Raw genomic sequence first — 56,743 nt, forward strand, 5'->3', positions numbered from 1 at the left:
GCGGCGGGCGTGGCCGGCCGCGTTCGGGTCGTGGTGGAGCTGGAGAGTGTGGTTCAGCGCCATGAGCAGCCCCATCAGCTCGAACACGAGCTGGCCGGGATCCGTGCCCGCAGGCAGGTCACCGGCCTCCACGGCGCGCCGCGTCTCCTTGAGCAGCCGCCCGCGCCAGGCGTCGAAGCGGCCCTCGACCGCATCCCGCACCGGCCCCGGCCGGCCGTCGAACTCGTGCGCCGCGGCCACGAAGAAGCACCCTCCGGGGAAGACCGCACGTTCCAGGTAGGAGATCCACGTCTCGCACACCGCCCGCAGCCTGGCCAGACCGGGCGTGACGGAGACGACGGGCGTCCACACCTCGGCGCGGAAGATCTCGCCCGCGCGGTCCAGCACGGCGAGTTGCAGCGCCTCCTTCGAGCCGAAGTGGCCGAGCACGCCCGACTTGCTCATGCCCAGCTCGGTGGCCAGGCGGCCGATGGTCAGCCCTTCGAGGCCCTCGGTGGAGGCGATGGCGACAGAGCGGTCGAGAATCGCCGAACGGGTGTCGCGCGCCTCGGCGGCAGATCTGCGCGGGCTCATCCGGCCATCCCGACGCCCCGGCGGTCTCCGGCCGCGCCAGGGGATCCGCTGAGACGGTGTGAGGTCGTGGGGACGGGCATGAGGTCACATTAGCGTCCGAACGTTCGGTTGCTATAGTGCGTCGCCATGAACGGATCACGGCTTGTCGCCACGGGCCACTATCAACCCGCGAAAATCCTGACGAACGATGATCTAGAGCAAATGGTGGACACCAGCGACGAGTGGATCACCAGGCGGGTCGGGATCCGTACCAGGCATGTGGCCGAGCCCGACGAGAGCGTCGCCGACCTGGCCGGGGCAGCGGCCGCCAAGGCGCTGGCCAACAGCGGCCTGCGGCCGTCCGACATCGACCTCGTGCTGATCGCCACCTGCACGCAGACCGAGCGCGCCCCCAACGTCGCCTCCCGGGTCGCGGCCCGGCTCGGCGTGCCGAGCGCCGCGCTGACGGACGTCGGTGTCTCGTGCTCCGGCTTCACCCACGCCCTCGCCCTGGCCGACCACGCGATCCGGGCCGATGCGGCCACGAACGCGCTGGTCGTGGGCGCGGACAAGATGACGGCGGTCACCGACTGGACCGACCGGACCACGTGCGTGCTGACCGGCGACGGCGCCGGGGCGGCCGTGATCAGCGCGGCACCCGAGGCGGAGATCGGTCCTGTGGTGTGGGGTTCGGCACCGGAGCTGGGCTCGGCCGTACGCATCGAGGGCACCCCGACCCTCTTCTCCCAGGACGGGCAGACCGTCTACCGCTGGGCCACCACCCAGCTCCCGCAGATCGCCCGCCAGGCGTGCGAGCGCGGCGGCGTCACCCCCGAGGAGCTGGCCGCGGTGGTGCTGCACCAGGCGAACCTGCGCATCATCGAGCCCGTCACCGCCAGGCTGGGGGCGGTCAACGCGATCATCGCGCGTGACGTCGAGGAGTCGGGGAACACCTCGGCCGCGAGCGTGCCGCTGGCCCTGTCGAAGCTGCTGGAGCAGGGCAAGGTGCCGTCCGGGGCGCCGATGCTGCTCTTCGGCTTCGGCGGCAACCTGTCCTACGCCGGGATGGTCGTACGCTGCCCCTGACCGTGCTCGGCCAGCACGGCCCGCATGTCGGCGACGGCCCGCAACGTACCGCGTACCGTGCCCGTGACCTTGGACCGCCCGGCCCGCGGGAGATAGCGGACGTCGACCTCGGTGACGCGCCATCCCGCGGCGGCGGCCCGCAGCACCATCTCCAGCGGATAGCCGAACCGCCGGTCCGCCAGCTCCAGGCCGACCAGCGCGGTACGGCGGCAGGCCCGCATCGGCCCCAGATCCCGCACCGCGACCCCGGCGCCGCGCCGCAACCTCCGGGCCAGTACGGCGTTCCCCAGCCGCGCGTGCAGCGGCCAGGCCCCGCGCTCCGCGGCCACCCGCCGCCCCAGCACCAGATCCGACTCCCCCGCCACCACGGGCTCGGCGACGAGCGGGAGCTGACGTGGGTCGAGGGAGGCGTCGGCGTCCATGAAACAGATGACCTCCGCGGCGCCGTCCACGGGCTCCGCCGACCGGCCGGCGGCCAGGAGCCCGGCGTGGCAGGCGGCGCCGAAGCCGCGCCGGGGCTCCCGCACGACGAGCGCCCCGTGAGCGGCGGCCACCCGATCGGAGCCGTCGGTGGAGCCGTTGTCGACCACGATGGGGCGGTAACCGTCCGGCATCCGCTCCAGCACCCAGGGCAGCGCCTCAGCCTCGTTCAGGCAGGGCAACACGACATCGATCACCCGTCAGACGCTAGGGCCGGCCGGCCCGCGCAATCCTTACGGACCCGTGACAGCGCTCCCGGCTTCGGCTCGGTGCACCACCCACCAGCTCACCCGGCCACGATCTCCTTGATGCCGTCCTCGAAGCGGATCCGCGCCGTGAAGCCCAGCTCCCTGGCCGCCCTGGCCGGGGAGGCGACGATGTGGCGGACGTCTCCCAGCCGGTAGTCGCCCGTCGTCACCGGCCGCGGTCCGCCGGTCCACGTCGCCAGGGCCGCCGCCAGGTCCCCGACCGTACGCGGGGTGCCGCTGGCGATGTTGTACGCCACCAGAGCCCCCGCCGTCCCCGCCCCGAGCGCGAGGAGGTTGGCCCTGGCCACGTCCCGTACGTGAACGAAGTCCCGCCGCTGGGCACCGTCCTCGAACACCCGCGGCGCCCGGCCCGCCAGCAGGGAGGACAGGAAGATGGAGGCCACCCCGGCGTAGGGCGTGTCCCGTGGCATCCCGGGGCCGTAGACGTTGTGGTAGCGCAGGGCCACGGCGGTGCCGGAGGTTTCCCTGGCCCAGTTCGCCGCCAGGTGTTCCTGGGCCAGCTTGGTGGTGGCATAGGCGTTGCGGGGGTCGAGCGGGGCGTCCTCGTCGATGACCGCGGGGGCGAGGACGTCGTCGCAGCGCGGGCATCGCGGGTCGAACACCCCCTTCGCCAGGTCGTCGGCCCGCCTCGGACCCGGGCGTACGCGGCCGTGGCGCGGGCAGTCGTAGGCGCCCTCGCCGTAGACGACCATGGAGGAGGCCAGCACCAGGCGGCCGACGCCGTGCCGGGCCATGGCGGCCAGCAGGGTCGCGGTGCCGTACACGTTGACCGAGGCGTAGGCGGGCAGGTCGGCCACGTTCACGCCGAGGCCGACCTTGGCGGCCTGGTGCACGACGGCGTCGACGCCCGGCAGGAGGCGGTCCAGGGTCGCGGGGTCGCGAACGTCCACGCCCGTCCGCAGGTCGGCGGTGACCACGTCGTGGTCGAGCGCCTCCATGACGTGACTGCCGATGAAGCCTGCCGATCCGGTGAGGAGAACGCGCATGCCCCGATCCAACACCGGCCCATGCCGTACCGATCTTACGAAGCGGGAACGTCCCGCCCGACCCGCGGTGCGAGTGTTGCGCGCGGGGACCGGGGCGCAGAGTCTGGAGGCATGCCTGGTGTCGAGACCATGGACGAGCTGTCACGGGCCGTCGGCGAGTTCAGAACGGATGGATACGTGCTGCCCGTGGAGGCGACGGCCCTCGACAGGGCCCGGCGGTCGCTTGAGAAGGCCGGGCTGTTGCTGCTCGGCGAGATACGCGGGGTCAGGGAGAATCCGCTCGTCATCCAGTGGCTCATGCGCGAGCTCGGGCTGACCAACCTGGCCCTGGAGTGGCCGCACGACCTGCGACCGCACCTCGACCGCTACCTCGCCGACGGGTCCGGGCTCGATCATCCCTTGTGGTGGCTGGGCGACGGGCGGGTCACAGCGGGGCACCTGGCGGTGCTCAGGGCGTTCACCGGGGTGTCGGTCACGTTGTTCGACGGGTGGACGTTCACCGCGGACTGGTCGGAGCGGGACGCCGCGATGGCGCGGCGGGTGCTGGCGGCGGGTGCCGAGCCCGCGCTGGTCGTGGCCGGGAACGCCCACACGCCTACCGTGCCGACCGACCTGGGGGTGCCGATGGGGGCGTGGCTGGCCAGGGCGCGACCGGCGCTGGAGAGCATCCGCATCGACTACGGCTCCGGCGGGTTCTACAACATCGAGCCGCGTCGCTTCGCGGGCCACTCGGCGGCGGCGGGGCTGCGGGAGGGCGAGGAGGACGGGCTGCTGGTCGTGGGGCTGCCGGAGTGCGGCGAGGCCACGGTGCCACACCTGCCGCCGGACCGGCTCAGGGAGCACCCCGACTGGTGAACCCCTTAGAGCCTGCTCGGGGACGCCCCAGCCGGTGAACCGCTGAGGGGCTGCTCGGGAACGCTCCGGCTGGTGAACCCTGAGCAGGTCCGTGGCTCGCGACGGTCGCTTGGTGCGTACTGTGGAGGCGGCTGTCGGGAGGACGGATGCGGGTCGGGATTCTGGGGCCGTTGCGGGTGGCGGGGGGCGAGATCGGCGGTGCCCGGGTGCGGGTGCTGCTGGTGCGGCTGGCGCTCGATCCCGGGCGCGTGGTCACCGCCGACCGGCTCATTGACGATCTCTGGCCGGATCAGCCGCCCGCCCATCCACTCGCGGCGTTGCAGTCGCTGGTGTCCCGGGCGCGCAGGGAGGCGCCCGGCATGATCTCCTCGCATCCCGCCGGATACTCGCTCGACGTGCCGCCCGGCGAGGTGGACGCGTGGGCGTTCGAGCGGCTCGTGCAGGCCGGTGACGTGCACAGGGCGCTGGCGCTGTGGCGGGGCGCGGCGCTGGCGGACGCGGCCGATCTGCCCTTCGCCACCGCTCCGGCCGCCCGCCTGGAGGAGCTGCGCCTCACGGCCCTGGCCACCAGGATCTCCCTCGACCTGGCCACCCACACCACCCCCAGCCCGGCCACCAGGGCCGCCCCCGACCTGGCCACCCACACCACCCCCGGCCCGGCACGTGCCATCGCCGACGGGCCGGACCCGACGGAGCCGGCGGCCGGGGTGGCGGAGTTGGCGGCCGAGCTGGCGGAGTTGGTCGCCGAGCACCGGTTGCGGGAGCCGTTCCACGCACTGCTCATGCGGGCCCTGCTGGCCTGCGGGCGGCGCGGGGAGGCGCTGCGGGTCTTCGAGCGGATCAGGGCCGACCTGGCGGCGGAGCTGGGCGTCGATCCGGGCCCCGAGCTGCGGGAGGCGCACCTGGCGGCGCTGCGGGACCCGGAGCCGCGGAGCAACCTGCCCGCCCGGCTCACGAGCTTCGTGGGCCGGGCGGCGGACCTCTCCAGGATCGGAGAGCTGCTCACCGGCGACGCCCGCCTGGTCACGCTCGTCGGCCCGGGCGGGGCCGGGAAGACCCGGCTGGCGGTGGAGGCGGCGGCGGCGCTCGACGTGCCGGACGGGGTGTGGCTGGTCGAGCTGGCCGACGCCGCGGGCGTCAGGGCGGCGGTGGAGAGCGTGCTCAAGACGACCGACCCGGTGACCGCGCTCAGCGGCACCTCCCCTCTCATCGTGCTGGACAACTGCGAGCACGTGATCGAGGAGGCCGCCGGGGTGGCACGGTGGCTGCTGTCGGAGGTGGCGGGGTTACGTGTCCTGGCCACCAGCAGGGAGCCGCTCGACATCCCGGGCGAGACCCTGCACCAGGTGCTCCCGCTGCCCGGGGAGAGCGCGGTCGAGCTGTTCGGGCACCGGGCCGCCGCCGCGCGGCCGGACCTGGTGGTGAGCCCGGCGGAGGCCACGCGGATCTGCCTCGAGCTCGAAGGCATCCCGCTGGCCATCGAGCTCGCGGCCGCCCGGCTGCGTACGATGCCGGTGAACGTGCTGATCGAGCAGCTCGGCGACCGGCTGACCCTGCGCGGCGGCCGTACGTCGGAGCCGCGTCACCGCACGTTGCGCGCCGTCATCGACTGGAGCTGGAACCTGCTGTCCGAGCCCGAGCGCGCGCTGCTCCGCGGCCTGACGGTGTTCGCGGGCGGCGCCACCTATGACGCGATCGCCCGCGTCTGCGGCGGCGACCCCGACCTGCTCTCCTCGCTCGTGGACAAGTCGCTCATCGCGATCTCCGGCGACCGCTACACGATGCTGGAGACCATCAGGCAGTACGCCGCCGCCGACCTCCCCGAGCTGCGCCAGGCCCATGCCCGCTACTACACGGAGCTGGCCGAGACGGCGGAGCCGTACCTGCGGACGGGCGAGCAGCTCGCGTGGCTGGCGATGCTCGACGCCGAGCAGGGGAACCTGGACGCGGCGCTGCGGCACTCCGACGACCCGCTGCGGCTCGTCCTGCCCAGGTTCTGGCCCTGGATCATGCGTGCCCGGCTGCGTGAGATGAGCGAGCAGGCCGCGGCGGTGCTGCGCAGGGTCGGCGACGTGCCGCCCGCGGGGCGGGAGCTGGCGCACGGCCTGTGCCGGATGCTGGGCGGCGAGGGGCCGACCGAGGTGGTCCTCGGGTCCGATCACCCCGCCGCGCTCAACTGCTGGGCCATGGGCGCCGTGCTCGGCCCGCCCGCCGACGTGGTGAGCGTGACCGAGCGGGGCATGGCGCGGCTGCGGGCCCACCCCGACCTCTGGACCAGGTCGGCGGCGTTGCTGGTCGGAGGCATCGTACGGTTCGAGTACGGCGCGGTGACCGGGGCCGAGGACCTGCTGGAGGCGGCGATGGCCGGGTTCCGGGCCACCGGTGACCGGTGGGGGCAGTGGGCCGGTTACTACTGGCTGTCACTGGCCGCGGAGAACCGCGGGGACTTCGGCGCGGCGGTGACGCTGGGCGAGCAGCCCGAACGGCTCGCCGCCGAGCTGGCGGGGCTGGACGCGCCGCTCGGGCCCATGACGTTCCTGCTGCGGGTCGGGCAGCTCAAGGCCCGGGCCGGCGATCACCAGGGGGCCGCGGAGGCGCTGGAACGGGCCTGGGAGGCGGCGCAGCGCTCCGAGGACCGGCTGATGCTCGCCCGCGTCATGCACGCCAGGGCCGAGCTGGCCAGGCGGACCGGCGACCCGGGGACCGCCGCCCGGCTGCTGGAGGCCGCCCTGGCGCTCGAAACCGGCGCTCCACCCCAGTTCAGGGCGTTCATGAGGGTGGAGCTGGCCCGGGTCGGCCCTGACCCGGTCAAGCCGCTGCGCGAGGCCCTGGAGCTGATGGTGGACTGCTCCGACCGGACGGCGCGGGCGACCGTGCTCGAAGGCGTGGCCGAGCACCTCGCGCCGCCGGTCGCGGCGGAGCTGCTCGGCGCGGCGCGGGAGCTGCGCGGGATCGACGAGTCCGCCGATCCCTTCGTCAACGACCTGGCGGGGCGGTGCCTGGCCGCCCTGGGCGCGGACGACTACCGGGCGGCCCTGGCGAGGGGCGCCTCGATGCCGAACCCCGAGAGGTACGCGCTGAGGCCGCTCTCCTCCCCGTGATACCCGATGTAGCCGTCGGGGCGTACCAGAATGACGCCCCGCTGGCCGTCGAGAGGCGGCAGCACCCTGGCCGGGTGGTCCCCGGCCGGCTCGCCCAGCAGCAGGAGACCGGTGCCGCGCTGCTCGGCGAACAGCGTCCCGAGCCGCTCGCCGCCGCGCTCCCCCACCGACAGCGGGCTGCCGAGGTAGGCCAGGTCGAGCTGGTTGGTGTCGTCGCCGCGCCGGACGTCGCCCGTCCTGAGCAGGCGGGTGCTGAGGCCGAGCACGTGCTCCGCCACCGCCATCCGCTCGTCCTCGTACGTCGCCAGCAGCGCCTCCGACCCGACCGCCAGCTTCCACCCCAGGTTGTAGGCGTCCTGCACGCCGGTGTTGAGCCCCTGACCGCCCGCGGGCGAGTGCACGTGGGCCGCGTCGCCGGCCAGGAACACCCGCCCGACGCGGAATCGTTCGGCCATCCGGATGTTGACGCGGTAGTCCGAGCGCCAGACGATCTCGTCGATGCGCACGTGCGGCGCGTGCTCGGCGACCAGCGCCGCGATGTCGCCCTCGCCCGGGGCCACCAGCTGGAAGAGGTCGGTGTCCGGCAGCGGGCAGATCGTGAAGTGCACGGCCCTCGTCTCCAGGGACCCCCAGGCGTGCCAGTGGTCGTGGTCCAGGTCCCGGGTCCTGATGTCGGCGAGCATCATGCGCTCGCTCTCGAACGTCTCGCCCGCGAAGCCGACGCCGAGTCGCTTGCGTACGGTGCTGCGGCCGCCGTCCGCCCCGACCAGGTAGGCGCAGCGTACGCGCTCGCCGCCGGTCAGCGTGGCGGTCACACCGTCGCCGTCCTGCTCGAACCCGGTCAGCTCGGCCCCGAACTCGACCCGGTGCCCCAGCGCGGCCAGCCGGTCGCGCAGGATCCGCTCGGTCCGCCACTGCGGCTGCATGATCAGGTTCGGGTACGGCACGGAGGCGGACGGCTCGCGAAGCTCGTCCATGCGCCCTTCCCAGACCACCCGATCCCCCTGATAGCCGCGCAGGCTCGGGTATTCGCGCCCGGTGGCGAGGATCTCGTCGATCACTCCGAGGTCGTCGAAGACCTCCAGCGTGCGTGGCTGCAGGCCCTTGCCGCGCACCCCAGCGGGTGGTTCGGTAGACTTTTCCACGATACGAAATTCGATGCCCCGACGAGCCAGCTCGATGGCCAGCGTTAATCCTGTCGGTCCCGAGCCGACGATTAGCACGTGTGTCATGGTGGCAACGATGCCTGGGACCGCTGCCAGATCGCTGTCAGCCGCTTCCGAAGCCGAAACCTTCCGGTTTGGCCGCCGATGCGCCAAGGTAAGGGCAACCTTCATCGCGAACTGAGGAGACCTGTGGTCAGTCCTGGCACCCTAGACACTCGGGGTAGTGATTTCGCACGACTATCTCGCCAAATCACGGACGCCGGTCTACTGGACCGGCGTCACTTTTATTATGCGGTACGTCTCAGCGTCATCGGCGCCTTCTACCTCGGCGGCTGGGCTCTGTTCGTCTGGCTGGGTGACTCCTGGTTGCAACTGCTCGTCGCGGTCGCGTTGGCCGTGGTCTTCGCGCAGTTCGGTTTCGTCGCCCACGACCTCGGCCACCGGCAGGTCTTCAGCAGCCGCCGGCCGAGCGACCTCGCGGGCCGGCTGATCGGCAATCTCGGCGTCGGCCTCGGCTGGGGCTGGTGGACCAGCAAGCACAATCGTCACCACGCCAACCCGAACCACGAGGACCATGATCCAGACGTCTCACCGGCCGTGATCGTCTGGTCCACGGAGCAGGTCGCGAGAAGCCGAGGAATCCCGCGATTTTTCGCGAAATACCAGGCTTTCTGGTTCTTTCCGCTCCTCACGCTGGAGGCGTGGCACCTGCACGTGGCCAGCGTCAAGGCCCTGCTCAAGCCGTCGGTCAAACGTCGCGGCCTGGAGCTGACGCTGCTGGCGACCCACTTCGTGGTCTACTTCGGCGTGGTCTTCGCCGTGCTGCCGTTCGGCAAGGCGCTGCTCTTCCTGATCGTGCACCAGGGGCTGTTCGGGGTCTATCTCGGGTCCACGTTCGCGCCCAACCACAAGGGCATGCCCATCCTCACCAAGGACGACGAGCTGGACTTCCTGCGCAAGCAGGTGCTGACCTCGCGTAACGTCAGGGGTGGCTGGTTCACCGACGTGGCGCTCGGCCAGCTCAACTACCAGATCGAGCACCACCTGTTCCCCAGCATGCCGGCCCCCAACCTGCGTAAGGCACAGCCGATCGTCGAGCGCTACTGCGCCGAGCTCGGCGTCAGCTACCTGCAGACGGGGTTCGTCGAGTCGCATGCGCAGGCGCTCCGCCACCTGCACGAGGTCGGCGCAGATCTGCGCTGAGCCGCTCTCATCCCTCTTCCTCGAGTCGCCGCCGCAACATGTCGCGGCGGCGCTCGAGCTCGGAGATCAGCTCGACCTGCTCGTCGGCCTGGCTGATGATGGCCGAGATCTCCACCTGGTCGGTCACGCCCATGTCGCGCATCTGGTCGCGCATTTCCCGGTTCTCCCGCCGCAGCCGGTCGAGGTCCTCTTCGACCTGCCGGAGCTCGTCCTTTGTGCTCATTCACCCGCCCTACCCAGCACGGCCGGGGGCTTATCTCGCGAAGCCCCGTCCAGTGGGGCGGGCCGCCGATCGCCCGGCGGCCCGCACCCGATCAGAACAGGGGTACGCCGTCGCGGGTCAGCTTCCAGTTGGACGCGGCGAAGTCCGCCGGGTCGATGGTGCCCTTGGCGGTGGCGTACTCGATCAGCGCCTGGCGGATCTCCACCTGCGCGTTGTAGACCACCTCGGCCCCGGTGACGTGCGGGAACCCGCCGCCGCCCGACTGGCGATAGTTGTTGATCGCGACCACGAACTGCTTGTCCGCCGGGACCGGCGCGCCGTCGTAGGTCAGGTTGGCGATCCGCTGCCCGGCCGGCTTGGCCACGTCGATGTCGTACGAGACGCCGGAGAGCTGGTCGTAGTTGTAGTCGGGGGTGTTGCCGGCGTTCGTCAGCCTGGAGACGTCCACCGGGTCGCCCGGGTTGAGCTGGTTGAAGTACCTGGCGGAGTATTCCAGGTAGTCCTTGATCTGCGCGCCCGTCAGCTTGATCGCCAGCAGCGTGTTGTCGTACACGTAGAGCCCGGCCACGTCCCGGACCTTGATGTCACCGGCGGGGAAGACGGCCGAGCGGCTGAACGGCGCCGCGATCGACAGCACCGGCAGCGTGTTGTCCGGCAGGGCCTGCTTGACCGTGTCCACCTGCACCTGCTGGATGTAGTCCAGGATGGGCGTGTCCTTGTACGGCGACTCGGCCGCCCGCAGCTCCTGCGCCGACTTGGCCACGACCTTGTTGACGTAGCTCACGGTGGCGTCGTGCTGCGGCTTGAGCAGCCGGACGATGTTCGGGTCCTCCTGGACGGTGTTCGTGTTGAGGGTGGTGGCCGACTTGCCGGTCACGACCCACGTGCCGCGCTGCTTGGTGAGCTGGAAGTCCAGCTTCGACAGGCGGTTGCCCCACCGGCCCGGCTCGGTGAGCAGCACCTGCTTCCCGGTGGCCTTGTTGGTGACGAACCGCTGCGGCACGTCGTTGTGCGCGTGCCCGAACAGCACCGCGTCGATGCCCGGCACCTGCTCGGCGACCATCGCCGAGGCGTTCTCGACCGGCAGCTCGGTGCCGTAGGAGGACATGCCGTTGTCGCCCGCGTGCGCGGTCACCACGACCACGTCCGCGCCCTGCGCGCGGATGACCGGCACCCACTTCCGCGCCGACTCCACCAGGTCGGTGAAGCGCAGCCGGCCCTCGACGTTCGCCTTGTCCCAGATGGCCGTACCGGGGTTGGTCAGCCCGAGCACGCCCACCTTGATCGGCTTCTCGCCCTTGACCTTCATGGTCTTGATCACGTACGGCTCGTACGCCGGCCGCCCGGACTTCTCGTAGACCGCGTTCGCGCCCAGCACCGGGGCCTTCATCTGCTTGATCCAGGTGGCCAGCAGCGGCAGACCGTAGTTGAACTCGTGGTTGCCCAGCGTCACGGCGTCGTAGCCGATGGCGTTCATGGCCTTGGCCATCGGGTGGACCGGGCCGCCGGGCTCGGTGATCGGCTCCACCTTGGCGTAGTAGTACCCCAGCGGCGTGCCCTGGATGGTGTCACCCGAGTCGAACAGCAGCGTGTGATCTCTCCCGCGCTCCGCCCTGACCTGGTTGACCAGCGACGAGACCTTGGCCAGGCCGATGCTGTTGCCGGCGCTGTCGGAGTAGGCGGCGTCCTTGAAGTAGTCCCAGTTGAGGGCGTTGCTGTGAATGTCCGAGGTGCCCATCACGGTGATGGTGACCGAGTCGGGCCTGGACGCGGCCTGGGCGTGAGGTGACACCAGGGCCATTAAGCACAGGGCGGTGGCCCCGGTGACAGTGAGCTTCTTGGTCTGCATGAGCCGGAGAGTAACCTGGACACGTTAATCGCCGGTAACCGCCCAGCGGCCGATGAGCCGGCAGATTCACTATTGGGCCTTGATGGAGGCGTCCTGCGGGGAGATCTCGGGGGGAGCGGCGCGTAGCCAGCGGCAGTCGTGCGGGCCCAGCGGGACCAGGGCCGTCCCCTCCGCCGAGACCTCCAGCTGCCCGTCCACCAGCAGGTCCGTGAGCCGATAGTGCTCCAGCCCGGAGAGTGTCAGGCGCACGTCGGTGGCCGTGTCGCACAGGTTGTGCACGACCACCACCGAGGCCCCCTCGGCGTCGCAGCGGTGCGCGAAGACGGCGGGGTGGCCGCTCTCCAGCACCGTGCAGTCGCCCCAGGCCAGCTCCGGGCACTCCCGGTAGCGCTCGATCAGCAGCTGGAACCAGCGCAGCAGCGAGTCGGCGTCGCGTTTCTGCTCCTCCACGTTCACCCGGTCAGGGGCGAACGAGCCGCCGGGGGTCCGGCGCACCGGCCGCGCCTGGGAGAAGCCGCCGTCGCGGGACCACTGCATCGGCACGCGGACCGCCATGCGGCCCTCCTCCTCCAGGTTCTCCCCCATGCCGATCTCCTCGCCGTAGAAGATCACGGGCGTGCCCGGCAGCGAGAACAGCAGGCTGTAGGCCATCTTGATCCGCCGCAGGTCGCCGCCGAGCATCGTGGGCAGGCGGCGGCGCAGTCCGCGCCCGAAGATCTGCATCTCCCGGCGCGGGCCGAACGCGCCGAAGATCTCCTGCCGCTCCTCCTCCGTGAGCTTGTCAAGGGTGAGCTCGTCGTGATTGCGCAGGAACATGGCCCACTGGCAGTCCTTGGGCGGCCGGGGGCGCTCGCTCAGGGCGGAGGCGAGGGGTTCGGCGTCGCTGCGGGCCAGCGCCAGCCAGGCGCGCTGCATGCTGATGAAGTCGAAGCACATGGTGATCTGGTCGCCCAGGCCGTCACCGAAATAGCGGATTAATTCCTTGTAGGGCACGTTGACCTCGCCGAGCAGTATCGACCCGCCCTTGCGCCGCGTCATGAACGCCCGCAGGTCGGCCAGGAACTCGTGCGGGTTCGCCAGTTGCGGGTTGACGTTCTCGATGAGGAACGGCACCGCGTCCACCCGGAACCCGGACAGCCCGAGCTCCATCCAGAAGCCGAGTACGCGGGCGATCTCGTCCCTGACCTCGGGGTTGCCGACGTTCAGATCGGGCTGGTGCCGGTAGAAGCTGTGCAGGTAGTACTGGCCCGACGGCTCGTCGTACTGCCAGACGCTGTCCTCCTTGTCGGGGAAGACGATCTGCGTGGGGTCGTCGGGCTCGGGGGTGTCGGACCAGACGTACCAGTCGCGCCGGGGCGACTCACGGCTGGAGCGTGACTCGGCGAACCAGGGGTGCTGGTCGGAGGTGTGGTTGACGACCAGGTCGGCGATCACCCGCAGTCCCCGGTCGTGGGCGGTCCGAATGAACTCCACGAAGTCCCCCAGCGTGCCCAGTCGCGGGTCCACCTGGTAGAAGTCGGTGATGTCGTACCCGTCGTCCCGGTTGGGGGTCGGGAAGAACGGCATGAGCCACAGGCACGTCACCCCGAGCCCGGCGAGATAGTCGATCTGCTGCGTCAGCCCGCGGAAGTCGCCCACGCCGTCCCCGTTGCCATCCTTGAACGTCTCCACGTCCAGGCAGTAGATGACGGCGTTCTTCCACCACAGATCGGAGGTGTAGGTCAGTCGCATGCGACGACCGCTACCCCCGGCGGGCGGGGGAAGTCATGCCGGCATCGCGCCGATGCGGGCGACCACGTCCGGCGTGGCGAGGGCCTGGTGGGTGACGTTCAGCCCGATCATGGTGAACGGCACGCCGGACCCGAGCACGACGGCCACCGCCGAAGAAGAGATCGCCTACCTGCGGTCGCAACCGCTCGCCCGGGTCGCCACCGTGTCCGCCGACGGGCAGCCGGACGTGGTGCCGCTGGCCTTCGAGTACGACGGCACGCACTTCTGGATCGGCGGCTCGGGCGGATCCGTGCTGGGCACCCGGAAGTTCCGCAACCTGCGGGCCGGCAACCTCAAGGTGTCCCTGGTCGTCGACGACCTGGTGTCGCTCGACCCGTTCATCGCCCGTGGCGTGCGAGTCTACGGCGAGGCCGAGGAGCCGGTGAAGCGGGTCGGCCTGGTCGGTCCCGGCCTCTACAGCCGCATCACGCCGACCGTCTCCTGGAGCTGGAACCTGGCGGGTGAGCCCGCCGGCGACACCTGGTACGAGTCCCGACGCGCCGTCCACCGCTGACCGCGCCGAACGGGGCTGGGCCGTCCACCGAGCTTGACCCGGCTCAGCGGTCCGCGAGCACCGCCTGGCGGGCCCGGAGCGCGATCTCCAGCTCGAACCGGATGTCCGGATCGGTGAGCTGGTCACCGTACAGCTCCTCCAGCTGCCGCAGCCGGTAGCGCACGGTCTGGGGATGCACGTGCAGCCTGGCCGCCACCTCGCCGGCACCCCGGCCGTGCCGCAACCAGGCGAGCAACGTCTCCGCCAGCCGGTCCTGCTGCGCCGGGCGCAGGTGGGCCAGCGGCGCCAGCCGTACCTCCGCCAGCGCGCTGACCAGCTCCTCGTCCTTGAAGACCACCAGCGTGGCCAGGTGCTCCTGGCACCGCAGCAGCCCACCCGGCAGGACGCCCCGCCGGGACAGCTCCAGCGCCTCCCGCGCCCACCGCAGGGAGGTGGCCGCCGCGGGCAGCGCCACGGCGGGCCCGATGGCGGCCCGCCGCCCGCGCAGCGCGTGCTCCAGCGACTGGGCCCGGCCGGGTCCGGCGGGATCGGGCACCAGCAGGCACGGCACCGGTCGCGCCAGGCCGGCCAGCACGTCGGGTGGCAGCGCGGGGGTGCGGCGGGCGCCGTGCTGGTCGTCCAGCGCCACGCACGCCACCGTCCGCGGCAGCCGCCACCCGGCGGCCCTGGCCAGGTCGGCGACGGCCGCCGGGGCGGCGGGCGGGCGGGTCAGGATCAGGTCGAGCAGGCGGTCGCGGCGGCGGCCGAGCTCGCCCGCGGAGTGCGCCCTGGCCGCCTGGTAGCCCTCGGCCGCCGCGTCGGCGAGCCGGTCGAGGTAGACGAAGATGGCCTCGCCCAGGTCGTACAGGGATTGTGGGGAGAGCCCGAGCGGGCCCGCGAGCTCGGTCAGCCGCCGCCAGCCCACCCGGGCGCCCAGCCGCATCGCGGCCTGCAACTGCTCCAGGTCGCGGCCCTCGGCCGCCTCCCCCTTGCCGATCAGGCGGAACGGCTCGGGGTTCCAGGGGCCGTCCGGGTGCTCGACGCGGTCGAGGAAGCCCGTGACGGCCTGCTCCACCGCCCTCCTGACGGCCTTGAGGTAGAGGTCGTCCGAGGGACGGGCGTACTCGGGGATGCGGGTCCGGATCTCCTCGACCACCTCATCGGTGACCCGGCCGACGCCCGGCCTGAGCCTCCGCACGATGTCCGCGGGGGTACGGCTTTCGCTGCTGTCACTCTCGATGGCCATCGTCCCTCCTGCCGCCGTTGTGACCCCGGCGACAAGAGGATACGGAGCAAGGGCTTGGTTTTTGTCACTTCTGGAGGAAAGCGCCGAACTCCTCCTTGTCGATCAGGCCGTCACCGTCCTGGTCGAGCTTGCGTACGCCCTCCTGCGCGGCCTCCAGGGTCACCGGCTGGCCGAGCACCTCCATCAGCCGTACCAGCTCGACGGCGGAGATGCGGCCGTCCTTGTCGACGTCGATCAGGTCAAAGGTGGTCGAGTAGTCGCTCACGAGTCGCCCTTCTGCGAGTCCGTTGAGGACCTGTACAAGACAGGTCAGAAGGCATTTTTCGCGCGAAGACTATCGGCTCGGGCCCCGGCCCCACCGTGATTGTGGCCGGAAGGTCATCACCGTGGGGTCATCCCGGGCGCCGGCGGCGGCGCCTCATCCGGCCTGCCGCAGCGCCCTGACGAACGCCGCCACCTGCGGCCTGCCGTCCCCCTCCCGCCAGGCGATGGCCAGCTCCGCCGGCGGCAACCCGGTGACCGGCCGGTAGACGAGTCCCGGGCGGTCGTAGAGGGCGGCGTTCCCCTCGGCCACGAGCACCACGCCGAGCCCGCCGGTCACGGCCTCGAACACCTCCTCCGGCGTATGGGCGGTGACCCCGACGACCGGCTCGTCGTCGCGGGCGTCGCGGCCGAGCCAGTAGTCCCGCAGCGGCCCGGCCGCGGCGGGCAGCGCGATGAACGGTTCGTCCCGCAGCGCCGCGAAGGGCACCTCCGTCAGCCCCGCCAGCGCATGATCGTCCGGCAGGGCCACCCCCCGGCGCTCGGTGACCAGCACGTGGATGCCCAGCCCCGGGGGCACCGGCAACCAGACGAACGCCACGTCGGACGACCCGTCGGCCAGCCCGCCGCTGGGGTCGTCCCAGCCGACCAGCCGCAGCGACACCTCCCACTCCGGCATCACCGCCCGGAAGCGTCGCAGGGCCTCCTGCTGCAACCCCCGCCCGACGGCCGTCTGCAGCCCGATCACCAGTGTCCCCGCGGGTGCCGCCGCCCGCACCGCCTCCAGCCCGTCGGCCCAGCGTTCCAGCAGGTCGCGGGCGATCGGCAGCAGCGTCCCGCCCTGCCGGGTGAGCACCACCCCGCTCGGCACCCGCTCGAACAGCCTGAACCCGAGCTGCCGTTCCAGCGCCCTGAGCTGCTTGGACAGCGCCGGCTGGGACACGAACAGGCGCTCGGCCGCCCGCGTCACATTGAGCTCCTCGGCCACGGCGACGAAGTATCGCAAATCCCGCAGATGCGCCTCCATAACCAAGGGTTATAGCAAGAGGTCTTGGACTTCGCATGGGCGGCGGCGGCAGCATCGCCACCATGAGGACACGCCTACTCGGAAGTTTGCAGGTCCCCGCCATCGGCTTCGGCGCCATGGTGCTGTCGCCCGGTGTGTACGGAGACATCGACGACACCCGCGCCGAGACCGCGCTCAAGGCGGCACTGGACGCGGGCGGCACCCATGTGGACACCAGTGACGCCTACGGGGTGAACGGCCACAACGAACGGCTGGTGGGCCGCGCCCTCAAGGGCCGCAGGGACGAGGTGGTGCTCGCCACGAAGTTCGGCCTGGCGATCCCGGAGGGCGAGCCGAGCCGGTCGCACCCGGTGGGCTACGCCTTCAACGAGCTGCGGGTGAACGCTGATCCGCGGCTGATCCGCGGCTACGCGGAACGCAGCCTGCGCAACCTGGACACCGACGTGATCGACCTGTACTACCTCCACTACCCGGACCCCGGCGTCCCGATCGAGGACGTCACCGGGGCCATGGCCGACCTCGTGCGGGACGGCCTGATCAGGCACGTGGGCCTGTCCAACGTGACGGCGGCCCAGCTCAGGGCGGCCCACGCCGTGCACCCGGTCGCGGCCGTGCAGAACGAGTGGTCGATGTGGCGCCCGCTGGACCCGGACCTCCTGGCCACCGCTCGCGAGCTGGGCGTGGGGATCGTGGCGTGGAGCCCGCTGGGCAACGGGTTCCTGACGGGCACCGTACAGTCGCTGGGCGAGGGGGACTTCCGGCACAACGCCCCGCGCTTCTCCGCCGAGAACCTGTCCGCCAACAACGACCGCTACGCCCCGATCAGGACGCTGGCCGCGATGCTGGGCATCTCACCGGCCCAGCTCGCGCTGGCCTGGCTGCTGCACCAGGACGAGCACGTGGTGACCATCCCGGGCAGCCGCACCCCGGCCCACATCGCGGAGAACCTGTCGGCGGCCGACCTCACCCTGCACCCCGACACGCTGGCCAGGATCGACGAGGCCCTCGCCGGCTTCGAGGTGACGGGCGGCACCCTGCTCTGAACGGCGAGCGCCGCCCCGGCCAGGTGGTGGCGCGGGCGGTCCGCCTCGGACGCGGTGACAACCGAAAACCGGCAGGCCCCCGCGCTGAGCTGCGGGGGCCTGCCGGTGCGACGGCGGCACTGGGGCCTGACCTGCGTCAAGCCGCCTGACCTTGGTCAAGCGGCCTGACCGGGGCCAGGCCGCTTCGCCTCGGTCAGGCGGCGTGCAGGTACACCTGGCCGAAGACCTCGGACAGGTTCTTCAGGTCCGTGGCCACGTCCACCTCGGGGTTGGCCGGGTCGTAGACGGTGGCCAGGCGGGGGCGGATCTCGCCGAGCTTCTTGAGCTGGTCCCAGGTGGCGCTGGCGGCCCACTTCTCGCCGTACGCGCGGCTCACCTGGCCCTGGTCGTTCTGCCAGCGGGACCACAGGGTGACGCTCTCGGCGGCGTCCTCCTGGAGCGGGGCCGCGATGCGGTCGGTGATGGCCTGGGTGGTCTGCTCCTCGGTGAGCGGGGCGGCCCCGGCGGTGGCGAAGGAGGCGTCCTCGTACGCGATCTGGCCGTAGGCGTCCCAGGCGCGGGCACGGACCTGGATCGACTGGTTGCGCCGGGCCTCGGCGGCGTCGATCTTCCAGGTGGCGTACTCGGTGGCCAGGTGGCCGGTGTCCAGGGAGAGCTGGTCGATGAGACCGTTGGTCAGCCAGGCGCCGATGTGGTCGGGGTCGAGCAGCGGGTACTTCTTCGTCATCTCGGTCCGGCAGGTCTCATTGCCACCGCAGCCGAACACCGGGACCACCGTGTGCACGGCCAGCTTCTTGCCCGGCACGAGGGCGTGCAGCGCGTTCGAGGCCTCCGTGACGAACTTGTCGACCTCGTCAGCCGAGGCGAACGTCTGGTTGAACCCGAGCTGCGAGGAGAACCTGATCCCGACGACCCCGGGCTGCGTGACGGCCAGCGCGGCGACCTTCTTGGCGGCCTCCTCCAGGTTGCCCGCCTTGTAGTCGTCGGCGAGCTCGGTGTCGATCCAGACGCGCATGCCGGTCGGGGCGACGGCCTGGGTGGCCTGGCCGGCCGGGGTCTGCTGGGCGGCGGCCCGGTCGGCGGCGCTGATGCCGTGGCCGTCCACGTAGCACTGCTCGCCGTTCTGGCACTCGGGCGTGCCGCCGTCCTCGGCGCCCGGCACGTCCGGCGCGCCGACGTCGTGGATCTCACCGTCGCCCTCGGCCTCCGGGCACTGGTCGCCGGGCTGGTCGCAGGTGAGCTCAAGACGGTCCAGCGGGCCGGAGTCGACCATGTTCTTGCCGTCGTCGCTGAGCCAGAAGGCCGCGATCTCCGCGGCCTCCTCGGGGGTGGCCAACGTGCGGCAGACCACGTACGACGGGGTGCCGGCGGGCAGTTGGTCGTTACAGCTGCGGGGGTCGTCCTCCGACCACGCTGGAACGCCTATGCCTAGGAGTGAGAGAGCGAGTCCGATGACGAAGATCTGCCGCAGTCGCATGAGGCCTTTACTTCCCGGGGGTGATCGTGGGCATATCGCACAATATCCGGACGATCAACAACGTTCAATGCGATCTGTCACTTGTCCGGCCACTATCAGCAAGCGGTCAGCGTTCTCGTCGCACGGCGTTTCCTGACCCGTCGAATACCGGACACGCGGGCGTAACGACAACCCCTTTCGTCCGCCTCACGGTCATTCATCCACCTCCATCCACACCCACCCGCGGCCACCGGCCCCCGGCCGCACCACCCTGGCCCGCCCTTCACCCACCTTCACCCACCCGACCCTCCCGGCCTCGACGTCCTCCCCCGGCTCCCCGGCCTCCGCCACCTGCACGGGATCGGTGTCCACGCCGAAGACGACCGGCCACCGATCGGCGCTCGCCGCTACACGGGGCGGTGCGTCCGGTGGGTCACCCGTCTCTTCGCCGGCACTCGCCTGAGGTGAGGGCTTGCGGGGGTGTCGCCAGGCCATGGGGCCCAGGAGCCGGAGGAGGGCGGGTGCCGGCAGCCTAAGCCCCGCCGCCACGGCACCCGCGGCGTCCCCCGTGCGCGACCACTCCGTACGCGCCCGCGACACCAGGAAGAACTCGTGGTTCGTGGAGAGCGCGAACACGACGACCACGATCAGGACCGGCACCGCGGGATCGATCGCTCCCGTGGGACCGAGATACGGGGACAGCGGGCCGTCCTGGGCGGCCCAGGTGAGCGCGCCGCAGGAGGCCCCGAGGGACAGAACGGTCACCAGAAGCCCCTTGACCGCGAGCAGCAGCGATCCGCCGGCGGCGAGCAGCAGCGCCCCCACGGCCAGGGACACCATCAGGGCCAGCCACGGGAGGCCGGCGAGCAGGCTGTCCCGCGCGTCCACCTGTTCGGCGGCGGGCCCGCCGACCACCACCCGGCGCACGTCCGGCTCGGGCGGCATGGACCGGATCAGCCTCACCAGAGCCGGGGCCGCATCCGCGGCGGCCTCGTGCCGGACGGCCAGCCGCACCGCGCCGCCGGCCTGCGATACCCCGGTCACCCGCACGCCCGTCACCTGGGGAAGCTGCTCCAACCGGGCCTTGAGGGGCCGGACGTCGGCCGCGGTGACGCGGGTGACGGCGCTGATCGGCACGTGGCCCTGCCCGAGCGGGCCCGGGGTGGCGGGTCGGGTGGCGAAGGACCGTACGACCAGCACGTGCACGTCGATCGGCGACAGGGCGGCGGGGGCGAAGTCCCGGTCCACGGCCTCCGCCACCTGGCGGCTCTCGGCGGTGGCGGGCAGGGCCCGGTGATCGGGGCTCCCGAACGTGACCCGGGTCAAGGGGAACCCCAGGACGAGCAGCACGAGGATCACCACGACCGCATGCGACACCGACCGCCGCGTGACGCTCGCCGCGACCCCATGCCAGCCCCCACCGCGCCGACCCCCACTGGGCCGGCCCTCAGCAGGCCAACCCCCACCAGACCGACCCCCACCAGACCGGCCCTCGCCGGGAAGGCCCTCGCCGGGAAGGCCCTCGCTCTGACGGCCCCCGCCGTCCCAGCGACGCCCGGGGCCGGGGAGGAGCCGAAGGGCGTTCACCCGTCGGCCGAGGATGCCCAGCAGGGCGGGCAGTACCACCAGCGCGGCCAGCGTCGCGGACGAGGCGGCCGCCGCCGCCCCGAGTCCCGTCGAGCGCAGGAACGGCTGCGGGAACAGCGCGAGCACCAGCAGCCCCGCCGTCACCGCCAGCCCGGCGCAGGCCACGGTACGCCCGGCCGTCGCCACCGTACGCACCACGGCCTGCTCGCTGCCGGCCCCGGCCCGGAGCTCCGCCCTGAACACCCGAAGCACGAACAGCGAATGATCGACGGCCAGGACGAGCCCGAGCATGACGACCACGTACCACGAGACGCCGGCGCCCGGCCGGAGCCAGGCCAGGGCGCCGAGCACCGCCAGGGCGCCGACGACCAGCGGCAGCACGGCCGCCACCAGACTCCCGGACACCAGGACCAGGAGCACCAGCAGCACGGGCGCCGCGACCGCCACGGCCCGGGTCAGGTCGCCGGCGAGGCGCCCGTCGAAGTCCGCCGCCAGCGGCACCGGCCCGCCGACCGACACCCGCAGATTCCCGGCGTCCCTGAGCCGCTCCTCGATGGCCGCGTACCCGGCCCGCTTGGCCTCGGGCCCGCCGCGCAGCGTGACCAGCGCGTACGTCGACCGCCCGTCCCGCGACACCATCTCCCCGGCCCCGCCGGTCCAGTACGTCACCGTCCCCCGCACGTACGCCCCCGGCAGCCGCCGCAGCGAGTCGTGCACCGCCCGCCGGTATCGCGGGTCCCGGACCTTGACCGTCGGATGCCGGTAGAGGACGACCACGTCCGCGGCGCCGCCGTACCACGCCTCGGTCCAGCGCGCGGCGGTGGCGGAGTCGGTGCGCGGGTCCTCGAAGCCGCCCGCCACCGGCCCTGACGGTGGCCCTGCCACCAGCGGCGCGGCGAGCACGGTGGCCGCCAGGCTCAGCACCAGCAGCGTCCACCTACCGCGATGGACCAGGCGCCCAACGGACTCGAACAAAGGCTTGCGGTCCCCTCGCCGACAGCAGGGACCTAGCAAATTACGGGAGACAGCCGGGCGGTTCTTGCCAAACATCCGCACATTCCGCGTTCAGTCTTGTCAGGACAGTGACAACACCGGGCGAAATATCGGGCGACAAAGAGCGGGCGGAAACGGCAGAATTACGGGGTTTGACGCGATTTTTGGGGGCGCGACCGTGCACAGTTACTTGGGCGATCTGGGCCTGCTCCGGGACCGCCGGTTCACGCTGCTGCTGGTGGCGCGCACGATCTCGGTCCTGGGCAGCGCGTTCGCGCCTGTCGCGCTGGCGTTCGGCATCCTCGGCCTGCCGGGGGCCACCGCCTCGACGCTCTCCGTGGTGCTCACCGCCGAGTCGGTGCCCATGATCGTGTTCATGCTGGCCGGCGGTGTCATCGCGGACCGGCTGCCGCGGCAGCGGGTGATGATGGTGGGCGAGTTCCTGATGATGACGGGGTTCCTCGCGCTGGCGTGCATGCTGCTCGTCGGCTGGACCCCGCTTCCCGCGATGGCCGCCGCGGCGGCGCTGAGCGGGGTGGCCACGGCGATCACGTTCCCGGCGCTGACCGGGATCATCCCCGAGGTCGTGCCGGTCGACCGGCTGCAGACCGGCAACGCCCTGCTCGGCCTGGGCGCGAACGCCTCCCGCGTGGCCGGCGCGGTGCTCGGCGGGGGCACGGTGGTGCTGTTCGGCGGGGGCTGGGCGCTGGCGGCGAGCGCCGCGATGTTCGCGCTCGCGGGCGTGCTGATCGCGATGTTGCGGCTGCCGCCGGGCGATCGGAACGCGGCCGGGCGGCACTCGGTGTTGGGCGACCTGCGCGAGGGGTGGCGGGAGTTCCGGTCGCGGCAGTGGATCTGGGTGGTCGTGGCGCAGTTCTCGCTGCTGGTGATGGCGGTCCAGGCCGGGCACGGGGTGCTCGGGCCGCTGCTGGCCAAGGAGTCGCTGGGCGGCCCGGCGGCCTGGTCGGCGTTCCTGGCGGGCGAGGCCGTCGGGACGATCGCCGGGGTGCTGGTCTCGATGCGAGTGCGGCCCAGCCGTCCGATCCTGGTGGCGGTGCTGTTGTGCCTGCCGGCGGCGCTGCCGTATGTGCTGCTCGGGCTGGACGCGCCGCTCTGGGGGATCGTGGTCGGGGCCTTCGTGTTCGGCGTGTGCTTCGACGTGTTCGGGGTGCTGTGGCAGACGGCGATGCAGCGCGAGGTCCCGGCCGAGTCCCTGTCGCGGGTCAGCTCGTACGACGTGCTGGGGTCGATGATGTTCGGCCCGATCGGGCTGCTGCTGGCGGGGCCGGCGGCGAGCCTGTTCGGCACCGAGGAGGCGCTGCTCGGATGTGCGGTCCTCGTCGTGCTGCCCACGCTCGCCGCGCTGCTGTCGCCGGGGGTGCGCAACCTGCGCGCCCCCCGGCTCGAACCCGTCTCAAGCTGACCTGAAGCAGGCGTTGGCCCTGGGCTGGAACATGAGCGCCATCGCCCCCAGCACGGCCAGCACGTGCAGGATCCGGCTGGCCGCGAAGGCCAGTCCCATCGCGTCGGCCCCGGCCACGGCGGCGGCGATCGAGCCCCCGTCCAGCAGCCACTGGATCGGCCCGACCACCAGCGAGAGCGTGCCGAACACGCCCAGCGTCCCGGCCAGGGTCCAGCGCGCCCAGTTCTTGCCGTGCCTGAGCCGCAGGGTCAGGAAGACCGCCCCGGCGAACACCGCCAGCCGGAGCCCGACCTGCGGCAGCAGCTCGGCGAGCGTGGAGGTGCCCGCCGTCAGCTCCTGCGTGACCACCAGCGCGGTCTCGGTGACGCCGAGCCCCACGGCCACGAACCAGAGCATGGCGGCGGCGGATACGACGGGCGGGATGTCGTTGGGAGGGCGGGTCCCGGTCCGGGGGGCGGTGATCTTGGCAGTGTCCGTGGCGGTGCTGGTCGAGGTGCTCATGACGGGCCTTTCGGAGTCCGGCGGGTTGTCACTGAAGTGTCCGCCGCGCGGGCCGTCCGGTTCATGCCCGCCGTCCCCCGAGTTCCGGTGAGGAGCGCCCTACCGGACCTGTCCGCTCGTCCTCAGTCCGCGGGAGGGGGTGCGGTCATGCGGCCCGAAGCGGGGCTCGGGCGGGTGGGTCCCGTCGAGCACGCCCGCCATGTACTCGGCCAGCGCCGGAGCGTGCTTGAACCCGTGTCCCGAATCCCCGCCCAGCAGCCACACCCCCGGTGACACCTCGGTGATGAGCCACTCGGCGTCGGGGGTGAGCGTGTACTGGCACACCTGGCTGAACAGCACCGGCGCCGCCGCCAGCGAGGGGAACCTGCGCCGCAGGTAGGCCCTGGCCACCTCCTCGCTGTGCGCGTCCACGACCCGGCTGCCGTGCTCCGGCTCGTACGGCGGCCCCTCCGCGTCGGAGGTGGCCTTCATCCCCACCCCGTCCACGTCGCCGTGCCCGTAGATGGAGGCCCCGTACTCCAGCCAGGCCGGCGTCTCGGGCAACGACCACGCGGCCGGCACCGCGAAGTGCAGCGTGTCCTGCTTCGTCACGGTCAGCTGCCCGAGCTCGAACAGCGCGGGCAACCACGCGCCGCACGCCCACACCACCCGGTCGGCGTGCCATACCTCGCCGCCGACCTCGACCGCGCTCAGATAAGGCGAACCGTCCCCCGGTACGGGCGTCGCCCGGCCCCTGACCAGCCGGACCCCGGCCGCCACCGCCAGGGCCGCGGTCACCTGGGTGGCCCGCCTGGCCCGCAGCACGCCCGCGTGCGGCTCCCAGAGCAGGAAGGACAGGTCGTCGCCGCGGAAGTCGGGGAAGAACCTGCCGCCGTCGCGGGGGTCCAGTACCTCACACTCGATGTCCAAATTTTTTAGGACCTGGGCGCTGGCCTGCTCCCACCCGTCCGGCGTGCCGGCGAACCACACCATGCCCGCCTCCAGGTAGAGCTCCTCCCCCACCCGCTCGCCCAGCCGCCGCCAGTCGTCCCTGGCCTGCCAGGCGAGGCGGGCGTACCAGTCGTCGGAGCCGTGCGCGCAGCGCATCAGCCGGGTCTCGCCCGCGCTGGCCTGCCGTACGTGACCCGGTTTGTACTGTTCCACGAGCGTCACCTGCCAGCCCGTTTCGGCCAGCCGCAATGCCAGTGACGACCCCCAAATGCCCGCTCCGACCACAATGACCGATTTCATAAGACCACGGTGACCGTAAAGGCCGGTGACAGCAAGGCTCAGACGATGATGAGCCGGACGACGACGCCCGCGCAGTTGCCCGCCACGCAGATCCGTACCGGCACCTCGGAGACGCCCGGCGCCTCGGGAACGCCGCCCACGTGGCCGTCGGGTCCGATGGTGACGTGCCGGGGCAGCTTGGCGTGGTTGGTCACGGTGAAGGTGGGGATCACGCCGTCGGGGCCGCCGTCGACGCCGATCTCGCCGTTCAGCGCGGCGCCCACGCGGCCGGGGAAGATCAGCTCGCGCGGCTCCCAGGGCACGTTGGGCAGCACCACGAGGGTGACCCGCTGCACGTGGCACGACAGACCGGCGCAGAGCTGGATCGGGGCGGTGTAGGTGCCGGCGCGGCGCGGCGTGCCGTACACCCTGCCGGTGCCGTCGACCCTGACGCCGACGGCCAGGTAGGCGGCACGGAAGTCGACGCCGGGCGCGGTGGGCAGCAGCCGCTGGTCGACCTCGATGCCCTCGGTGACGTAGAAGGTGTCCTCCACCAGGGCCCGCCGGGGGTCGAGCGGGGCCTCCTCGGACATCCGGGTCATGGTGAGGGAGGGCACGGTGAGCGACAGCGCGCATACGGCTGCCCCGACAAGCAGGAGCGCCCACTTCTGCCGCATCATCAATCCCCCCGGCTCAACTCACCGTTACGTACCCCCTTCACCGCGCAGCGTCACTAGATAATCGGTCACATGGCCGCTGAATCCGCTCAGACCCTGGAACGCGGGCTCCGCCTGCTGAGACTGCTCGCCGACGGCAGGGCCGGGCGCACCCCGACCGAGCTGAGCGCCGAGCTGTCGCTGAGCCGGCCCGTGGTCTACCGGCTGCTGACGACGCTGATGAACGAGGGGTTCGTCCGCCGGGACGCCGAGGGGCGGGTGCACCTCGGGTTCGGGCTGCTGGTGCTGGCGCAGGCCGTACAACCGCTGTTGCGGGCGGCGGCGGTGCCGACGTTGCGGCGGTTGGCCGAGGAGGTGGGCGCGACCGCGCACCTGACCGTGGCCGAGGGCGACGACGGGCTGGCCGTGGCGGTGGTGGAGCCGTCGTGGACCGACATGCACGTGGCCTACCGCGAGGGCTCGCGCCATTCGCTGGCCAGAGGCGCGGCGGGGCGGGCGATCCTGGCGTTGCGCGAAGGTCTGGATGACTACTTCGTGACGGAAGGGCAGTTGCAGGAAGGAGCGAAAGGAGTCGCCGCGCCGGTGACGGGGCTTCCGTGGCTGGAGGCGTCGGTGGGCGTGGTGACGTTCGGACCGCTCAGGGAGTCCACGGGGCCGCGGGTCGTCGCCGCAGCCGCCGAGCTCGCGGCCGCGCTGGGTTGACATCTCCATACCGATAGCGGACGGTTGTCCCAGATAGAGGACATGTACGTCCGATTAACGGACACGACGGAGGAGAGAAATGCCCTACTACCGTGTCGTCGGGGAGGTCCCGCGCAAGCGACACGTGCAGTTCAGGCGCCCGGACGGCGGTCTCTACGCGGAGGAGCTGATGGGCGAGGAAGGGTTCTCGTCCGATTCCTCGCTGCTCTACCATCGCCACCTGCCGACCGCGATCGTCAAGGTCGAGGCGGTCACTCCGGCGAACGAGACCCGCCTCGCGCCCAACCTGCCGCTCTCGCCGCGCCACTTCCGCACGCAGGAGCTGCGCGGCACGGGCGACCTCGTCATGGGTCGCATGCCGCTGGCGGGCAACGGCGACGTCCGATTGTCGTACGCCACCAGCGACCAGCCGAGCGAGCTCTACCGCAACTCCACCGGTGACGAGTGCGTCTACGTGCAGCGCGGCAGCGTGCGCTTCGAGTCCACGTACGGCGTGATCGAGGCCGGGGAGGGCGACTACGTGGTCGTGCCGACCGGGACGATCCACCGCTGGGTGCCCAACGGGCAGGTCAACGTGCTGGCCATCGAGGCGTTCGGGCACATCAGGCCGCCCAAACGATATCTGTCGCAGCACGGGCAGTTCCTGGAGCACGCGCCCTACTGCGAGCGCGACCTGCGCGCCCCCGCCGAGCCGCTGATCGTCGCGGGCGAGGAGGTGCCGGTGCTGGTGCGCACCCGGGGCGGGCTGACCAGGATGTTCTTCCGCAACCACCCGTTCGACGTGGTCGGCTGGGACGGCTGCCTGTATCCGTTCGCGTTCAACATCAACGACTTCGAGCCGATCGTGAAGCGGACGCACGCGCCGCCGCCGGTGCACCAGACGTTCGAGGGGCCGGGGTTCGTGGTGTGCTCGTTCTGCCCGCGGCCGCTGGACTACCATCCCGAGGCCGTGCCGATCCCGTACAACCATCACAACGTGGACTCCGACGAGTTCATGTTCTACGTGGGCGGCGACTACTCGGCGCGCCAGGGTTCGGGCATCGACGTCGGCTCGATCTCGCTGCACCCGGCAGGGTTCACGCACGGGCCGCAGCCCGGAGCCGTCGAGGCGGTGGTCGAGGCGGTCGCCCGCGGCGTCACGACGACGAGCGAGCTGGCCGTCATGGTCGACACGTTCCGCCCGCTCGACCTCGGCCAGGGCGCCCTGGCGTGCGAGGATCCCGGCTACGCCTGGACCTGGGCCCGATGAGCGTCTACAACGCGCTGATCGACGACGCCGGCCTGTTCCCGCCGACCTCGCTGCACATGGACGAGGCGCTCGAACGCAACCGGCGCGACCTGGAGCGGGGCAACCCGGTGCTCACCCACCGCTTCCTGTGCCCGGCCAGCCGGCTCGACCGGTTGCGCGGCATGGCGTACCGGCCGCGGCGGATCGGCCTGATCGCGGACACGACACGGCTGCCCTCCTTCGACGACCTGCCGGTGGACTTCGTCGAGGCCCTGCTGCCGCCCGACTCGACGGTCGAGGCACTGGCCGGCACGCTCGGGCTGCCCTCGGACGTGCGGCTCTTCGTCGAGGTGGAGCCGCGCAGAACGGGCATCGACGTGCCCGCGGGCGTGGGGCTGAAGGTGCGCTGCGGCGGGTCGAGCGCCGAGGCGTTCCCGGCGGTGGAGCATCTGGCGGGGTTCATCAGGCATTGCGTCGAGCACGGCATCCCGTTCAAGGCCACCGCCGGGCTGCATCACGCCGTACGCCACTTCGACCCCTCGCTCGGCGTCGACCGGCACGGCTTCCTGAACCTGGTGCTGGCGGTCTGCGAGGCCGTGGAGGGGCGCGATCCGGCGCCCGTGCTGCGCACCACCGACGTGGGCCACCTCGTACGCCTCGCGCAGGCCGTACCGGAGGGCACCGCGAGACGGGCCAGGACGCTGCTGGTGAGCTACGGCTCGTGCAGCACCAGCACGCCGCTCGAAGACCTGCACACCCTCGGACTGATCAAGGAGAAAGTGTGAACGGGCACGCCGGGGCACTGGGGAGCTGGGGAGTGGACAACCTGCCCTACGGGGTGTTCTCGGCCCCCGGCGAACGGCCGAGGGTGGGGGTGCGCTTCGGCGACCGGGTGCTCGACCTGGCGCCCGCGCTGCACGACGAGGTGTTCGCCGCGCCCTCGCTCAACCCGTTCATGGCCCGTGGCCGCGCGGCCTGGCACGACACCAGGACCCTGATCCAGAACAAGCTCACCGACGACCTCACCGTCATCGAGCGGCACCTGATCCCGCTGGAGCAGGTGCGGCTGCACCTGCCCTTCGAGGTGGCCGACTACGTCGACTTCTACTGCTCGATCGAGCACGCGAGCAACGTGGGCAAGATCTTCCGTCCCGGCTCGGAGCCGCTCCAGCCCAACTGGCGGCACCTTCCGGTCGGCTACCACGGCAGGGCGGGCACGGTCGTCGTGTCCGGCACTCCCGTCAGGCGGCCCAGCGGGCAGCTCGGGGCGGGGGTGTTCGGGCCGTGCGCGAAGCTGGACATCGAGGCGGAGCTGGGGTTCGTGGTCGGGGTGCCGACCGCGCCCGGCGTCCCAGCAGGGCCGCTGGAGGAGCACGTGTTCGGAGTGACGCTGGTCAACGACTGGAGCGCGCGCGACATCCAGGCGTGGGAGTACGTGCCGCTGGGGCCGTTCCTGGCCAAGTCGTTCGCCACGTCGGTGTCGCCGTGGATCACCCCGCTGGAGGCGCTGCCCAGGATCCCCGGGCGCGCGCAGGATCCCGAACCGGTGGCCTACCTGGGCCGGCAGGCCGACTGGGGGCTGGACATCTCCCTGGAGGTGCTGCTCAACGGGGAGGTCGTGGCGCGGCCACCGTACTCGGGGATGTACTGGACGCCTGACCAGATGCTGGCGCACATGACGGTGAACGGCGCCTCGCTGCGCACCGGGGACCTGTTCGCCAGCGGCACAATCTCCGGGCCGGAGCGCGACCAGCGGGGCTCACTCATCGAGCTGACCTGGAACGGAGCCGATCCGATCAAGCTGGCGAGCGGCGAGACGCGCTCATTCCTGGAGGACGGCGACACCGTCACCATCCGGGCCACCGCCGGCGCCCTGACATTGGGCGAGGTTTCCGGAACCGTCGGATAAGTAACTCAACGTGCTTGGCCGCTGACTCCTCGCTACCCTGGGATCGCCCTTCCCTCGGAAAGCAGGAGTCACATGCGGCGTGCCGTGCTGATCTGTGTCGCCCTCCTCCTGATCTGCTGCGGTTGCGGCGCCGCGCCGGCCGAGCCTCCCTCCCCGCCCCCGGTCGTGCAGATCCGGCCGGCCCTCGACAGCAAGCACGCCCGACCGGAGCGCGGCGTGGTGGTCAGGGCGCGGGGCGGCACGCTCGGCAGGGTCCTGGTCTCCGAAGGCGGGCAGCACGTGCCGGGCAGGCTCGACGGCTCGCACACCGTCTGGCGCTCCGACTGGACGCTGAAACCCGGGGCCGAATACACGGTGACCGCCACGGCCGCGGCCCCGCGGGGCCCCGCCACGGTGGCGACGGGCCGTTTCCGCACCCGGGCCGCGGACCGCACGGTGCGGGTGGCCTCGACCGCGCCGCTGCCCGGCGAGACGGTCGGCACCGGGATGCCGGTCATCATCGACTTCGACGGCCCGGTGGCGGACAAGGCGGCCGTCGAGCGGGCGCTGGAGGTCAGGTCGGAGACCCCGGTCGAGGGGGCGTGGCGGTGGATCGGCGACACGCGGGTGGTCTACCGCACCCGGCGGTTCTGGGCGCCCAGGCAGCAGGTCACGGTCACCGCCCATCTGGCCGGGGTGCGGGTGGCCGACGGCGTCTACGGCGGCGTCGACTCCACCTTCGCCTTCACCGTCGGCCGCGACCAGACCACCTCGATCGACACCACGACGCACCGTATGGTGGTCCAGCGCGACGGCAGGGTGGTGCAGCGCATGGCCATCAGCGCGGGCATGGCCACCACCCCCGAATACACCACGACCAGCGGCATCCACCTGACGATGGACAAGGCCAGCCCGGTCCGCATGGTCTCGCCCGGCCGGGAGAAGGGCGAACCCGGCTTCTACGACGTGATGATCGAGCACGCCGTACGCATCTCCGACAGCGGCGAATACGTGCACGCCAAGGACAACGTATGGGCGCAGGGCCGGGCAAATGTCAGCCATGGTTGCATCAATTCCCGCCCTGACCAGGCGGCGTGGTTCTTCGACAATTCCCTGCGCGGCGACCCGGTCACCATCACGGGCACCAGCCGCGAGCTCGAATGGGACAACGGCTGGGGATTCTGGCAGCTCTCGTGGCGCAGGTGGCGGGAAGGAAGCGCCTTGTCCGGCGGCGGACGGGTCCCATGAAGATAATTCCAGGACTAACGTAGTAAGGGGGGAACCGCAAGCGAAGACAGGCCCGTTGTCCTACCAGGAGGGCCGGACATGGATGAATGGATCATCTGGGTAATCCTCGCAGTCGTCCTCGGCGTGGCCGAAATCTTCACGCTCACGGCCTCGTTGGGGCTGCTGGGCGCGGCAGCTCTCCTCACCGCGGGGACGGCGGCCCTCGGATTGCCCGTTCCCCTGCAATTGCTCTTCTTCGCACTCTCGTCGGCGGCCGGACTGCTGGTGATCAGGCCGATCGCGTTGCGCCATATCAGCCAGCCGCCACCACAGCGGTTCGGCATCGAGGCACTGGTCGGCAAACCCGCCTACGTGATCTCGGAGGTCACCGGTCGCGACGGGCGCGTACGCATCGGGGGCGAGGAATGGTCGGCACGCGCCTATGACGAAACACTGGTGATCCCCACAGGGGCGACCGTCGACATCATCGAGATCGAAGGGGCTACAGCCCTCGTATATCCCCGGGAGTGACCCATGGATCCGCTGTTGCTGGTCGGACTTTTCATCATACTTTTCGCGGCATTCACGGTCCTCAAGGCCGTCCGCATCGTTCCGCAGGCGCGGGCCCGCAACGTGGAGCGGCTCGGTCGCTACCACCGCACGCTCAAGCCGGGTCTCAACTTCGTCATCCCGTACATCGACCGCGTCTACCCCGTCATCGACCTCCGCGAGCAGGTCGTCAGCTTCCGCCCGCAGCCCGTCATCACCGAGGACAACCTGGTCGTGGAGATCGACACGGTGCTCTACTTCCAGGTGACCGACCCGCGGGCGGCGGCGTACGAGATCGCCAACTACATCCACGGCGTCGAGCAGCTCACCGTCACGACGCTGCGTAACGTGGTCGGCTCCATGGACCTGGAGAAGACCCTGACCTCCCGCGACACCATCAACAGCCAGCTGCGCGGCGTGCTCGACGAGGCCACCGGCAAGTGGGGCCTGCGCGTCAACCGCGTCGAGATCAAGGCCATCGACCCGCCCAAGACCATCAAGGACGCGATGGAGAAGCAGATGCGGGCCGAGCGTGACAAGCGGGCCGCGATCCTCAACGCGGAGGGCCAGCGGCAGTCGCAGATCCTCACGGCCGAGGGTGACAAGCAGAGCCGCATCCTGCGGGCCGAGGGCCAGCGCACGGCGGCCATCCTGGAGGCCGAGGGCCAGTCGCGGGCCATCGACCAGGTCTTCCAGGCGGTGCACCGCAACGACCCGGACCCGAAGCTGCTGGCGTACCAGTATCTGCAGGTCCTGCCGCAGCTCGCGCAGGGCGAGGGCAACACGTTCTGGGTGATCCCCAGCGAGGTGACGTCGGCGCTGCAGGGCGTCTCCAAGGCGTTCACGGAGGCCCTGCCCAGGTCGGCGGCGACCAGGGACGAGCTCCCGGAGTCGGCGGAGATGGACGAGGAGGTCGCCAAGGCCTCGGAGGCTGCGGCCGAGGCGGTCGCGGACGCCCAGGAGGCGGAGAGCCCCAAGGGCCCCCGCCAGCTCACCCAGGGCGCCCAGGAGCCGTCCCCGTTCCCCGACCTGGACCGCAAACCCAAGGAAGCCGAACACTGACCCACGCCCTACGCCCGGCGATGCCCTCGTAGTGCCTTTTCATGGCAAGCACGGCCACACGCCCCTTCCCGGGGATGCCCCTCCCAGGGTCCTTGCATGGGAACTGCGGCCACACGGCCTACGCCCGAGGCGCCCGACCGCACGGCCCCTTCCCCGGGCACCGACCGCACGGCCTACGCCCGAGGTGCCCGACCGCGCGGCCCCTTCCCGGGGGTGCCGACCACGCGACCCTTGCCCGGGGTGGTCGCCCGCCGCACGGCGGGCGCTCCGGGCTTGGCTCTCACGCGACCCGGCATCGTGGGACCGCGCTTCGTAGTAGGAGTGGTGTCAAGGGGCGAGGAAATGGTGATCAAGCGCGGGTCAGGCGACGGAATCGAACAGGTGGCGAAGCCCGTCCTCCCGATGTGCCGCCCGGGCCCGGCAGTTGACCTTGACGAGCGCATCGGCAAGGGCGACGTCGGGGTTCTCTGATGGAATGTCGTCCCCCATCCGCGTGCGCAGCCACTCGGAGATCTCGGCCCACGAATAGATGCTGATGTTGTCGGCCTCGATGAGCGGCTCAGGGAAACCGCCGGGGCCGCGCTGTCCGGTGGCGAGTTGCCGCAGGCTCGCCTGTGTCCGGCCACCGTGCCGCCGGGCCGCGTCACCCAGCGTCACGCCGTCGTCCTCGCCCACTCCGACCGGCCAGAGCCCGGGAACCGTCCTGATCTGGGCAATCACGGAGGCGATCGCATCCAGCATGCTCTCCGCCTCACGGTCGCACGTGAGGTAGACGTCACCGCGTGGACCCCCTGCTATCGAGCAGTCGTCAAGACCGGCCTCGAAAAGGGCGTCCACCTCGTCATCGGCGGGTGCTCGGTTCAGAGTGACGCGGAAATCCCAGCTGATCATGACCCATCCTCGCTGTCAGCGCACGCGGCGTGAGTGTTGACATATCGCAGTATGCCTCTCGCATGGTTGCCTGGATTTCGCGGCGTGCACCAGACCGTGTACGGATCGCCGCCGCAGACGCACTCAATCGCCCCCCAGCGGTGCCCCTTGTGGATTTCCACCACCGTCAACGACCTGGTCTTGCGGATGACCTTGAAGGCCGCATTGATCTCGTTGTGCTGATGTCTTCCCCGACTTACCATGTAGCAACCTTGCAACAGTGTTGCATGGTTGGAACGGCACTTCCAACCCTGGAGCCCTAACTCGTTGACATGGCGATACCCGCCGCACGGGATGAATTGTGCGGCGGGCATCATTTCGGTCGACCTCAGTGCGCCAGCGGAGCCCCCGTGGTGTCCTCCAGCACGCAGTCGGCGACCGGGTCCGTCCCCACCCGGGCCCAGATGCCGGCCACCTGCTGGTCCGTCCGCTCTGACACGCTGAACTCCAGCACGCCGGTCTGCCCCGGCCCGATCACGCTCGGGTCGATGGTGAAGCCCGGCGCGAGGTCCTCCGACGACGACGACGGCGGCGGCGGGAACACCGCCAGGGGCGCCTCGTCGCGGCCGAGGAAGTGGGAGCTGCGGGGCTCAGGGCCGCACTTCTTGCCCTCAGGAACGTAGTCCACCACCACGTCGGCCCCCATGGCCCGCAGGTCGGCCTGCAGCTTGTCGGGGTCCTTGGCCTCGTTGATGGTGATGTGGATGAGGCCGTCGGAGCCCTTGGTGAGGGCGTACGCGGGGGTGCCGCCGAAGAGGAGCGGCACGGCCAGCGCGGCGGCGGCGGCCAGGCCCAGGGCGGGGGCGAGGACGGCCAGGCGCGGGCGGCGCCACCCGCGCGACTGCGGCTGCTTGTCGATCTCGGTCATCACGAACTCCCTGATCAGTCGGTGACGGCCCTCGGGAAGATCGCGTTCACTCGGCCAGTTCATCGGACCTCCTTCATCTCCTCGGGGCCGCGGTCACCTTCTACCTGTCGGGTCCCGGGCGGCGGTTCCCCGAAGTTCGCAAGTTTCCTGCGGGCCCGGGACAACCGGGACCTGACGGTGCCCACCGGGATGCCGAGCGCCTCGGCCGCCTGGGCGTAGTCGAGCCCGGCCCAGACGCACAGCGCGAACACGTCCTGCTCCTGGCGGCGCAGCCGGCCGTACGCGCGGCGCACTGTGGCCAGGCGTTCGGCGTCGTCGATGCGGCCGACGACCTCGTCGGCGAAGTCCGGCACCTGCTCGCCCGGCGGCAGCCTGGCCAGGGCGTCGTCGTGGCGGCGCGCGGCCCGGCGCTGGTTGCGGACCACGTTCGTGGCGATCCCGAGCAGCCAGGGCCGCAGCGAGCCGCCCTCGACGTCGATCCGCCCCCGTAAGCGCCAGGCCTCCAGGAAGGTCAACGCCGTCACGTCCTCGGCCGTGGACCAGTTGCCGGTCAGGCGGAAGGCGTGGTTGTAGACGGATTTGGAGCACTCGTCGAAGAGCTGGCCGAACGCCGCCTTGTCCCCATCACGTATGCGGACTCGCATCGACATATCCACATACCTCTACTGTCCGCCGAGCCCCGTCGAGTTCCGCCTCCCTCGACGGGGGTCCGCATGCTCAGGAGAGTGCGATCACGCCTGGCCGGCCTCGAAGTACGCGGCCAGGTCCGGGTCCAGGTCCGGCACGTCGTACGGCATGCCGCCGTTCCGGAGCGACATCGTGGCCATGTATCCGGCCGCCACGCTCATCCGGGCCGCCACCGGGGAGGTGTCCGTCACCCCGCCCTCCCGGACGAACCGCAGGAACTCGGTCATGATCTCCGGGTCCGCGCCCCCGTGCGTGCCCTGCGCCGCCGGCACCTTGTACGCGATGTCGCAGTCGTCCCGGTATCCCGTGGGCCCGGTGTTCCAGACCTTGACCATGTCCCCCGGACCGTCCCCGAAGTTCTCCAGGCGACCCTCCGTGCCGATGACCGTGTAGTTGCGCACGTAGTCGGGGCTGAAGTGGCACTGCTGGTAGGCGGCTATGACACCGTTGTCGAGGCGCATGTTCATGACCGACACGTCCTCCACGTCCATCACGTGGTGCAGGTCCTTGCGCGCGGTCGGCGGCCACTCGTACTCCTGCAGCCAGTTGTCCGGACGCGGCGTGCCGGGGGCGCGGCGCGGCAGGTCGCCGTAGAGCATAAGGTCGCCGAACGCGTTGACGCGGGTGGTGTAGCCACCGGCCAGCCAGTGGATGACGTCCAGGTCGTGCGCCGCCTTCTGCAGCAGCAGGCCCGTGGTACGGGTGCGGTCGGCGTGCCAGTCCTTGAAGTAGTAGTCGCCGCCGTACGAGACGAAGTGGCGCACCCAGACGGTCTTCGGCTCGCCGATGACGCCCTTGCGGATGATGTCGCGCATCAGGCGTACCACGCCCATGTGGCGCATGTTGTGCCCGACGTACAGGCGGGTGCCGGTGTCGCGGGCGGCGCGCAGGATGCGGTCGCAGCCCTCCACCGTGATCGCCATCGGCTTCTCCAGGTAGACGGCCTTACCGGCCTGGAGGCAGTCGATGGCCAGGCGCTCGTGCGTGTCGTCGGGCGTGTTGACGATGATCGCGTCGAGGTCGCGCCTGGCGAGCAGCTCGCGGTAGTCCTCGGTAAGGAACTCCGCCTCGAACCGTTCGGCCTGCCGTTTGAGCACCGCCGGGTCGGAGTCACACAGGGCGGCCACGACCGCGCCCCCGCCCGGGCGGTGTCCGGCCAGTGCGAGGCTCGCCCGCAGGCCGAGGCCGATGACTCCGATGCGCAGGTCTTCCACAGAGGTCCCTTCTCTTCCGAGCCGGTAAAGGTGATCTTCGAGCCGGTGAAGGCGGTCCTCGCGACGAGCGGGCCTCCGGGTCATGTGAGCCCGAGCCGTCAGGGCTCACTGGAGACTAGCGCCAATTTATGCAAGTAACTAGCTTTAATCCTGCACATTCGAGCACCACAGGGCAACTGTGTCCCCTGGGTGACAGCACTACGAGAACAGCAGCCGCTCCGCGTGGTCGAGTGCGAGGCCCTCGCCGCCGAGCGTGACGCACCCGGATCAAGCTGCTTGCGTGATCGTGCCCGCCTTCGGGGGCCCTGCCCGCGTGAAGCTGAGCTGTGGGGGCACTTAAGAATCCCTCGATGGACACGTCCCGAGCGGAGCGGGCACAGTGCGTTAGGTTCGGACCGAGGGGGAATTGAGCCATGAAAGCGCTGGTCAAGGAGAAGGCCGGGCCCGGACTCCGGCTGGTGGACGTGCCGGAACCCGAGGTGGGCCCGGGCGAGGTGAAGATCCGGGTCCTGCGGACCGGCATTTGCGGCACCGACCTGCATATCCGGAAATATGATGACTGGGCGCGGCAGACGCTGAAGCCTCCGATCATCGTGGGGCACGAGTTCTCCGGGCACGTGGTCGAGGTGGCGCCGGGCGTCGAGGACATCTCCGTCGGCGACCTCGTCAGCGGCGAGGGACACCTCGTGTGCGGCAAGTGCCGCAACTGCATGGCCGGCCGCCGGCACCTGTGCCGCAACACGATCGGCCTCGGGGTCAACAGGGACGGCGCGTTCGCCGAATACCTCACCCTGCCCGCCTCCAACGTCTGGGTGCACCGGGTCCCGGTCCACCCCGACGTCGCGGCCATCTTCGACCCGTTCGGCAACGCCGTACACACCGCCCTGTCCTTCCCCCTGGTCGGCGAGGACGTGCTGATCACCGGGGCCGGCCCGATCGGGCTGATGGCGGCGGCCGTGGCCACGCACGTCGGCGCCCGGCACGTGATGATCACCGACGTCAGCGACGAGCGACTCGCCCTGGCCGGCAAGCTCGGCGTCTCCCTCGCGCTCAACGTCTCCAGGACCACCATCGGCGAGGGCATGTGCCAGCTGCACCTGCGCGAGGGGTTCGACGTGGGGCTGGAGATGTCGGGCAACCCCGCGGCCATGCGAGACATGATCGCGAACATGACCCACGGCGGGAAGATCGCGATGCTCGGCCTGCCCGCGGAGGAGTTCGCCGTCGACTGGGCCACCATCGTCACGTCCATGATCACTATCAAGGGCGTGTACGGCCGCGAGATGTACGAGACCTGGTACAACATGTCGGTCCTGCTGGAGAAGGGCCTCGACCTCACCCCGGTGATCACCGACCGGTTCCCGTACCAGGACTTCGACGCCGCCTTCGACACGGCCGCCAGCGGCCGTACTGGCAAGGTCATCCTGGACTGGAGCGAAGAAGCCCGGCCGGGGAGAGCGAGGAACGAGCCGACGGAGGCCGAAGCGGCCCCGACCATGGACAGGAGCGCCTGATGTTCACAAACGTGCGCGAGCAGCTGCGTACGACGCTCGACGAGATCACCGAGGCCGGGCTGCTCAAGCCCGAACGCGTGATCGGCACCCCGCAGAGCGCCCAGGTGAGCGTGGCCGGGCGCGAGGTGCTGAACTTCTGCGCCAACAACTACCTGGGCCTGGCCGACAACCCCGACGTGGTGGCGGCGGCCAAGGAGGCGCTGGACCGGTGGGGGTTCGGGATGGCCTCCGTACGGTTCATCTGCGGCACCCAGGAAGTGCACAAGGAGCTCGAAACGCGCCTGTCGGACTTCCTCGGCATGGAGGACACCGTCCTGTACAGCTCGTGCTTCGACGCCAACGGCGGCGTGTTCGAGACGATCCTGGACGCTCAGGACGCGGTGATCTCCGACGCGCTCAACCACGCCAGCATCATCGACGGCATCCGGCTGTCCAAGGCCCAGCGCTACCGGTACGCCAACCGTGACATGGCCGACCTGGAGGCCAGGCTGAAGGAGTCCTCGGACGCGCGGCGGCGGCTGATCGTGACCGACGGCGTGTTCTCCATGGACGGATATCTCGCGCCGTTGCGGGACATCTGCGACCTGGCCGAACGCTACGACGCCATGGTGATGGTCGACGACTCCCACGCCGTCGGCTTCGTCGGCCCGACCGGCCGCGGCACGCCCGAGCTGCACGGGGTCACCGACCGGATCGACATCATCACCGGCACCCTGGGCAAGGCGCTCGGCGGGGCCAGCGGCGGCTACGTCTCGGCCCGCAAGGAGATCTGCGAGCTGCTGCGGCAGCGCTCGCGCCCCTACCTGTTCTCCAACTCGCTGGCGCCCGTGATCGCCGCCGCGTCGCTGCGCATCCTGGACCTGCTGGAGACCTCGGACGACGCCCGTGAGCGGCTGCGCTCCAACACCGCCCGCTTCCGCAGCGAGATGACCAAGGCGGGGTTCGACATCCTGCCGGGCGACCACCCGATCGTGCCCGTCATGATCGGTGACGCCGCGGCGGCCAGCGCCATGGCCGACCGCCTGCTCGACCTGGGCATCTACGTGATCGGTTTCTCCTACCCGGTGGTCCCGCAGGGCCAGGCCAGAATCCGGGTGCAGCTCTCGGCCGCCCACTCCCCGCAGGACGTCGATCGCGCGATCCAGGCGTTCGTCCAAGCCCGCGGGTGAGTATTCTCCCGCCTGGGGAGAAACGACCAGAGCGGGAGAAGGCGGATGGCAACCGAGCCCACCTCACAGAGTGAGGCTGAGGAACGCGCGTGATAGACACGCGGCGGTTGCGTACGTTGCGCGCGGTGGCCGACCACGGCACGGTCACCGCCGCCGCTGCCGCGCTGCACCTCACTCCCTCCGCCGTGTCCCAGCAACTGGTCGCGCTGGAGCATGAGGTGGGGCACCGCCTGTTCACGCGGGACGGGCGCGGCGTGCACCTGACCGCCGTGGGCAAGATCATGCTGGGCCACGCCAACGAGGTCCTCGCCCAGCTCGAACGCGCCGAGGCCGAGGTGGCCGCGTACACCACCGGCGAGGCCGGCGAGGTCACCGTGGCCTGCTTCGCCACCGCGATCAGCGCCGTGCTCTCCCCCGCCATCGCGAGCCTGCGCGTCACGACACCCGGGCTGCACGTACGCGTACTGGACGCCGAGGGCGACCACAGCCTGGCGATGCTGCTGGACGGGGAGGCCGACCTGGCCGTCACCGTCGAATACCGGGGCGCGCCCGACGCCGCCGACCGCCGGCTGTCACGCCTGCCGCTCTACGCCGAGCCGTTCGACCTGGTGCTGCCGCACGACCATCCGCTGGCCGGGTCGGCCACGCTGGTGTCGCTGGCCGCCGAGACCTGGATCGGCCCCTATCCGGGCAATCCGGTGCACGACGTGATCACGTTCGCGTGCCAGCAGGCGGGCTTCACGCCGAACCTGGCACACTGCTCCGACGACTTCCGCGCCGTGGTGGCCCTGGTGGGCGCGGGGGCGGGGGTGGCGCTCGTGCCACGGCTGGCGTTGCGTGACATGGCGCCGGCGGGGATCGTGGTGCGCCACACGCCGGGTCCGGAACGCCGCGTCTTCGCGGCCACCCGCCGGGGCGCGGACTCCCATCCGCTGCTCCGCCCGCTCCTGTCGGCCCTCCGTACGGTCGGCGCCTCCCTCGGAACCGAGTGAAACAGTCTGACTTATCCGGACATCTCCTCAGGTGTGTTCGCCGATCGGAAGGACCACCTCCATGGGGCCACCTGAGCCCGAACAGCGCTTCGAGGAGATCTATATGGCGCATTATCCCGCCGTCGCCACCTACGTACGGCGGCGTGCCGGCTCGCCGGACGACATCGCGGACGCGATAGCGGAGACGTTCACCACGGCCTGGCGGCGGCTGAACGACATCCCCCAGGGCGACGAGGCCAGGCTCTGGCTGTACGGCGTCGCCAGGCGCGTCCTCGCCAACCACTTCCGCGCCGAGGAACGCAGGACGGCCCTGGCGTCACGGCTCCGCGAGGAGGTCAGGACCTGGCCGGAGCCCGTCAGAGACCACGGGCAGGCACACGAGGCGTTCATGCGGCTCCCCGACGCGGACAGGGAACTGCTCGGCCTGGTCGCCTGGGAGGGCCTCAGCGGGCAGGAGATCGCGAAAGTGCTCGGCTGCTCGCGCGGGGCCGCCAGGATCCGGTTGCACCGCGCCCGCAAGCGACTGGCCAGGGAGCTGGCCGCACTCGACCCCGACCTCACCGGCTACGGCAGCCGAGCCGTCTCTCTCGCGGAAGGCCGGTCATGACCCAGGACCTCGACCACGTCGTCGCCCGCTTCGCCGCTCCGCCCGTCACCGAGGCCGGCGGGGGCGCCCTCGACCTGATGCGCGAGATCATGACGGAGGAACGTCCGCGTCCCGCCCGGCGGGTGCTCCGATGGCGGATCGCCGCACCGACGGGCGCGCTGCTGACGGCCCTCGTCCTGACGGTGACCTGGCTGATGCCGACCTCCACCGCCTCCGCGCTCGACATCAAGCAGCAGGACGGCTATTACGTCATCCAGATCAAGGACCTGTACGCCGACCCGGAAAGCTACGAGACCCAGTTGCGCTCGGTCGGCCTGGACGTCTCTCTCACGGTGGTCCCCGCCACCGCCGCCTTCGAAAGGATGGTCTTCCCCAGCTCGCCGAACCACGAGCACATCACCGAGATCAAGGGCATCGACCCGCCGGGCCCGTGCGACAAGCTGGGCGGCTGCGCCATCGGGGTGAAGATCCCCGTCGGCTTCAAGGGCGCGGCCCAGATCAACGTCGGCAGGAAGGCCAGGCCCGGCGAGCGTTACCTGGCCTTCACCAGGTGGGATGCCAAGGGCGAGCCCATGTACTGCGTCGCGTACCGCAACAAGACCGTCGCCGAGGTGCGGGAGATGCTGCGGGAGCGGGGGATCGGCATCGAGGAGTTCACGGTGACGACCCGCGGCACGCGGGGTGGCGACTACGAGGTGCGGGACTCGGTGCCCGACTCCTGGTTCGTGAGCGGCGGCTCCCTCCTCGCATCTGATGTGGCCAGCGCCCAGGTAGGACCCGAGCCGCTGGATCAGGAGTTCGTCGACGACAACGAGAAGGCAACCGACTGCCCCGCATCTTGATCTACGAGGTAGCGTGCGGTCTTTATGAGCTCGCGAAACATGCCTTACCGCACGCTGCTCGGCCTGCCAGGGGTGACCTGGCAGGCCGTGCTCGGCTTTCTGGCGCAGCTCACGCAGCAGGTGGCGCCCGTGGGGATCGTGCTGGTGATCCAGTACGCGAGCGGCTCGCTGGCGCTGGCGGGGGCGACGGCGGGGGCGTTCTCCGTCGGGGCGGGCATGGGCAGGCCCGTGCACGGGCGGCTGATGGACCGGCACGGGCCGGGGCCGGTGCTGGTCGCCACCGCGCTGGTGCACACGGCGGCGCTGGTGGCGCTGGCCATCCTCGCCCGCGGCGGTCCGCCGTCATGGTGGGCGATGGTGGCGCTGGCCTGGCTGGCCGGGGCCGGGCTGCCGCCGATCTCACTGAGCATGCGGATCGCATGGGGGCGGCGGATGGCCGACTCCGGGCGTACGGCGGCCTACAGCCTCGTCTACCTGGTACAGGAGCTGGCCTTCCTCATCGGGCCGCTGGTGTTCGGGCTGCTGATCGCGGTGACAGCGAGCGGGGCGCCGGCACGCGACGCGGGGACCGTGGCGTCCTCGTCGGTGGCGCTGGTCGTGGTGGCGGTGGCGGCCGGGCTCGGCACGCTGGCCTTCGCGCGGGCGCTGCGGGCGGGCTCGGTCACGGCGACGCGGGAGCGCGGCCGGGTGTTCGCGGACCGGCGCATGCTGGTGCTGGTGTCCGTGGTGGCGCTGCTCGGCGGGACCCTCGGGGCGCTGCAGGTGGGGCTGCCCGCGCTGGCCGCCGCCCGCGACGCACCCGCTGCCACCGGGTTGCTGGTGGCGGCGCTGTCGCTGGGCGGGATCGCGGGGGCCGCCGTCTATGGGGCCCGGTCCTGGGCGTCGTCCCCCGCGGTGCGGATGGTGGGGTTGCTGCTGGCGCTGGGGGTCGCGGTGGCGCCGCTCGTACTGATCGAGGCGTTGCCGGTGGTCTGGATCGGGCTGTTCGCCGCGGGGCTGGCGTTCAATCCGGCGATGACCACGACGTCGTTACTGGTGGACGAGCTCGCTCCGGCGGCGCAGGCCGAGGCGTTCGGGTGGGCCTCCACGGCCGTGGGGATGGGGAGCGCGGCGGGGTCGGCGGTGGCCGGGGTGGTCGGGGAGGGATACGGGGCCTCCGCGCCCTTCCTGGCGGCGACGGCGTTCGCGCTGGTGGGGGCGGGGTTGGCCGGCACCTTGCGCAGGCGCGGGTAGGGCGTGGCTCAGGCTCTGGCGGGCCCGTCCGCTCCGGCCCTGGCCAGGTCGAGTGCCTCGACGAAGCGGGCGTACCTGTCCAGCTCCGCCTCCACGGGGTCCAGTACGTACGCCTTGCCGACCTGGCCGACGGCCTCGCGCAGGGCCCGTGCCGTACGGCGGGCTCTGCGCCTGCCGCCCGCCCAGGCCGCCAGCCGGGACAACAAGGCGACCAGAACGCCCGCGACCGCGCCGCCCACCAGCGAAACCGTCGGCCACGGCACCACGCCCACGGTCGGGAGCGGCGGCGGAGGCAGGCGCAGATAGTCCATCCCGAACAGCACCCCGAGCCACAACGCGCCGACCACCATGGCCAGGAACACCAGCCACTGTAGGACATTAACAACCCGCCACCACCTGGGCCGTTTCGTGGCCCCGACGGAGGTCCTGGCCACCGCCTTGTCCACCGCGTCCGCCAGTTCCCCGGTACGGGACCTGGCCGCCTGCCGCACCGCCGCCTCCCACGGGCCCGGCAGCCCCGCCGCGGCCGCCTCGCCGACGTCTCTAATCGCCGTCTCGACCTGAGCCCGCTGTACGGCCGACGCCGCCGGAACCGAGGTACGCCCGACGATCTCCCTGCCCGGCCGGGCGGACGGTGCCATGGCGCCGATGCGCAACCGCCGGAGCGGGTCGGGCCGGAATTTCCGTACCCACCGGGTGACCGGCCAGCCGGTGGCGACGACCGCCCGGTGCCGGTGTCCCTTGGCCACGGCCTCCACCACCAGCGGCACGCCGGCGGCATCGGAGAGCGCACGGGTGAGCGCCTTCCCGAGCCCCGCCACCCGCCTTTCGCCACGCTCGGCGGCCCCATCAGCGGCGCCTCCCGTCTCCTGCCGCCCAGCCTCCTGCCGCTCTGCCCCCTGGGGGACGCGCCCGCTCATCAGCACCCCGCCACCGGACACCGCCGACCCACGCCTGGCCTTTTCACGACCGTCGCCGGATGCCGCCGCCTCGCCCCTGGCCCCCTCGCGACCGTCGCCGGATACCGCCTCGCGCCCGGCTCCCCCGCGACCGTCGCCGGATGCCGGCGGCTCGGGAGTGCCGCTTGGCGACAGCGCTTCCCCGTCGCCTTCCGCGGCGTGGGGTGGCGCCTCCGTGCGGGTCGCGGCATGCGAAGGTCCGGCGGGCTTGGTTCCCGTGCGCGGGGCCGGCTCCACCGGGCCGGCCGTGGCGAGGTGGTCGGCGGCCGTGGTGATGTCGGCGGCCAGCCGGGCGGACCAGGACTTGCGTTCCGAGACGCGGTCGCCGAGGAGCGCGCGAAAGTCGGGCATGCCCGTACCGGTACGGGCCGAGACGGCGAGCACCGGAACGCCCCCGAGGCCGTCGTCCTCCAGGAGGCGGCGCAGGTCGCGTACGCACCGGTCGACGGCCTGCGGCGGTAGGCGGTCCACCTGGTTGAGCACCACCAGCATCACGTCCCGGTGCCTGGCCAGCGGACGCAGGTAACGCTCGTGGAGGGCGGCATCGGCGTATTTCTGCGGATCCACCACCCAGACCAGCAGATCGACCAGCTCCACCAGGCGGTCCACCTCCAGGCGGTGGGAGAGCCGGATGGAGTCGTGATCGGGGAGGTCCAACAGGACAAGCCCGGACAGGTCGGAAGCGGCGGGGGCGGAGTGGCGGCGCGGGACGTCCAGCCAGTCGAGCAGCGGGCCCGCACCCTCTCCGTCCCAGAGGGCGGCCTGCGCGGTGGCGGTCGTCGGCCTGGTGACGCCCACGGCCGCCAGGTCCTCCCCGGCCAGGGCGTTGTAGAGCGACGACTTGCCGCTGCCCGTCGCCCCGGCCAGCGCGGCCACGGTGTGCTCGACGGAGAGACTTCGGCGGACTCCGGCCCGCCCGGCGACCGCCCGCGCGCCGGACACCGCCCGCTCGGACAGCCGCCCGTCGGCCAGCGAGGCCGCCTCCAGCAGGGCCGCCAGCCGGGATTCGAGGGACGGCCCCTCCTTACGGCGCAGCAGCTTCACGGCCTCTCCTCCGAGGTGTCACCGGCCGGCCCGGCAGGATGCCCCGAGGTGCCACCGGCGGACCCTCCTGGCACATCAGGAAGGCCCGGATTGTCCACTGGCGGCGCGGGCGGAGGGGTCGGGTGGTCGGTGGGTGGCATGGCCGGGAGTTCCAGGGTCGGCGGTGTCGGCTCGGCGCCGGCGGGCAGCTCCGCGCGACGGTCGCGGACGCGCAGGGCCGCCGTCCTCAGCGCCTCCGCCGTGCCCCGGGCCGGCTCCACCGTCTCCAGCCGGGCCGTGAACCGCGACGACTCCTCCGCCAGCAGCCCCCGTACCCGATCACGCAGGTCGTCCCGCGCCAGGGTCGTCAAGGACCGTACGGCCTGATCCCCGAACACCGCCTCCAGCAGCTTCTGCGACAACACGCTGGTCCCGCCCGCGATCCCCACCTCGATCCCGGTCAACCCGCCGGTGGAGGCGAACACGGTCAGCATGAGCAGCAGCCCCGCCCCGTTCACGCCGAACGACGCGATCCTGGCCGCCGTACGCTTCTCCGCCCCCTCCTGGCGTACGAGGTCCAGGACGTATTCCTGCCACCCCCGCACCGCCGCCTCGGCCCGTTTGCCGAGGTCGGGCGAGGCCCGGCCGAGGCGGGCGGCCTCGACGGCGCCGAGGCGTTCGAGCAGCCCGGGCCCGCCGGGCGCGGCCGACCAGCCGTCCAGGGCGCGTTCGGCGGCCCCGTCGGCGGCGCCCCTGATCAGCGCCTCGACGCCGCTCTCCAGGGCGTTCCTGAGCTGGACCTCCGGCATGCGCCCGGTGAAGAAGCCGACGATCCGGTCGCGCAGCCAGCCCACCCGGCTCTCCAGGGAGCGCATGAGATCGCCGGTGCCGATGAAGTCCTGCCACCGGGCCAGCACCTCGCCGCGCAGCAGCGACCCGTCGCGCATGCCCTCGTCGAAGTCGGCCATCCCGCCCGCGTACGCGCCGGCGACGATGGAGTGCAGGCCGTCGAAGGCCGACTGCTGGCGTTCGACGGCCTCGGCCAGCGCCGGCACCCGGACGGCCAGGCTGTCGAGCGCCCCCGACAACGTCTGGCGGACGACCCGGGACCGCTGGGCGGCGTCGGCGGCCAGCTCGGCGAGCCAGGAGGAGATCGGCCGTACGGTCTCGCCGGGCAGCCGGGCCTTCTCGGAGGGCAGCGCGGCCTCCGGGACGGTGAACAGCCTGGTGCCCTCCAGGCCGTTCTCGACGAGGAGGCGGGACAGGTCGCGCGCCACGGGATCGGCGGCGTCCGGCGGCACCCGGTCCAGTACGACCGCCAGCGCGGTGCTGCGTTCGCGGGCCGAGCGCAGGAAGCTCCAGGGCACCTCGTCGGCGTACCGGGCGGCGGTCGTGACGAACAGCCACAGGTCGGCGGCGGCCAGCAACTGCGCGGCGAGCTCCCGGTTGGCGGTCACGACGGAGTCGATGTCGGGCGCGTCGAGCAGCGCCAGGCCCGCCCCGAGCGTCCCGGAGGTCACCACGCGCAGTGCGCCCGGCCCGGAGCCGGTGGCGCGGGACAGGCCGGGCAGCACGTTCTGGCCCATGAACCAGTCGCGGTCGGCCGGGCTGACCACGAGCGTGGGGACCAGCGTGGTGGGCCGCAGCACGCCCGGCTCGGCCACGTCGGCCCCGACCAGCGAGTTGACCAGGGTGGACTTGCCCGCCCCTGTGGACCCGCCGACGACGGCGAGCAGCGGCGCGTCGATCGCGCGCAGCCGGGGCAGCAGGTAGTCGTCGAGCTGCCCGGTCAGCTCCCGCAGCGCGCGCCGGTCCGCCTCCGCCGCGCCGACCGCCAGCGGGAACAGCTCGCGGTCCAGCGGCCGGCGCAGCGCCTCCAACGCGCCCAGCAGGTCCATGAGATCCACGCTACGTGCTGGACCCGCACCGAGGGGTCCACCGCGCCAGGCGGAGTGTCGTGCTCAGCCCCCGTGGCCGCGGCATGATCGCCTGATCAGGCGGGCCCCGGGTCGGCGGGAGCGCGTCGCGATCAACCCGCGGGTGGTTCCCGCAGCACGTAGCCGACGCTGCGCAGGGTGTGGATGAGCCGCGGCTCGACGTCGTCCACCTTCCGCCTGAGGTAGGACACGTACGACTCGACCACGCCCGCGTCACCGCCGAAGTCGTAGTTCCACACGTGGTCGAGGATCTGCGCCTTCGACACCACGCGCCCGGCGTTGACCATGAAGTAGTGCAGCAGCTTGAACTCCGTCGGCGACAGCCGTACCTGCCGACCGCCCCGCCACACCTCGCGAGCGTCCTCGTCCAGCTCCAGGTCGGCCACCTTGAGCTTGCTGGCGGGCGCGCTCTCCCCCCGCGTACGCCGCAGCACCGCCCGGATCCTGGCCTGGACCTCCTCCAGGCTGAACGGCTTGGTCACGTAGTCGTCCCCGACCCGCAGCCCGGCGATCTTGTCCTCGGTGGCGTCGCGGGCGGTCAGGAACAGGACGGGCGCGTCGATCCGCTGGGCGACCTCGAACCCGTCGAGGTCGGGCAGCATCACGTCCAGCACCACCAGGTCGGGTGAGGTCCGCTCGGCCACCTCCACGGCCTCCTGCCCGTCGGCGGCGGTCAGCACCTCGAACCCGGAAAAGCGCAGGCTGGCGGAGAGCAGATCCCGGATGCTGGGCTCGTCGTCCACCACCATGATCAACGCTTCGGGTTTCGTCACCAACCCAGAGTGACTCAGGCACCTGAGGGTTTGCTGAAGGGTCACTCCAAGGCGAGTGGGAGTTCCACCCGGAACGTGGAGCCCGCCTCAAGGGAGCTGGTCACCGTCACGGTGCCGCCGTGCGCCTGGACGAGCGCCCGTACGATGGCCAGGCCCAGCCCGGTGCCGCGGTCCTCGCCGCGGCGCCGCGAGCGGGCGGAGTCGGCGCGGTAGAAGCGTTCGAAGACCCGCTCGACCTGCTCCGGGGTGAGCCCGGGGCCGCTGTCGACGACCTCCAGGAAGACGGTGTCCGAGCCCGCCCCGGCCCTGACGATGATCGGCGAGCCGGGGTCGGTGTGCACGATGGCGTTGGTGACGAGGTTGCTGATGACCTGCCGCAGGCGCACCTCGTCACCGGAGACGATCAGCGCCGCGCCACCGACCACGTCCAGCTTCACCGCCCGCTCGGGAGCCAGGATCCGGGCATCCTGTACGGCGTCCGCGGCCAGGGCCAGCATGTCCACCGGCCGCATCTGCAGCGGTCGCTGCTGGTCCACCCTGGCCAGCAGCAGCAGGTCGTCCACCAGCAGGTTCATCCGGCCGGCGGCCTTCTCCACCCGCTGCAGCAGCTCGGCGGGGTCGGCGCCGGGGTTCTGCCTGGCGTACTCGGCGAACCCGAGGATCGAGGTCAGCGGGGTGCGCAGCTCGTGCGAGGCGTCACCGACGAACTCGCGCATCCGGTCCTCGGAGCGGCGGGCCGCCGCCTCGGAGGCCGACCGGGCGGCGAAGGCGGACTCGATCTGGGCCAGCATCCCGTTCAGCGACCTGGCCAGGCTGCCGACCTCGGTACGCGGATGGGCGTCCGGCACCCGGCGCCCCAGCTCCCCGGCGGCGATGGCCTCGGCCGTGCGCTCGATCTGGCCCAGCGGGCGCATGCTCCGGCGCACGATGGTGATGCCCGCGACGGTCAGGATGAGCAGGATGCCGCCCCCGCCCAGCAGCTCGACGAGCACGAGCCGCTTGGTGATGGCGTCGACCTCCTCCAGGTCCACCGCGACCACGAGCGTGCGTCGCTGGACCACGTGCTCCAGCACCCGCCACTCGCCATCCCCTTTGACGGCGGGCGCCGTGTAGATGTCGGTGCCCGGCGAGGGTGAGAGCACGGGCTTCGGCTTCAGGTCCACGTCGCGGTCGGTCAGCATCGGCACGAACGTGCTGCCGGGCTCCCTGACCAGGACGATCGCGTCGGACTCGATGAGGATCGGCCGTTCGTCGGTGTTCCTGTCGTTCTTCCGGTCGCTGAGGACCTTCTTGTGCATCCTGACGCTGAGGAGGTGGAGCTGGCTGTCCACCCGGTCCATGAGGTAGCCGTGCAGCACGGACACGCTCACGAGCCCGATGAAGGTCATGCCGAAACCCAGCAACGCCAGCATCGACGCGATGAGCTTGACCCTCAGCGGCAGGCCGCTCATCAGGGGCTCGGTGGCAGGCGCAGGACGTATCCGACGCCGCGCAGGGTGTGGATCAGCCGCGGGCTACGGTTGTCGATCTTCCGCCGCAGCACGGACACGTACGACTCCACGATGCCCACCTCCCCCCGGAAGTCGTAGTCCCAGACGTGGTCGAGGATCTGCGGCTTGGACAGGACGCGGCCGGCGTTCGTCATGAAATACCGCAGGAGCTTGAACTCGGTGGGCGACAGGGCCACGGCGTTGCCGCCGCGCCACACCTCGTGGCTCTCCTCGTCCAGCTCGATGTCGGCGAACGTGAGCCGGGGCGGGGCCGACTGCGACTCCCCGCTCGTACGCCGGAGCACGGCGTGGATCCTCGCGACCACCTCCTCCAGGCTGAACGGCTTGGTGACGTAGTCGTCGCCGCCGATCGTGAGCCCGCGGATCTTGTCCTCGGTCTCGTCACGAGCGGTCAGGAACACCACCGGGGTGTGCAACCCGCCGCCGCGCAGCCGCCTGACGATCTCGAAACCGTCGAGGTCGGGCAGCATGACGTCGAGCACGACAAGGTCGGGGCGGTGGCGTTGCACGGCGGCGACGGCGTCGAGGCCGCTCTTCGCCGTGGTCACGTCGAATCCGGCGAACCTCAGGCTCGCGGCGAGGAGTTCGAGGATGTTGGGGTCGTCCTCGACTATCAGCAGGCGTGATTCCATCACCTCCAAGGATGCCCTCATCGGACGAGTGCTGGGACAATTCCGGCAATGTGCCGGGCAATGGCCAGGCTCGACGTCGCGGCGGGCGAGGGCGCGTTGCGTACCAGGACGATGTTGCCGTGCACGTCCACCACGAAGTCGTCGACCATGCGGCCGTCCCTGGCGACGGCCTGGGCGCGTACGCCGCCGGGGGCTTTCTCCAGGTCGGCGGCGGTGAGCTCGGGTACGTAGCGGCGGGCGCCCTTGAGGAAGGCGTTCTTGACGAGGGATCCGTAGGTCTCCTTGAGGCCGGTACGCCAGTGGGAGCGGGCCAGGCGCAGGGTCCCCGGCCAGCTCAGAATTTGCCGGAAATTTCGGATATTTCGCCATCGGTAGCCCTCGTAGGCCAGGGCCAGCACCGCGTTCGGCCCCACCAGCACCTCCCCGCTGGTCTGCCGCGTCAGGTGCACCCCCAGGAACGGGTACCGCGGGTCGGGCACCGGGTAGATCAGGCCCCGGACGAGGTCCTTGGCCGCGCCCTGGAGCGCGTAGAACTCCCCCCTGAACGGGACGATCCGCACATCCCCCGCATGCCCCGCCATCTTCGCCACCGCGTCGGTCCCCAGGCCGCCGCACACCACCAGCCGATCGAAGGTGAACTTGCGCTGCCCGGCCAGCACCTCGACGCCCGCCGAACGTTCCCTGATCGCCCGGACCGGGTGCGAGAGGTGTACGGACCCGCCCAGCTCGGCCACGTCGAGCGCGAGCCTGCGTGCGACGGCGGGGAAGTCGGCGATCGCGGTGTGCGGCGAGTGGATCGCGCCGACGCCGACGGCGTGCGGCTCGATCTCACGCAGCGCGAGCGCGTCGAGCTCGGCGATGCCGGGCACGCCGTTGGCGCGGGCACGCTCGGCCAGCGCGCTCAGCAGCGGCCGCTCGGCCCGCGTGCTCGCCACGACCAGCTTGCCCACCTCCTGGTACGGCAGCGCGTGCGCGGCGCAGTAGCTCTTGAGCAGCGCGACGCCCTCGCGGCACAGCCTGGCCTTGAGCGAGCCCGGCGGATAGTAGATGCCCGCGTGGACGACGCCGCTGTTGTGCCCGGTCTGGTGGGCGCCGACCTGGCCCTCCTTCTCCAGTACGGTCACCTCGGCGCCCCTGACCCGGGCCAGCTCGCGCGCCACCGCGAGCCCGACGATGCCCGCACCCACGATCCCGATCTTCTCCGTCACATGACGATTTTCCGACTAACCGGGCCTCCCCGCCATATCCCGACGAATCGAACATAAGTACGATGTCCCTATGTACGTCCCGCCAGAATGGCCTTCCCGACTGCTCGTACTGGACGCGGGCGTCAGCGCCTTCCATCCCAGGAGTAGAAGGCGCCCTCCAGGTGCTCGAAATAGTGATCGACGTGATCCTCGGACCACTCCACGTCCTCAAGAAGTCGGAACGGATCGCCCTGTGGACTCCAGGCGTAGCCGTAGGGGCTGAATAGCCTCTCGCCCCGTTGGAAAACGACCACCCCACGCTCGCGGCGGACCTGCTCGAACTTCATCCCGCCGACGGTGCGGGGGCCGAGCCGCTCGCCGTCCCGCATTGTGCGCGCGAACGCCTCCATCTCCGCGGCAGAGCGGATGAACCGCTGGTCGTCGGTGCCGCGGAAAACCACGAGCGCCACCATCGCGAGGGCGAGGATGCCGAAGAACGTCAACGCTCCCCGACGAGAAACACCGCCTGACACCACGGCCTCCAGTAATCGTCGTGGGTAGCGAGCTCGTGGTGATCGTAAACGGGCCGGCCTGGCAGGCGCCACGCGCGGGCGCGTTCGCCGGGAGCACCCTCCCGTCATTAATCGAATCTAAGTACGATTGGCGTATGTATCTCCCGCCAGAATGGCCGCCCGAGGTCCGGCCGCCCAGCGTTCCCGACTGGGAGACCTCGGCGGTGGCCTGGCTGCTCGACGCGGTGCCGCCGGACTACCGGGCGTACGAGGTGCTCAGGCGGCATCCGGTGGCGCTGGCCGCCATGGCCCGCCACCACGTCCTCTCCGCCGTCGAGGCCGCCCGCGCGGGCTACCGGGGGGCGGCGGTCGATCTCAAGGGGCACCTGCCGCCGCACGCGATCGAGGCGGTGCTGGACACGTATCGGCAGGAGGGGCCGCGTCTCGTGCGCCTGTCCCGCTCGATCGAGGTGGTCGAACGCGCCCTGCGCGGGGACATCTTCACGATGCGTTCCAGATGATCTTTTACGGCGGAGCACGGTGGGCTCCAACCACCGACGCTGGTCTCCCGCACTCCAGGGGGACGCTTACCGGCTTCCCCGCTCCCTCGCCGTGACGGCGCACGGGCACCGGCCTCTTCGCAGGACTCGTGGACCGTCAGCGCGTGCGGCGGGCCAGGAACGTGATGCCGCCGACCGCGATCGCGGCGGCCGCCAGCCAGATGAGGACGTTCGTGACGGTTAACCCGGACGTGCCGCCGGTGTCGGCGGCGACCGGGGACGGCGTGGCGGACCGCGCCACGGGTGACGGGGTGGGGGTGGGCCGGGCGCGTTCGGGGAGCGGGACCCGGTAGACCGGGCTCTTGACGCCCTCCGAGCCCGTCAGGAGGGCCTTGCCGTCGCGGGTGTAGGTGATCGATTCGGCCTGCTGCAGCTCCGGCATCTCCACCCTCGAGATCATCTTGCCGGAGGGCTGGTAGAGGGTGGCGGAGAAGTAGGTACGGACGACGTACGAGGAGCCGTCGGGCGCGTAGGCGGCGTCGGTGGCCATGAGCGGGGCGGCGGTCACCCTGCGCAGGACGTTGACCCGGTCGGTGCGCAGCTTCTTCGGCGCCGCGTAGACCGACCCCGCGAACTCCTTGGACACCACGTAGAGGCGCCCCGTCTTGGGGTTGATCATGATGCCCTCGGCGTTGCGGGCACCGTCCGCGTAACGGAACCGGTAGCGGGTGGCGGGCAGCGTCGCGCTCGCCACCGTCCGCGGCTCCAGCACCTTGTAGATCGAGACATCCGGCCAGGCGCCGTCCAGGTTGTCACCGATGTCGGCGAACCACAGCACCCCGCGCCCGGTGGCGGCGTCCTTGGTCGCGGCCATGGCCTCCCAGTCCCTGGCCTCGGCACCGCTGACCTGGAACGTGGCCTTCGTGCGCCCGCTCCCGTCGACGGCGTAGAAGGTGGGCGCGGCGGCGCTGTCGTTGTGCGTGTAGTAGATCCCGTCGTGCGTCGGCGAGACGGCCAGCCCGCTGGACTCCGTTATCTTCGGGTCCTTGAAGGTGAAGAGCCGCCGCGTCCCCTCGTCCGCCGCGTGGGCCGGAACGGCGAACGACAAGCACGCCACCGGCACGACGGCAGCGAGCACCCGGAACACGACATCCCCCATGCGGCCATCATGCCCCACCCGTGGCCGTTCCAGTCGAAACCCGGACGGGGGCGCCGACCCTGGCGCTGTGCCGGTGGAAGCCGGTGCCCTGCAGCACCACCAGCAGCACGTTGGCCACCGCCATGGCCGCCCACAACCCGGTGATCCCCCACGTCCTGGCCACCGGTACGGCCGCCACGACCAGCAGCCCGTACCCGACGGCGAAGTAGAGCAGGCTGGCCCCCGACCGCTTGAGCGCCGTGAGCCCGAACCCCTGCACCGCCTGGACGGCGTCGGCCACCGACGACACCAGCATCAGCGGCAGCACCATGAGCACCCGCTCCCGCACCCCGGCGTCGTCGCTGAACAGCCTCAGCGCCCACTCCCCGAACCCCGCCAGCAGGCCGGCCCCGGCCAGCGTCCCCAGGACGGCGAGCACGGCCGCGGTCCGGTTGGCCCGCCGCGCCCCGGCCGCGTCGGGGGCCCTGGCCACCTCCGGCAGCGCGGCCTGCGCCACCGACATGGAGGCCAGCATGATGATCCCGGCCAGCGTGGTCAGCAGGGCGTGGGCGGCCGTGTCACGCGCGCCGGTGGTGCTCGCCGCGAAGGTGACCACCCCCAGCACGCCGAACTTGATGAGCACGGTCCCCGCCAGCGGGATGCTGACCTTCGCCAGGTTGACCATCTCGCCGATCCTGGGCCGCCCCTGCCCGATCGGGCGCCCGAGCCCGCGGCGCAGGCTGAGGCTCGCCACGGCCGCCGCCGTCGCGCCCGCGACCAGCCAGGCCACCCCCACCCCTGTCAGCCCGAGTGGCGGGACCAGTACGGCCGTCAGCACGCTCAACAGCAGCGCGGAGGCGAGGCTGGGCCACAGCACCTTACGGCTGCGCCCGAGCGCGACCAGGATGGTGCTCGTGCCTCCGGTGGAGGCGAAGACCAGCAGGTAGGCCGCCAGGAAGTAGGGCAGCGCCCCCAGCTCGCGCACCACCTCACCCGGCACCCCCGCCGCCCCCGCGAACAGCGGCACGGCGAGCACGGCCAGGGCGCCCAGCAGGCCCGTGACGAGGCTCAGCCAGCGCGCGTCCCGGATGATCGGCACGGCCCCGGCCGGATCGTCCCGGTAAGGAGCGACGAACGGCCCGAGCCCGCGCAACGCGGCCTGCACCGCGGCACTGGCGGGATTGAGCACGGCCGTCATGACCGCGAAGGCGGCGAGCGTGACGGTGTCGTGCCGGCCGAGCACGGAGGTGACCACCAGCGAACCGATCGTGCCCGTGGCCATCGCGAGGAACAGTGGGACGGCCGACCGGAGCAGTGCGATCACAGCGCGGCCCGGGGGATCATGGGAGCAAGCCTATGGCCTGGAGTGCACTCCAGGTTTGTAATCTTGATTTCATGGAATATGTCAACCTCGGCCGCAGCGGCCTCCGCGTGAGTCCGCTCTGTCTCGGCACCATGAACTTCGGCCCTTTGACCTCGGAGGAAGACTCCTTCGCGATCATGGACAAGGCCCATGAGCTGGGGATCAACTTCTTCGACAGCGCCAACGTCTACGGCTGGAAGAAGGGCGAGGGAGTCACGGAGCAGATCCTCGGCCGGTGGTTCGCCCAGGGCGGCGGGCGCCGGGAGAGGACGGTCATCGCGACCAAGCTTTACGGCGACATGGGCGACTGGCCCAACGAGGGGCGGCTGTCCGCCCTCAACATCCGCCGTGCCTGCGACGCCTCGCTGAAGCGGATGCAGACGGACTACATCGACATCTACCAGGCCCACCACATCGACCGGAACACCCCGTTCGAAGAGTTCTGGGAGGCGATGGAGGTCCTGCGGCAGCAGGGCAAGATCCTGTACGTCGGCTCGTCGAACTTCGCGGGCTGGCACATCGCCAAGGCCCAGGAGACGGCGGCCAGGCGCAACTTCACCGGGCTCGTCAGCGAGCAGTCGCACTACAACCTGCTCACCCGCGCGGTGGAGCTGGAAGTGCTGCCCGCGTGCGAGGACTACGGCGTCGGCGTGATCCCGTGGAGCCCGCTGGCGGGCGGCCTGCTCGGCGGCGTGCTCCGCAAGATCGACAAGGGCCGCTCGGCCGCCGAGCACATGCTCAAGCAGCTCGACAAGCACCGCGACCAGATCGAGCAGTACGAGAAGTTCTGCGACGACCTGGGTGAGGACCCCGCCAACGTCGCCCTGGCCTGGCTGCTCAAGCAGCGGGCGGTGACGGCGCCGATCATCGGGCCGCGCACCTTGGAGCAGCTCGAAGGCACGCTGCGGGTTCTGGAGATCGACCTGGACGCCACCGCCCTGGCCCGTCTCGACGAGATCTTCCCCGGCCACCGCACCGCCCCGGAGGACTACGCCTGGTGACCGGTCCCGGCCCGCACACCTGATCCCACCGACGTGCGCCCCGGGCCTGCTGAGGCGCCGGCCCCGCACACCCGCTCGCTCGCCTCGCGCCCCGCGCACGTGGCGGCGGGCGGGGGCGGGGGCGGCCGGGGCGGCGCGGGTCAGGCGAGTACGGCGCCGAGCACGACGATCAGCAGGAGGAGGCCGAGCACGATCGGCAGCAGCCAGGGGCGAGGACGGTCCACGACGTGGAGCCTAGTCGCGCCCGGCGGGTGCGAGCGCCCATTCGGCGAGTGACTCGTACCTCACCTGAGGACCCGTAAAGCTGCGGACGAGCCGGACGTGCTCCGCCCGCCACGGCGAGCCGGTGAAGCCGGACAGCGACTCGACCAGCGGGCGCAGGTCGGTGTCCGTCTTGGCGCGGCCCAGCGTCAGGTGCGGGTGGAAACGTTTCTCGTCGGTATGCGTGGCACCGGCCCGCCGCCCGCCCGCTCTGAGCGAGTCGGCCAGCCCGGTCATGGAGTCGCCGGTGACACCGGCCCAGAAGACCCTGGCCCGGCGGGCGGAAGAGAAGGCTCCGAAGCCGGCGAAGGCCAGGTCGAGGGCGGTGTGGCGGCGTACGGCACGGGCCAGGCGCACCTCCAGGTCGGGCAGCGCCCGCTCGGGCACCTCACCGTAGAAGGCGAGCGTGATGTGCCAGGTGGCCCGGTCCGGCCAGCGCAGCCCCGGCACCTGCCCGACGTGCGGCGCGATGGCGCGGGAGAGCTCGTCCAGCACCGCGTCGGGCGGCACCACGGCCGCGAAGAGCCTCATGCCCCCCGATTCTCCCCCCGGACCACCCCGCCAGGGGAACCGCCCCACGATCCCCGGATCTCACCAGGAACCCACCGCACTCGACCTTGCGCGTCTCACCCGGAAACACCCGGAAACACCCGGAAATCGCCCCCGGGCCGGTCCCCGCGTCTCAGTGCGGTGGACCGGCCCGTGGGGGCTCGACTCATGCTGTGGCGAGCGCCGGTTCGCCGACCCGCGCGCTGATCAGCCGCGTCATCAGCAGTGCCAGCCCGGTGCCGACGAGGACCATCGCCCCGGACAGGATCACGCCCAGCCGTGGCCCGCCCAGGTCGGAGAACCAGCCGACCAGCGGCGCCCCCAGCGGAGCCCCGCCGGTGAACACCAGGAAGTAGATCCCCATGACCCGCCCCCGCATGTCGGGGGACGTGGCGATCTGGACGCTGGCGTTCGCGGCCGTGTTGATGGTGATCAGCGCGATGCCGGTCGGCACCAGCAGCACCAGGTATGCGGGATAGCCCGGCGCCAGCCCGGAGGCGATCTGGAACAGCCCGAACCCGATCGCCCCCACCAGCAGCACCTTCCGCGACAACCGCGACCGGCGCGCCGCGAGCAGCGCCCCACCGAGCGCCCCCACCGCGAACATGCTGGAGGCCAGCCCGAACGACGAGGCCCCCGCCCCGAACACCTCCCGCGCCATCAGCGCGATCGACATCGAGAACGACTGCGTGAAGATCGACACGAACCCGATCAGCAACACCGGCATGAGCAGTTCCTCACGCTGGATCACGTGCCGCAGCCCCTCGCGAAGCTGCCCCTTGGCCCGGGGCACGGGCGGCGACGGGGTCAGCTCGGACCTGCGCATGAGGATCAGGCTGGAGATCACCGCGCCGAACGTCGCCGCGTTGATCAGGAAGATCGGCCCCGTCCCGCCGAGCACGTAGATCAGCATGCCGGCGATCGCCGGGCCGACCACACGGGCCAGGTTGAAGATGGAGCTGTTCAGGGCGATCGCGTTCGACAGGTCCCGGCGGCCGACCATCTCGACCACGAACGCCTGCCGCGTCGGCACCTCCACACAGGAGATCAGGCCGAGCACGAACGCCATGACGTACACGTGCCAGACCTGGGCGCTGCCGGTCATGGTCAGCACGCCGATGGTGAGGGCCAGCGAGGCCATCAGCACCTGGGCGGTGATCAGGATGGGCCGCTTGGGGTAGCGGTCGGCCAGCATGCCGCCGAACATCCCGAACAGCAGCATGGGCAGG

Annotated in this window: 52 protein-coding genes (2 of these 52 cut by a window edge); 22 read left to right on the top strand and 30 right to left on the bottom strand. The window is 71.4% G+C overall.

All coding sequences use genetic code 11. The features are described from left to right. Positions 1–573: the 5' portion of a TetR/AcrR family transcriptional regulator gene (locus tag BLS95_RS32605; RefSeq protein ID WP_090940235.1), read on the bottom strand. 63 nt of this gene lie to the left of the window's left edge; the window shows 573 of its 636 coding nt (coding positions 1–573); the start codon lies at positions 571–573; the stop codon falls past the left edge of the window. 126 nt (positions 574–699) lie between these two features. Here BLS95_RS32605 and BLS95_RS32610 point away from each other — a divergent pair, with 126 nt between their 5' ends. Next, positions 700–1,638 carry a beta-ketoacyl-ACP synthase III gene (locus BLS95_RS32610; RefSeq protein WP_090940237.1) on the top strand — a complete coding sequence of 313 codons (939 nt, stop codon included), beginning with the start codon at positions 700–702 and terminating at the stop codon, positions 1,636–1,638. Here BLS95_RS32610 and BLS95_RS32615 read toward each other — a convergent pair. After that, a complete protein-coding gene (locus tag BLS95_RS32615) occupies positions 1,608–2,315 on the bottom strand; it encodes a glycosyltransferase family 2 protein (protein WP_218136089.1) in 708 nt (235 codons plus the stop codon). The genes BLS95_RS32610 and BLS95_RS32615 overlap by 31 nt on opposite strands. A gap of 89 nt (positions 2,316–2,404) precedes the next feature. Continuing rightward, complete coding sequence (locus tag BLS95_RS32620) at positions 2,405–3,373, bottom strand: NAD-dependent epimerase/dehydratase family protein (RefSeq protein ID WP_090940240.1); 969 nt, start codon at positions 3,371–3,373, stop codon at positions 2,405–2,407. A gap of 111 nt (positions 3,374–3,484) precedes the next feature. Here BLS95_RS32620 and BLS95_RS55985 point away from each other — a divergent pair, with 111 nt between their 5' ends. Both BLS95_RS55985 and BLS95_RS32630 read left to right on the top strand, forming a co-directional pair. After that, a complete protein-coding gene (locus tag BLS95_RS55985; protein ID WP_090940243.1) occupies positions 3,485–4,228 on the top strand; it encodes a hypothetical protein in 744 nt (247 codons plus the stop codon). 146 nt (positions 4,229–4,374) lie between these two features. Beyond that, complete coding sequence (locus BLS95_RS32630; protein ID WP_090940246.1) at positions 4,375–7,329, top strand: AfsR/SARP family transcriptional regulator; 2,955 nt, start codon at positions 4,375–4,377, stop codon at positions 7,327–7,329. Here BLS95_RS32630 and BLS95_RS32635 read toward each other — a convergent pair. After that, positions 7,251–8,561, bottom strand: coding sequence for an FAD-dependent monooxygenase (locus tag BLS95_RS32635; RefSeq protein ID WP_090940248.1), 1,311 nt, complete (start codon positions 8,559–8,561; stop codon positions 7,251–7,253). The genes BLS95_RS32630 and BLS95_RS32635 overlap by 79 nt on opposite strands. 201 nt (positions 8,562–8,762) lie before the next feature. On the opposite strand from BLS95_RS32635, the gene BLS95_RS32640 reads away from it, so the two are divergent. Beyond that, a complete protein-coding gene (locus BLS95_RS32640; protein WP_245765430.1) occupies positions 8,763–9,698 on the top strand; it encodes a fatty acid desaturase family protein in 936 nt (311 codons plus the stop codon). Positions 9,699–9,705: 7 nt separating this feature from the next. Here the strand turns inward: BLS95_RS32640 and BLS95_RS32645 are convergent, their stop codons facing one another. From BLS95_RS32645 to BLS95_RS32655, 3 genes are all read right to left on the bottom strand, one after another. Continuing rightward, positions 9,706–9,921, bottom strand: coding sequence for a hypothetical protein (locus BLS95_RS32645; protein WP_090940254.1), 216 nt, complete (start codon positions 9,919–9,921; stop codon positions 9,706–9,708). A 91-nt stretch (positions 9,922–10,012) separates the two neighbouring features. Next, positions 10,013–11,770 carry a bifunctional metallophosphatase/5'-nucleotidase gene (locus BLS95_RS32650; RefSeq protein WP_090940258.1) on the bottom strand — a complete coding sequence of 586 codons (1,758 nt, stop codon included), beginning with the start codon at positions 11,768–11,770 and terminating at the stop codon, positions 10,013–10,015. Positions 11,771–11,839: 69 nt separating this feature from the next. Continuing rightward, on the bottom strand, positions 11,840–13,501 hold the full coding sequence (locus tag BLS95_RS32655) for an alpha-amylase family protein (protein WP_090940260.1): 1,662 nt from the start codon (positions 13,499–13,501) through the stop codon (positions 11,840–11,842). Between BLS95_RS32655 and BLS95_RS32660 the strand changes: the two genes are divergently transcribed. Further along, a complete protein-coding gene (locus BLS95_RS32660; RefSeq protein ID WP_218136090.1) occupies positions 13,500–14,054 on the top strand; it encodes a PPOX class F420-dependent oxidoreductase in 555 nt (184 codons plus the stop codon). The two genes, BLS95_RS32655 and BLS95_RS32660, sit on opposite strands and share 2 nt — an antisense overlap. Positions 14,055–14,097: 43 nt before the next feature. Here the strand turns inward: BLS95_RS32660 and BLS95_RS32665 are convergent, their stop codons facing one another. The 3 genes from BLS95_RS32665 to BLS95_RS32675 form a co-directional block, all read right to left on the bottom strand. Next, complete coding sequence (locus tag BLS95_RS32665; RefSeq protein ID WP_245765420.1) at positions 14,098–15,279, bottom strand: PucR family transcriptional regulator; 1,182 nt, start codon at positions 15,277–15,279, stop codon at positions 14,098–14,100. 64 nt (positions 15,280–15,343) lie between these two features. Further along, positions 15,344–15,544 carry an EF-hand domain-containing protein gene (locus BLS95_RS32670; protein ID WP_090940263.1) on the bottom strand — a complete coding sequence of 67 codons (201 nt, stop codon included), beginning with the start codon at positions 15,542–15,544 and terminating at the stop codon, positions 15,344–15,346. Positions 15,545–15,697: 153 nt separating this feature from the next. Continuing rightward, positions 15,698–16,567, bottom strand: coding sequence for a LysR family transcriptional regulator (locus tag BLS95_RS32675; RefSeq protein ID WP_090940266.1), 870 nt, complete (start codon positions 16,565–16,567; stop codon positions 15,698–15,700). Positions 16,568–16,629: 62 nt separating this feature from the next. Here BLS95_RS32675 and BLS95_RS32680 point away from each other — a divergent pair, with 62 nt between their 5' ends. Further along, positions 16,630–17,610, top strand: coding sequence for an aldo/keto reductase (locus tag BLS95_RS32680; RefSeq protein WP_090940466.1), 981 nt, complete (start codon positions 16,630–16,632; stop codon positions 17,608–17,610). Between the two features lie 193 nt (positions 17,611–17,803). Here BLS95_RS32680 and BLS95_RS32685 read toward each other — a convergent pair whose 3' ends face one another. Both BLS95_RS32685 and BLS95_RS32690 read right to left on the bottom strand, forming a co-directional pair. After that, positions 17,804–19,087, bottom strand: a complete 1,284-nt coding sequence (locus tag BLS95_RS32685) for a hypothetical protein (protein WP_143043951.1) — start codon at positions 19,085–19,087, stop codon at positions 17,804–17,806. A gap of 192 nt (positions 19,088–19,279) precedes the next feature. Further along, on the bottom strand, positions 19,280–21,628 hold the full coding sequence (locus BLS95_RS32690) for an MMPL family transporter (RefSeq protein ID WP_176993497.1): 2,349 nt from the start codon (positions 21,626–21,628) through the stop codon (positions 19,280–19,282). A 196-nt stretch (positions 21,629–21,824) separates the two neighbouring features. Here BLS95_RS32690 and BLS95_RS32695 point away from each other — a divergent pair, with 196 nt between their 5' ends. Further along, positions 21,825–23,069 (top strand): MFS transporter, encoded by a 1,245-nt coding sequence (locus BLS95_RS32695; RefSeq protein WP_090940273.1) that lies wholly within the window; start codon positions 21,825–21,827, stop codon positions 23,067–23,069. Here BLS95_RS32695 and BLS95_RS32700 read toward each other — a convergent pair. The 3 genes from BLS95_RS32700 to BLS95_RS55995 all read right to left on the bottom strand — a co-directional run bounded on the left by BLS95_RS32700 (position 23,061) and on the right by BLS95_RS55995 (position 25,459). Next, a complete protein-coding gene (locus BLS95_RS32700) occupies positions 23,061–23,570 on the bottom strand; it encodes a hypothetical protein (RefSeq protein WP_090940276.1) in 510 nt (169 codons plus the stop codon). The genes BLS95_RS32695 and BLS95_RS32700 overlap by 9 nt on opposite strands. Before the next feature lie 99 nt (positions 23,571–23,669). Beyond that, a complete protein-coding gene (locus BLS95_RS55990; protein WP_176993498.1) occupies positions 23,670–24,800 on the bottom strand; it encodes an NAD(P)/FAD-dependent oxidoreductase in 1,131 nt (376 codons plus the stop codon). A 38-nt stretch (positions 24,801–24,838) separates the two neighbouring features. Further along, positions 24,839–25,459, bottom strand: a complete 621-nt coding sequence (locus BLS95_RS55995) for a hypothetical protein (RefSeq protein ID WP_218136091.1) — start codon at positions 25,457–25,459, stop codon at positions 24,839–24,841. A gap of 69 nt (positions 25,460–25,528) precedes the next feature. Here BLS95_RS55995 and BLS95_RS32710 point away from each other — a divergent pair, with 69 nt between their 5' ends. The 7 genes from BLS95_RS32710 to BLS95_RS32740 all read left to right on the top strand — a co-directional run bounded on the left by BLS95_RS32710 (position 25,529) and on the right by BLS95_RS32740 (position 32,112). Then, positions 25,529–26,158, top strand: a complete 630-nt coding sequence (locus BLS95_RS32710) for a helix-turn-helix domain-containing protein (protein ID WP_090940279.1) — start codon at positions 25,529–25,531, stop codon at positions 26,156–26,158. A gap of 79 nt (positions 26,159–26,237) precedes the next feature. Continuing rightward, a complete protein-coding gene (locus tag BLS95_RS32715) occupies positions 26,238–27,407 on the top strand; it encodes a homogentisate 1,2-dioxygenase (RefSeq protein ID WP_090940282.1) in 1,170 nt (389 codons plus the stop codon). Continuing rightward, complete coding sequence (locus BLS95_RS32720) at positions 27,404–28,171, top strand: hypothetical protein (RefSeq protein ID WP_176993500.1); 768 nt, start codon at positions 27,404–27,406, stop codon at positions 28,169–28,171. Before BLS95_RS32715 ends, BLS95_RS32720 begins: the two co-directional genes overlap by 4 nt. Then, on the top strand, positions 28,168–29,295 hold the full coding sequence (gene fahA / locus BLS95_RS32725) for a fumarylacetoacetase (RefSeq protein ID WP_090940285.1): 1,128 nt from the start codon (positions 28,168–28,170) through the stop codon (positions 29,293–29,295). Before BLS95_RS32720 ends, fahA begins: the two co-directional genes overlap by 4 nt. A 72-nt stretch (positions 29,296–29,367) precedes the next feature. Then, complete coding sequence (locus tag BLS95_RS32730) at positions 29,368–30,522, top strand: L,D-transpeptidase (RefSeq protein WP_090940288.1); 1,155 nt, start codon at positions 29,368–29,370, stop codon at positions 30,520–30,522. Positions 30,523–30,600: 78 nt separating this feature from the next. After that, positions 30,601–31,032 (top strand): NfeD family protein, encoded by a 432-nt coding sequence (locus BLS95_RS32735; protein WP_090940291.1) that lies wholly within the window; start codon positions 30,601–30,603, stop codon positions 31,030–31,032. Between the two features lie 3 nt (positions 31,033–31,035). After that, positions 31,036–32,112, top strand: coding sequence for an SPFH domain-containing protein (locus BLS95_RS32740; RefSeq protein ID WP_090940294.1), 1,077 nt, complete (start codon positions 31,036–31,038; stop codon positions 32,110–32,112). Between the two features lie 360 nt (positions 32,113–32,472). Here the strand turns inward: BLS95_RS32740 and BLS95_RS32745 are convergent, their stop codons facing one another. From BLS95_RS32745 to BLS95_RS32765, 4 genes are all read right to left on the bottom strand, one after another. Further along, complete coding sequence (locus BLS95_RS32745; RefSeq protein WP_143043952.1) at positions 32,473–32,853, bottom strand: hypothetical protein; 381 nt, start codon at positions 32,851–32,853, stop codon at positions 32,473–32,475. Between the two features lie 517 nt (positions 32,854–33,370). Continuing rightward, positions 33,371–33,973, bottom strand: coding sequence for a hypothetical protein (locus BLS95_RS32755; RefSeq protein ID WP_090940303.1), 603 nt, complete (start codon positions 33,971–33,973; stop codon positions 33,371–33,373). Next, positions 33,970–34,554, bottom strand: coding sequence for an RNA polymerase sigma factor (locus tag BLS95_RS32760; protein WP_090940306.1), 585 nt, complete (start codon positions 34,552–34,554; stop codon positions 33,970–33,972). Before BLS95_RS32760 ends, BLS95_RS32755 begins: the two co-directional genes overlap by 4 nt. 87 nt (positions 34,555–34,641) lie before the next feature. Continuing rightward, positions 34,642–35,811, bottom strand: coding sequence for a Gfo/Idh/MocA family protein (locus tag BLS95_RS32765; protein ID WP_090940308.1), 1,170 nt, complete (start codon positions 35,809–35,811; stop codon positions 34,642–34,644). A gap of 413 nt (positions 35,812–36,224) precedes the next feature. Between BLS95_RS32765 and tdh the strand changes: the two genes are divergently transcribed. From tdh to BLS95_RS32795, 6 genes are all read left to right on the top strand, one after another. Next, entirely contained in the window at positions 36,225–37,325 is a 1,101-nt protein-coding gene (gene tdh / locus BLS95_RS32770; protein ID WP_090940310.1) for an L-threonine 3-dehydrogenase, read from the top strand. Further along, positions 37,325–38,494, top strand: coding sequence for a glycine C-acetyltransferase (locus BLS95_RS32775; RefSeq protein WP_090940312.1), 1,170 nt, complete (start codon positions 37,325–37,327; stop codon positions 38,492–38,494). Before tdh ends, BLS95_RS32775 begins: the two co-directional genes overlap by 1 nt. 89 nt (positions 38,495–38,583) lie before the next feature. Further along, positions 38,584–39,486 (top strand): LysR family transcriptional regulator, encoded by a 903-nt coding sequence (locus tag BLS95_RS32780; protein ID WP_090940314.1) that lies wholly within the window; start codon positions 38,584–38,586, stop codon positions 39,484–39,486. A gap of 61 nt (positions 39,487–39,547) precedes the next feature. Then, a complete protein-coding gene (locus BLS95_RS32785; RefSeq protein ID WP_090940316.1) occupies positions 39,548–40,093 on the top strand; it encodes an RNA polymerase sigma factor in 546 nt (181 codons plus the stop codon). Further along, positions 40,090–40,935 (top strand): hypothetical protein, encoded by an 846-nt coding sequence (locus BLS95_RS32790; RefSeq protein WP_090940318.1) that lies wholly within the window; start codon positions 40,090–40,092, stop codon positions 40,933–40,935. The genes BLS95_RS32785 and BLS95_RS32790 overlap by 4 nt, the downstream gene beginning before the upstream one ends. Before the next feature lie 39 nt (positions 40,936–40,974). Then, complete coding sequence (locus BLS95_RS32795; RefSeq protein WP_176993501.1) at positions 40,975–42,168, top strand: MFS transporter; 1,194 nt, start codon at positions 40,975–40,977, stop codon at positions 42,166–42,168. Positions 42,169–42,176: 8 nt separating this feature from the next. Here the strand turns inward: BLS95_RS32795 and BLS95_RS58230 are convergent, their stop codons facing one another. The 7 genes from BLS95_RS58230 to BLS95_RS32830 form a co-directional block, all read right to left on the bottom strand. Further along, the gene (locus tag BLS95_RS58230; RefSeq protein ID WP_090940322.1) at positions 42,177–44,171 is read right to left on the bottom strand and encodes a GTPase; all 1,995 of its coding nucleotides are present in this window, start codon (positions 44,169–44,171) and stop codon (positions 42,177–42,179) included. Further along, positions 44,168–46,048: an ABC transporter gene (locus BLS95_RS32805; protein ID WP_245765421.1), complete on the bottom strand. Its 1,881-nt coding sequence runs from the start codon at positions 46,046–46,048 to the stop codon at positions 44,168–44,170. The genes BLS95_RS58230 and BLS95_RS32805 overlap by 4 nt, the downstream gene beginning before the upstream one ends. 131 nt (positions 46,049–46,179) lie before the next feature. Next, complete coding sequence (locus tag BLS95_RS32810) at positions 46,180–46,836, bottom strand: response regulator transcription factor (protein ID WP_090940475.1); 657 nt, start codon at positions 46,834–46,836, stop codon at positions 46,180–46,182. A 65-nt stretch (positions 46,837–46,901) separates the two neighbouring features. Beyond that, complete coding sequence (locus BLS95_RS32815) at positions 46,902–48,311, bottom strand: sensor histidine kinase (RefSeq protein ID WP_090940324.1); 1,410 nt, start codon at positions 48,309–48,311, stop codon at positions 46,902–46,904. Further along, positions 48,311–49,003 carry a response regulator transcription factor gene (locus BLS95_RS32820; RefSeq protein WP_090940478.1) on the bottom strand — a complete coding sequence of 231 codons (693 nt, stop codon included), beginning with the start codon at positions 49,001–49,003 and terminating at the stop codon, positions 48,311–48,313. Before BLS95_RS32820 ends, BLS95_RS32815 begins: the two co-directional genes overlap by 1 nt. 17 nt (positions 49,004–49,020) lie before the next feature. After that, entirely contained in the window at positions 49,021–50,211 is a 1,191-nt protein-coding gene (gene lhgO, locus BLS95_RS32825) for an L-2-hydroxyglutarate oxidase (protein WP_090940326.1), read from the bottom strand. Positions 50,212–50,333: 122 nt separating this feature from the next. Further along, positions 50,334–50,693, bottom strand: coding sequence for a hypothetical protein (locus BLS95_RS32830; RefSeq protein WP_090940328.1), 360 nt, complete (start codon positions 50,691–50,693; stop codon positions 50,334–50,336). 164 nt (positions 50,694–50,857) lie between these two features. On the opposite strand from BLS95_RS32830, the gene BLS95_RS32835 reads away from it, so the two are divergent. Next, complete coding sequence (locus BLS95_RS32835) at positions 50,858–51,223, top strand: hypothetical protein (protein WP_090940330.1); 366 nt, start codon at positions 50,858–50,860, stop codon at positions 51,221–51,223. Between the two features lie 136 nt (positions 51,224–51,359). Here the strand turns inward: BLS95_RS32835 and BLS95_RS32840 are convergent, their stop codons facing one another. Further along, positions 51,360–52,361 (bottom strand): hypothetical protein, encoded by a 1,002-nt coding sequence (locus BLS95_RS32840; RefSeq protein ID WP_090940332.1) that lies wholly within the window; start codon positions 52,359–52,361, stop codon positions 51,360–51,362. Positions 52,362–52,368: 7 nt separating this feature from the next. Beyond that, positions 52,369–53,664 carry an MATE family efflux transporter gene (locus BLS95_RS32845; protein WP_090940334.1) on the bottom strand — a complete coding sequence of 432 codons (1,296 nt, stop codon included), beginning with the start codon at positions 53,662–53,664 and terminating at the stop codon, positions 52,369–52,371. Between the two features lie 71 nt (positions 53,665–53,735). Between BLS95_RS32845 and BLS95_RS32850 the strand changes: the two genes are divergently transcribed. Continuing rightward, positions 53,736–54,704: an aldo/keto reductase gene (locus BLS95_RS32850; protein ID WP_090940337.1), complete on the top strand. Its 969-nt coding sequence runs from the start codon at positions 53,736–53,738 to the stop codon at positions 54,702–54,704. 234 nt (positions 54,705–54,938) lie between these two features. Here BLS95_RS32850 and thpR read toward each other — a convergent pair whose 3' ends face one another. Together thpR and BLS95_RS32860 are read right to left on the bottom strand one after the other, a co-directional pair. Then, positions 54,939–55,496, bottom strand: a complete 558-nt coding sequence (thpR, locus tag BLS95_RS32855; RefSeq protein ID WP_090940339.1) for an RNA 2',3'-cyclic phosphodiesterase — start codon at positions 55,494–55,496, stop codon at positions 54,939–54,941. Positions 55,497–55,680: 184 nt separating this feature from the next. Then, a protein-coding gene (locus BLS95_RS32860; RefSeq protein ID WP_090940340.1) for an MFS transporter crosses the window boundary here: on the bottom strand, positions 55,681–56,743 show its 3' portion. The gene runs 173 nt beyond the window's last position; 1,063 of the gene's 1,236 nt are visible here — the last part of the coding sequence; the start codon falls outside the window, past its right edge — the gene reads right to left on this strand; its stop codon occupies positions 55,681–55,683.

It is taken from the genome of Nonomuraea jiangxiensis (assembly GCF_900099965.1).
GTDB lineage: Bacteria > Actinomycetota > Actinomycetes > Streptosporangiales > Streptosporangiaceae > Nonomuraea > Nonomuraea jiangxiensis.

Coding starts and splice junctions, on each gene's coding strand:
- BLS95_RS32610 (WP_090940237.1), top strand. CDS start 700: ATGAACGGATCACGGCTTGTCGCCACGGGCCACTATCAACCCGCGAAA.
- tdh (WP_090940310.1), top strand. CDS start 36,225: ATGAAAGCGCTGGTCAAGGAGAAGGCCGGGCCCGGACTCCGGCTGGTG.
- BLS95_RS32840 (WP_090940332.1), bottom strand. CDS start 52,361: ATGGGGGATGTCGTGTTCCGGGTGCTCGCTGCCGTCGTGCCGGTGGCG.
- BLS95_RS32760 (WP_090940306.1), bottom strand. CDS start 34,554: ATGCGAGTCCGCATACGTGATGGGGACAAGGCGGCGTTCGGCCAGCTC.
- BLS95_RS32620 (WP_090940240.1), bottom strand. CDS start 3,373: ATGCGCGTTCTCCTCACCGGATCGGCAGGCTTCATCGGCAGTCACGTC.
- BLS95_RS32635 (WP_090940248.1), bottom strand. CDS start 8,561: ATGACACACGTGCTAATCGTCGGCTCGGGACCGACAGGATTAACGCTG.
- BLS95_RS32790 (WP_090940318.1), top strand. CDS start 40,090: ATGACCCAGGACCTCGACCACGTCGTCGCCCGCTTCGCCGCTCCGCCC.
- BLS95_RS55985 (WP_090940243.1), top strand. CDS start 3,485: ATGCCTGGTGTCGAGACCATGGACGAGCTGTCACGGGCCGTCGGCGAG.
- BLS95_RS32795 (WP_176993501.1), top strand. CDS start 40,975: ATGCCTTACCGCACGCTGCTCGGCCTGCCAGGGGTGACCTGGCAGGCC.
- BLS95_RS32835 (WP_090940330.1), top strand. CDS start 50,858: ATGTATCTCCCGCCAGAATGGCCGCCCGAGGTCCGGCCGCCCAGCGTT.
- BLS95_RS32745 (WP_143043952.1), bottom strand. CDS start 32,853: ATGCTGGATGCGATCGCCTCCGTGATTGCCCAGATCAGGACGGTTCCC.
- BLS95_RS32650 (WP_090940258.1), bottom strand. CDS start 11,770: ATGCAGACCAAGAAGCTCACTGTCACCGGGGCCACCGCCCTGTGCTTA.
- BLS95_RS32785 (WP_090940316.1), top strand. CDS start 39,548: ATGGGGCCACCTGAGCCCGAACAGCGCTTCGAGGAGATCTATATGGCG.
- BLS95_RS32630 (WP_090940246.1), top strand. CDS start 4,375: ATGCGGGTCGGGATTCTGGGGCCGTTGCGGGTGGCGGGGGGCGAGATC.
- BLS95_RS32665 (WP_245765420.1), bottom strand. CDS start 15,279: ATGGCCATCGAGAGTGACAGCAGCGAAAGCCGTACCCCCGCGGACATC.
- BLS95_RS32815 (WP_090940324.1), bottom strand. CDS start 48,311: ATGAGCGGCCTGCCGCTGAGGGTCAAGCTCATCGCGTCGATGCTGGCG.
- BLS95_RS32850 (WP_090940337.1), top strand. CDS start 53,736: ATGGAATATGTCAACCTCGGCCGCAGCGGCCTCCGCGTGAGTCCGCTC.
- BLS95_RS55995 (WP_218136091.1), bottom strand. CDS start 25,459: ATGATGCGGCAGAAGTGGGCGCTCCTGCTTGTCGGGGCAGCCGTATGC.
- BLS95_RS32730 (WP_090940288.1), top strand. CDS start 29,368: ATGCGGCGTGCCGTGCTGATCTGTGTCGCCCTCCTCCTGATCTGCTGC.
- BLS95_RS32715 (WP_090940282.1), top strand. CDS start 26,238: ATGCCCTACTACCGTGTCGTCGGGGAGGTCCCGCGCAAGCGACACGTG.
- BLS95_RS32810 (WP_090940475.1), bottom strand. CDS start 46,836: ATGGTGGTGGACGACGAGCCCAGCATCCGGGATCTGCTCTCCGCCAGC.
- BLS95_RS32710 (WP_090940279.1), top strand. CDS start 25,529: ATGGCCGCTGAATCCGCTCAGACCCTGGAACGCGGGCTCCGCCTGCTG.
- BLS95_RS32680 (WP_090940466.1), top strand. CDS start 16,630: ATGAGGACACGCCTACTCGGAAGTTTGCAGGTCCCCGCCATCGGCTTC.
- BLS95_RS32740 (WP_090940294.1), top strand. CDS start 31,036: ATGGATCCGCTGTTGCTGGTCGGACTTTTCATCATACTTTTCGCGGCA.
- BLS95_RS32775 (WP_090940312.1), top strand. CDS start 37,325: ATGTTCACAAACGTGCGCGAGCAGCTGCGTACGACGCTCGACGAGATC.
- BLS95_RS32675 (WP_090940266.1), bottom strand. CDS start 16,567: ATGGAGGCGCATCTGCGGGATTTGCGATACTTCGTCGCCGTGGCCGAG.
- BLS95_RS32755 (WP_090940303.1), bottom strand. CDS start 33,973: ATGAACTGGCCGAGTGAACGCGATCTTCCCGAGGGCCGTCACCGACTG.
- BLS95_RS32660 (WP_218136090.1), top strand. CDS start 13,500: ATGCGACGACCGCTACCCCCGGCGGGCGGGGGAAGTCATGCCGGCATC.
- BLS95_RS32645 (WP_090940254.1), bottom strand. CDS start 9,921: ATGAGCACAAAGGACGAGCTCCGGCAGGTCGAAGAGGACCTCGACCGG.
- BLS95_RS32655 (WP_090940260.1), bottom strand. CDS start 13,501: ATGCGACTGACCTACACCTCCGATCTGTGGTGGAAGAACGCCGTCATC.
- BLS95_RS55990 (WP_176993498.1), bottom strand. CDS start 24,800: ATGAAATCGGTCATTGTGGTCGGAGCGGGCATTTGGGGGTCGTCACTG.
- thpR (WP_090940339.1), bottom strand. CDS start 55,496: ATGAGGCTCTTCGCGGCCGTGGTGCCGCCCGACGCGGTGCTGGACGAG.
- BLS95_RS32685 (WP_143043951.1), bottom strand. CDS start 19,087: ATGCGACTGCGGCAGATCTTCGTCATCGGACTCGCTCTCTCACTCCTA.
- BLS95_RS32805 (WP_245765421.1), bottom strand. CDS start 46,048: ATGGACCTGCTGGGCGCGTTGGAGGCGCTGCGCCGGCCGCTGGACCGC.
- BLS95_RS32700 (WP_090940276.1), bottom strand. CDS start 23,570: ATGAGCACCTCGACCAGCACCGCCACGGACACTGCCAAGATCACCGCC.
- BLS95_RS32720 (WP_176993500.1), top strand. CDS start 27,404: ATGAGCGTCTACAACGCGCTGATCGACGACGCCGGCCTGTTCCCGCCG.
- BLS95_RS32735 (WP_090940291.1), top strand. CDS start 30,601: ATGGATGAATGGATCATCTGGGTAATCCTCGCAGTCGTCCTCGGCGTG.
- BLS95_RS32820 (WP_090940478.1), bottom strand. CDS start 49,003: ATGGAATCACGCCTGCTGATAGTCGAGGACGACCCCAACATCCTCGAA.